The sequence below is a fragment of the Spirochaetota bacterium genome (genome assembly GCA_040756435.1).
Taxonomy (GTDB): Bacteria; Spirochaetota; UBA4802; order UBA4802; family UB4802; genus UBA4802.
Map to the genome: position 1 here is coordinate 1 of JBFLZD010000031.1, position 44,030 is coordinate 44,030.

A 44,030-nucleotide genomic window follows, 5' to 3' on the forward strand; every position below is an offset into this window, starting at 1 on the left:
AAGTGGAGTCGGTTTTTGGGCATATCAAGTGGAACAGAAATTTTAAACGCTTTCTATTACGTGGGCTTGATAAAGTGAAAATTGAATGGGGATTATTGAGTTTAGCCCATAATATGATGAAAATTCCGGCATTTTCGGCATGAAAATGAGTAGTAAATGGGATTTTTTAATTTTTTTCAGTATCAAGTACTTAAAATAAAAAAAAAGGCCGTCCCATAGTTTGTTTTGAGACGGCCCCTATTTTATATTTTATTCAAATTGCCACATTTAGGAATAATTAATGAAATGAACCTGGAATAAATATAAATCATTGTTAATAGTGGCTATAATTGTGATTATTTAATTTATTTATATTAATACAATTATTATCTAATTGATTAATTCTATAGCTGGCGTATGTCGATTAATATAATACATTGGTACTGGGAGTTTAATATTTTGTAGGGTTAATGTTACAATGTATGACTTTAAACGATATTCCTTCCCGGAAGAAAGGAAAAAGAATTCTTTTATTTATGGTTTTTTTTCACTGTTATTTATACTTGTGATAGTGATATTTACATTAATTGCTGATAAACCACAGAATAATAATAAAAAAATTGTTTCATCAAATCTGTCATCAGTTGAAAACAAACTTATTATTGATGGCATAAAGATGGAAGATGATACTCCCCCAGCTGAAACTGAAGGTGAGGTTATATTTGATGATAATTTTGATGATGATATAGACCTTTCAAATACTGTTGTGGTAGATACCTCCAAAAGTAAAAAAAAAGAAAAAAATTATACTATTGAAGAATTGAAAAAAAAAGATAAGCGCTGGCACCATACTAAATATCAAATACAAAAAAATGACAATATATGGAAGATAGCTCAAAAATTTGATACAAATTATAAATTGATACTTTTAGCAAATAATATAGACAATCTAGATATTCTAAAACCTGGGAAGATAATTATAGTTCCTAACAGGAAAGGAGTATTCCACAGAGTAAAAAAAGGTCAATCATTAATGGCAATAGCTTGCCTTTATAAAATTCCTTTACACAATATCATCATTAATAATTCATTAAAAGATTCAAATTGCATTTTTCATGGACAAACCATTTTTATACCAGATACACGTGTAAATGTAAGTAATATTAATGATGGTACGTATATAGTAAAAAAAGAGAAATCAAAAGAAAATAATCAGATTAAATCAAACATATCGTTACTATGGCCGGTAAATGGCAAAATTACATCCAGTTTTGGGAATAGAAGAAATCCATTGGGCAAAGGCCGTCAATTTCACTGTGGATTAGATATCAGTTGTGATGTTGATACACCGGTAAGGGCTGCTATGGATGGGACTGTAATCTATTCAGGATGGAAGGATGGTTATGGAAATGTAGTTGTCATAAAACACAATAAAGGGTATATTTCTGTATATGGGCATAACAGCAATAATTTGGTTAAAGAAGGCGATAGTGTGCAGAAAGGGCAGGTTATTGCAAAAAGTGGCATGACGGGTTCAGTAACCGGAGCACATGTACATTTTGAATTCAGGAAATATATAACGCCACTTAATCCTTTACGATATTTAAAGGAAAAATAATGGGATTCATGTATAATCATATTCTTCGAATTCTTAATCGTTCTATATGTATTGTATTTTTATTGGTAAGTACTATATTTGCTACCGGCCAGATGAAATATGATAATCCTAACCAGATTATCCCTGTATTTTATACCCAAAATGATTATGTTGCATGGAAAGCGATAGTTAAGGGGAGAATTATAAGCATTGGGGAAAGGGAAGATACGGCAAAACAGGAATTAACCCGCACAGTACAACCTAAAACAAAAGTAACTGTCAGGCTTTATAATACTGACGGCATTCATAAAGGAACAACGTTATATGTCATAAATACTAATAATTTAATTGTTTCCCGTTTTACAGTTGAGACTATTTTCCGTTCACAATCATTTGGAGATATGCTGGTTGGGTATGGATATTTCAGGTTGTCAACAATAGGTGATAGGGTTGTTCAACGATTTGAAGGTGCATATCCTGAATTTGCAAAAATTCATAAAGCACGCGGTGATTATTATAAAAACACTGGCGAATTTGGCAATGCCATAAAAGAATATAATCAGGCTATTATTCTTGATGCTAACTATCCTGAAGCTCATATTGAACTGGGTAAAATATATTTCAATGATAATGTTTTACAATTTGCTTTTAATGAATTTGAACAAGCATACAAAAATAAAGATAGGATAGTTGATAAGCAAGATACATATGAGTTATTATATTACATGGCAAAAACACGATTTATAGAAGCATATGAAACAAATATACCTGGTTCACTAAAAGAAAAATATATTAAAGATGGTATTAACTATGCAAAAGAAGCATTAACCATTATGCCTGATTCAGTTGAAGATTTGTACATGCTTGGTATCATGTATTATAAAAACACAGATCCTGATGATGTTCAAGCCAAGAAGACCTTTGAAAAAGTTATTGAGTTAGATCCAACCCATACAGGTGCATATATAGCATTGTCTGAATTATATTTAAAACATAAGAATAATAAGAAGGCAAACTATTATTCTAAAAAAGCACTTGAAGTGGATCCAGCAAATGAACGTGCGCGATTTATATATAGAATAACACAAGAAAAGTGACGTGGATGAATATATTTGAATTATGATTATAATAAAACCATAATAAATACAGTAAATATACTTGACTATTATCAATAATGCTGCATAAGCTGTTTACCCCACATTAATATATTCTGTTATAGGATAGTTTCTATGAATGAATTCTTGCAAAATGAAATTGTGCGTTCCCTATTGCCATTAATTATTATAAATGCACTGGCTGTACTAAGCTTTATTGTTTTCTTATTTATCTATCCTAAAAGGCCCAGGGATCCTGAAATAATAGCAAGGATGCATGAAACATTTATTGGGCTTATTTTCAGGGAATTTTGGTATTGGGTTAATCAGCCATTTATTAATTTTTTTATTTATTTCAAAATAAAACCTAATACTATTACTGCTATTTCTCTTCTTCTGGCTTTTGTAAGTGCTTATTTTTATTATATTGGGAATTTTGGTCTGGCAGGGTGGATACTCATAGTGAGTGCAACACTGGATATAATAGATGGCCGTGTTGCAAGGACTACAAATACCGTAACAAAATCAGGTGCTTACTGGGATTCATGTGTTGACAGATATAGTGAAGGAGTTGTGTTTTTAGGTATAGCAATGTATTATCAGCATAATTTTATTGCATTACTTGCCACAATAGTAGCTTTAATAGGATCAGAGCTGGTAAGCTACACTAAAGCACGGGGTGAAGCAATAGGTGTTACTACAAAACGGGGAGTAATGCAAAGAGCTGAACGATTAGCAATAGTATGTGTCATTTCAGTTTTACACCCATTCTTCCAGGTAATATTTACAAATTCATCGGTTAATCCTGAAATAGTTATGATTGGTGCTATGATTGTTATGGCAGTTACAACAAATCTTACAGCAGCAACCAGGATGCGAATTATTTTCAGGGAGATTAAACAAACCGAGAGCAATGTATGAAAAAACGTTTTCAATAAAAACATTAGGGTGTAAATGCAATCAGTATGAATCTGCTCAGATAGCTTCACAGTTTTTATCATCAGGATATAAAGCAGTCCCATTTGGCTCACCTGCAGATATTGTTATTATCAACACCTGCACTGTTACCGATAAAAGCAATAAAAAATGTCGTAACTATATCCGCCAGGGTGCAAAATTTTCAAAAACTGGCAAGGTTATTGTTACCGGTTGCATGGTGGAAACACATAAAGATGAACTTGATGCTATGCCTGAAGTACAGGCGTCATTTACAAACGTGCAAAAGGATCAAATACCAGTATTATCAGGAGCCATTGATTCAAGTACTGCAAATTCAATAAATGAAATAAATAATAATTACGCATTGCCGTTTATGCGTACACGCGGCTATATCAAAATTCAGGATGGATGTGATGGAGGATGCTCATATTGCATTGTACCAAAAGTGCGCGGCAATCCAACATCACGGCCGGTGGATGATATTTTAAAGCATGCACAATTCTTGATTGAACATAATTGTCCTGAAATTGTATTAACTGGCATCACTATTGGTAAATATCAGTATCATGATGATACATTAGCATCCATAATAAAAAAAATAATTGCTCTGGATGGCAATTTTAGGGTACGGGTAACTTCGGTTGAACCTACACACGTTAGTAATGAACTCATAGATATTTTGAAACATGATAAAGTTTGTAAACACATTCATCTGCCATTACAATCAGGATCAGATTCTGTTCTTAAGCATATGAACAGACCTTATACAGTCGATTTCTATGCAAAGCTCATTGACACAATAAGGACATCAATACCTGAGATTGCTATTGGCACCGACATTATCATTGGGTATCCATCTGAAAAAGAAGAAGACTTTACGGCAACGATAGATTTGGTGCGTATGCTGCAATTTGCCTATGTTCACCAGTTCAGCTATTCACCCAGGGAAGGAACAATGTCCAGTAACTATCGCCCATTACCATATGATAGTATTCATACACGAGCACAACGTTTGCGAGATGTTGCACAAGAGTGTTCATACCAATATCGTTTGCAGTTTTTACACACTACACGTCCTGCAGTTGTAGAAAAAGATGGCAATTGTTTAACAGCACTTACCGATAACTATCTAAAAGTTTCCCTTGAAGATAATCATTTTAACAGAAGTAGGTTAGGTACAATAGTACCCGTGAAGATCACGTTAGTATCTAGAGAAAAAATTGAAGGCTCAATAGAAATTTAAACATGAATTGTTGCTTTAAAACTCACGGTGGGCACTTGGCGCAAATTGATTGGAACAATGCAGTGGAGAGGTATCGGTCACCTCTGTCGGGTAGAATTGTAACCACTGTCCCCTGTTTTAAAGTGTTTGCAACCTGAATGCTACCGGCAACTGCAGCACCGCTTGACATCCCACAAAAGAGCCCTTCCTGTAAGGCTAATTTGCGTGCATATTCAAATGCAGTTTCATCATCAATGGTAATGATGTCATCAAGCATACCGGGATTATATATGTCAGGAACTATCGCTTCCTGCATATTCTTTAAACCCTGAATGGAATGGCCAACTACAGGTTCAACACCAATAATTCTGATTTTGGGATTATATTCTTTTAACCTTTTAGCTACACCCATAATGGTTCCAGTGGTTCCCAGTCCTGCTACAAAAGCACTTATCTGTCCACCTGTTTGCTTCAGAATTTCAGCGCCGGTAGTTTCATAATGCGCAAGTACATTTGCAGGATTGGAAAACTGATTGGGCATGAAATAGATGTCCGGATTTTCTTCATACATTTTATGTGCCTGGATTATCGCACCATCAGTACCCATACACCCTTCGGTTAATACTAACTGTGCGCCAAACGCAATGAGTGTTTGTTGGCGTTCAACACTAACACATTTTGGCATGCAAAGAACAACTTTGTATCCTAATGCAGAACCAACCATTGCAAGCCCAATGCCAGTATTACCACTTGTTGGTTCAAGAATAGTTTTGTCAGGTGTTAAAGCGCCCGATTCAATGGCTTTTTTAATCATATACCAGGCGGTGCGATCTTTTATGGAACCGCCAGGATTTGCACCTTCAAATTTTGCTAATATTCTGCTTCCTTTAGGTGAAAGTTTAGCTAACTCAATGAGAGGAGTATTCCCTATAGCAGTAATAAGGGAGTATGAAGTAATATTGATAGAATGAGAATTAGTCTTTTGCATATCAATAACTGTGATAAAAATCTAATGGCACTTAATATTATATGAATGAATATGTCAATTGTTATTATATCGCCATAAAAAAGGAAATACATATTTTTTATTGTGGGCGATAGTTACCGATGAAGGGATGTATGAAAAAAAATGAGCGGGTGATGGGACTCGAACCCACGGCGTTCAGCTTGGGAAGCTGACATTCTACCACTGAATTACACCCGCGTTTTAAACACTGAATTACACCCGCGTTTTAAACACTGAATTACACCCGCGTTTTAAATGCCGATCATTTTACTACCTTTTCTAGAGCAATCATAACATTTTTCAAGAAATTTTTTAAAATTTTCAATAATATTTTTGTTAGTAGTAAAACAATAAAAAAATAAACAGCCCCACAGCATAAAGTGATAGGGCTGTTTATTTTTAATATGGTTTCTTCATTGTAAAATCCCTTTTTCTTTTAACGCCTTATATTTTGCTGATCTATCAATATACTGAGTATGGAGTAGCTTATGAGCTAAATGAGAATTGGGATGCTCTAAGTATTCCTTATATATTGCTTTTATTTGGGGATTATCTTGTGATTTTCTCAGTGGCATTGATTTATCATAGGTATATACGCCTTTTGTCCTTTTATTTTTTATGGTAGTGTAGGTGGAAGCAAAGATGTTTGAAATATATTTAAAACTTGATATCAAAACTATACTCGTCGTTGATAAAAATAAAAATGATCTTCTGGTACGCTTCATATTTATCACCTCTCAATTAAAATAAAAATTTTTATAGAATAAACACATTGTCAGGATCCAATGGTTGACCACCGCCGTTGACACATCCGCCAGGGCAGGTCATCACTTCGATGAAATGATATTTTGATGTACCATTTTTAACCATTTCAATAACAGGTTTTGCATTTTTTAACCCAGATATGACACATACATTGATTGTTAACCCGCCCACAGGTATTGATGCTTCTCGTATTCCTTGTTCACCTCGTACAGATTCAAATTCAATGTTTGTAAGTTGCTTCCCCGTTACCGCTTCATAGGCAAACCTCAATGCAGCTTCCATAACGCCACCCGTAACGCCAAATATGGTAGCAGCACCGGTAGAAATACCCAACACTGGATCAGGATTTTCATGGGATATGTTTTTTAAATCAATGTTATTCTTTTTAAACATATAAGCAAGCTCACGAGTATTAATTGTAGCGTCTATATCTCTATAACCGCTTGCATTGAGTTCAGGACGCAACCCTTCAAATTTTTTTGCAATACAGGGCATGATAGAAACTGTATAAATATCTTTTGAATCCTTTTTGATCTTTTTCGCTCCATATGTTTTTGCTAATGCACTTAACATACCAATTGGTGATTTGCAGGTAGATAAATGCGGAATTAATTCTGGATAAAATGTTTCTACATATTTAATCCATCCAGGACAGCATGAAGTAAACTGTGGTAATGGTTTATCCACTTTTTTGGTAATGCGCTGAATAAGCTCAGTACCTTCTTCAATTATAGTAAGATCTGCTGCAAATTCATTATCCCATACAATATCAAAACCTAATTGCTTTAAAGCTGCCGTCATTTGTGGCATTGCATTGTATCCCGGTTCAAAACCAAAAGGCTCGCCAATTGCATATCGTACCGCTGGAGCAACCATTGCCACAACGGTTTTTCTTTTGTCATTAATTGCATCTTCTATATCAGTAATAAATGATACCTGTTCTTGTATAGCACCATATGGGCAATTGACAAGACATTGACCGCAATTAACGCACCCATCATAGTGATGAACAGTATGTTTGCTTGTGCTCTTCTTATCTTTGCCATCAATAATACCCGTGGGGCATACTTCTGTACACGTATGGCAGGCATGACACCTGCTTTGATCAACCTGTACGTAAAACGTTTTATCATATTCTTCAACCGATGGCACATAGTTCTTTATGGTAATTCCTTCGGTTTTAGAATATCTGTTACAGGATGCTAACAGCGGTAAAAGAAATGTACTTTTTAGAAGATCTTTTCTGGTGACATTCATTTGATTTCCTCCTTAACAAGTTGTAAAAAAATATACTATTAAAATATCTATAAATTGTTTATGAACATCAGTATAAAATGGTATTACAATTGTCAAATAAATAATACTATAAATATAAAATTATTATAAATATAGCATTAATTATATTGACAAAATGTATATGAAATATAAAAGGTGTATAAATATTTAAAGGAGGTGAGATTGTAGTATGGTTGATTCTATATTACAGGAATTAAATCCTCAAAATAAGGATTTATTGCTTGTTGCATTACAGAAGTTATCTGTACACGGCAGGCTTGATGAACATTTGTTAAGCAAGGTAGCACAACATTTCAATGTTTCACCTGCAAAGGTATATGGTGTGGCATCGTTTTATTCATTTATACCATTAGTATCAACTGGTAGATATGTTATTCGTATATGTAAAAGTATATCATGTGATATGGCAAATAAAGATGAGATAGTAACTGCAATAAAAGAATATTTAGGTATTGATAGTGGGCAAACTACCAGCGATAAGATGTTTACATTGCTTGAAACAAATTGTCTTGGATGGTGTGATGAAGCACCTGCAATGATTATCAATGATGTTCCTTATACCCATCTTACAAATGAAAAAGTAATAGCAATTCTCACGAAACTTAAAGAGGAACAATAAACTATAAAACTTCAATCAGGAGAATATATATGAAAAAAGTTTTAATTGTAGATGACGATCAGGATGTTGTTGTTTCGTTAAAAGCAATACTTGCATCAAAAGGATATACCGTATACGAAGCATATAGCGGAAAAGAGGGCATTGAAGTATTTAAAAATGTTAAGCCAGATGTTGTACTTTTAGACTTAATGATGGAACAGGTGGATACAGGGATTACTGTGTGTAAACAGATGCGTGCTGAAAATGCCAATGTAAAAATCTATATGTTGAGTGCAGTTGGTGATGAGGCTGCATCCACTATTGATGTGGCAAAAGCTGGCTTTAATGGAGCTATCTCCAAGCCTATTTCACCTGATGAATTATTGCGCCTGGTGGAGTAAAGGAGGATAACAATGGAGAATACTCTTGAAAAATTGCAGGAAAAATTTTCGTTAATTTTTTCGGTTTGCGATCATAGCAAAATAGTCAACGCAATTGTAAAAAAAAGTCCTGAAGAAATTATAGATGAAATTACAAAATCGGGATTGCGAGGAAGAGGTGGGGCAGGATTCCCAACCGGTATAAAATGGAAAGCAGCAAAAGAGGCTGAATCACATCAAAAATATGTGATATGTAATGCTGATGAGGGAGAACCCGGAACTTTTAAAGATAGAAAAATATTACGGGATCACAGCGAACTTGTGCTTTTGGGTATGTGTGCAGCTGCAAAGGCTATTGGTGCTACAACAGGATATATATATCTACGTGGCGAGTATGCATTTCTAAAACCACAAATAGAAGAAAAAATCAAAGAATATAATGAATTATTTAAAAAGCATTCTATTGATTTTACAGTCCGTCTGAGGATGGGCAGTGGCGCATATGTATGTGGTGAGGAAAGTGCACTTATTGAATCAATAGAAGGTAATCGTGGGGAACCTCGTAATAAACCACCATTTCCGGTTACCAGAGGTTTATTTAATTTTCCAACAGTTGTGAACAATGTAGAAACATTAGCCTATGCAGCAATCATTGTAGATGAAGGCGCTTCAAAATTTGCATCAATAGGAACTAAAGATTCAAAAGGATCAAAGATGTTCTCCATTTCGGGTGATGCAAAAATAAAAGGTGTCTTTGAACTCCCATTGGGTATGAAGGTACAAGAACTTGTGGATTTATTTTCTGATGGCGATACAAAGGCTGTTCAGATAGGAGGAGCATCGGGATTTTGTGTTCCGCGCAAACTATTCAAAGAAAGGATTATTGGCTTTGAAGGCATACCAACCGGGGGTTCTATAATTTTGTTTAATAGCTCACGATCAATGTATAGGGTTTTGATGAATTATCTTGATTTCTTTAAAGAGGAGTCATGCGGACAGTGTACACCGTGCAGGGTAGGTTGTCAGCAACTGTATTTAGGGATAAAGGCAATTCACAGTGGCCAGAAACCATTACAGTATTTACATGAATTACAACGGCTGGCCAGTACTATGGCAATAACGGCAAAATGTGGTTTGGGGCAATCGGTTGCCAATCCTTTTATTTCGATTAGTGAACATTTCAAAGAAGAAATTTGTTACTGATAGGGAGGTACTGTAATGAAAACAGTTATGCTGACAATAAACGATAAAAAATTTGAAGTACCAGACAATTATACTGTGCTACAGGCTGCAAAAGAAATGGGTATACAAATACCTACTCTTTGCTATCATGACGATCTTTGTGTGGCAGGTAATTGCAGAGTATGCCTGGTGGAACAAAAAGGTATGCGAGCACTACAGACTTCATGCACGCTTCAGGTAGCGCCGGGTATGACTATTTATACCAATACCAGACGTGTACGGGAGGTCCGCAAAACAATTATTGAGCTACTTTTGTCAGAACATGCTGATAACTGTACTTCGTGCTATAAAAATGGAAATTGTGAGCTACAGCAGCTTGCAAAAGAATATATGGTAGATGGCAATAAATTTATTAAAACAATACGGTATTGGAATATTGATGATTCTTCGCCATCAATAATTAAAGACGATAGTAAATGTATAAAATGTACTCGCTGTGTGCGTACCTGTGAGCAGTTACAGAGTGTATCAGCGTTATATAGTGCTCATAAAGGTGATCACACAAAAATAGCAACTTTTTTTGATAAGCCGCTGGATGAAGTAATATGCACTAATTGTGGCCAGTGTATAAACAGATGTCCTACGGGGGCTTTGATTGAAAAAAATTATATTCAAGAAGTATGGGATGCTCTGGATAATGAGGAAAAATTTGTAGTGGTACAAACAGCTCCTGCTGTGCGAGTAAGTATTGCAGAGGCTCTGGGCATAGGGGTTGGTAAAATCAGCACAGGAAAACTGGTAGCAGCACTGCGAAGACTTGGATTTGATGCAGTGCTCGATACTGATTTTACCGCTGATCTAACTATAATTGAAGAAGGAAATGAATTTTTGCACCGTGTTACCAAGGCTATTCGTGATAAGCAGAATGTTGCGTTGCCAATGACAACATCGTGCTCACCTGGCTGGATAAAATTTATAGAGCACAAATATCCTGATTTGTTAGCAAATGTATCAACGTGTAAGTCCCCACAGCAGATGTTTGGTGCTCTTGCCAAAACATTTTATGCACAAAAACGAAATATCGACCCTGCAAGGATGGTTACAGTTTCAATAATGCCCTGTACTGCAAAAAAATATGAGGCAAACAGACCCGAGATGTATTCAAGTGGCTATAAGGATGTTGATTATGTATTAACTACCCGTGAATTGGCTCTAATGATACAGCAAGCAGGTATTGACTTTGAGAAACTTCCTGAAGAAGATTATGATTCTATAATGGGTAAGTCCACTGGTGCGGCAGTAATTTTTGGAGCTACCGGTGGTGTTATGGAAGCGGCGTTGCGTACGGTTTATGAGATAGTTACTGGTAAAGAGGTTCCGTTTCAAAAATTAAATATCACACCGGTAAGAGGGATGGAAGGTGTTCGTGCTGCGTCAATTACTATTAATGGAACAAAACCTGAATATAGCTTTCTTGATGGGGTAACTGTAAAAGTGGCAGTTGCTCATGGTCTTGCTAATGCTGCACGCCTTATGGATGAGGTACGAGCAGGGAAAAGTTCATACCACTTTATTGAAATAATGGCCTGTCCCGGTGGCTGCATAGGCGGAGGAGGACAGCCAATACCAACTAACCTTGATATACGTAAAAAGCGCGCTGAGGCAATTTATGAAGCTGATATGCAATTGCCAATACGGAAATCACATGAAAATCCTGAAATTAAGCAAATTTATCAAGAGTTCCTTAAAGAGCCTTTGGGTCATTTATCACATACGCTATTACATACTCACTATAGCAAGCGGCTGTAACAACCGCATCTAAGTTTATCAGGTTAATGGGGTGTGAACAATCATGCCCCTTCTTTTTTTATAGTCTATTAGTGATATAATGAAATATGAGGAGATTTTATCAGGATGGAAACCTATATCGATGAACAATGTATAGTGAATACTTTACAAAATGTTACAGTAGATAGTTATGCCATAAAAGAAATACTGGCAAAAGCGAAGGAATTAAAGGGCCTGGATAGTAAAGATGTTGCTATATTAAGTGCAATCTCCACTGAAATGGCAAATGAGTTGTATGAAACAGCCGATTATATCAAAAAGCAGATATATGGGAATAGAATAGTTCTTTTTGCACCACTATATATTTCAAATTACTGTGCAAATGATTGTGTGTACTGCGCTTTTAGAGCAAGCAACAGAACAATAAAGCGAAATTATTTAACAATGGAACAAATAAAATGCGAAGTGGAAACTCTTGTAGAGCAGGGTCATAAACGGCTTCTTCTGGTAGCAGGTGAAGCATATCCGCCGTATAGCAGTAATAAAAGGGGTTTACAGTATATACTTGATGCAATAGAAAATGTATATAGCGTTAAAAAACGTAATGGAGAGATTCGCCGTTTAAATGTGAATATTGCTCCGTTAACAGTTGAAGAGTTTAAAGAACTTAAAGCAGCAAAAATTGGTACCTACCAGTTATTTCAAGAAACCTACCATAAAGACACATATAGTAAAGTACATCCAAAAGGGAAAAAAGCTGATTACCTATGGCGTCTTTTTGCTATGGACAGAGCAATGGAAGCAGGTATTGATGATGTGGGTATTGGTGTGCTTTTTGGTTTATTTGACTGGAAGTTTGAGCTTTTAGCAATGATGCAGCACATACAGCATTTAGAAAAAAATTTTGGGGTTGGTCCCCATACCATAAGTGTGCCCCGTATTGAGCCAGCCATCGATACCCCATTTTCACAGAATCCACCATATAGAGTAAGTGATGATGATTTCTTAAAAATAATAGCAATTCTACGGTGTGCGGTACCATATACCGGTATTATATTATCAACTCGTGAAGATCCACTTATGCGAAAAAAAGCATTGATGTTAGGTGTATCGCAAATTTCAGCAGGAAGTAAAACTAATCCTGGTGGATATTCGCTCAATGATGATGTTGATGCACAGTTTAGCATTGGTGATCATAGGAGCCTGGATGAAGTGATCTATGATTTAATTTCAATGGGTTTTATACCTTCATTTTGTACTGCCTGTTACAGATTAGGCAGGACAGGGGAAGACTTTATGGATAAAGCAAAACCGGGACTTATCAAGCAGTTTTGTACTCCCAATGGAATGGCAACGTTTATGGAATATCTATTGGATTATGCCAGTGAAAAGACACAATCAAAAGGAATGGCGTTAATACAATCAATGATGCAGCAAATGGAACCACCTATTGCTGCACGAACACAAAAGCTATTACAGCAAATAAAGAAAGGCAAACGGGATGTCTATTGTTAGTAGTGTGAATGCAATTTGTACAAAAGACAATGTTGATATAAATGATTGTGAATTTATATTGTCTATTACTGACAGCGATGCGGTTAATGAAATCTTTACGATTGCACGCAGTATAACAGATACAATTTCAGGAAGGAAAATATATTTACGTGGATTGATTGAAGTTTCTAATATATGCAGAAAAAACTGCTATTACTGTGGCATACGAAGAGATAATGCAAAGATACAACGGTATACCTTATCGTTTGATGAAATAGCATTGGCTATTCAGTATTGTTATGAAGCGGGTTTTGGTTCAATTGTGTTACAGGCAGGAGAACAATCGGGAGAAAATTTTATATCACTTATTACTAGATCTATTCAATATGCAAAAAGAATTAGCAATGGAAAGTTAGGCATTACTTTGTCATTGGGTGAACAAACGGAAGACACCTACAGAAAGTGGTTTGAAGCCGGTGCTGATAGGTATTTACTGAGAATTGAAACATCAGATCCTTTTTTATATGCAATGCTGCATCCCAAAGACCATTCGTTTAATAAACGTCTTGATTGTCTTTATACATTACAAAAGATTGGATATCAGGTGGGGACGGGAGTGATGATAGGTGTTCCCGGGCAAACAATCACTCATCTGGCACAAGATGTTCTTTTTTTCAAAAGGATGGATGTGGATATGATTGGTATGGGACCTTATGTAGTGCATCCAGATACTCCAACAGGAACTATCGCACAAAATCATTATAATAAAACAAAAATAGTGCAACGTACGTTACTTATGATTGCATTGACCCGCATAGTATGCAGGGATGTGAATATTGCTTCCACGACTGCACTTGAAGTGCTTGATGGTACTGCAGTGCTTAATAGTTTTTATGCAGGAGCCAATGTCAAGATGATAAATGTTACTCCTGAGCATTATAAACGCTACTACGATTTGTACCAGGGTAAAACTGAAGCAGGGGTAGCTGCTCATCAACAATTTGAACAACTTATAACAAAACACGGATTTGCAATTGCATATTACTCAAAAGGTGATCCCGTACATTTTTATACCAGGAGAGAACAATGTCGGTAGTTGTGGAGCGAGATATTATTGGCATTTTTGGATGTATGAACGCCGGTAAAAGCTCGGTGTTAAATTGTATTGTGCAATATGAAGCATCTATAGTTGATTCTACACCTGGGACAACAGCTGACACAAAAGAAGTATTATGTGAGATTCACGAGATTGGGCCAGTAAAACTTCTTGATACAGCAGGTATTGATGAGGGTGGTTTACTTGGTGAAAAAAAGCGAAAAAAGGTTTATGACAATTTAAAGGAGTGTGACTGTGTAATACTGGTTATTGATCCTTCGCGTAATCATTATGAGTACGAAAAAAAATTGATTGATGATGCACGCAACCTGCATAAGCAGATTCTTATTGTGTTCAATATTTTTACTGGTGAGAGTAGAGAAAAAATAAATGATATACGTAACACAATTCCAGCGCTAAAATTTTATGATTGGATTGCAATAAAAGCAAATGATACATCATACAGAAATGCCCTGATCCAGTTTATTGTTACTCACTATAGACCTAAATCAAAAGAAGCTCCTTTAATTCCTTTTTTAAAAAAGGATAATTTTTATGTACTCATAATACCTATGGATGAAGAAACACCAAAGGGCAGGTATTTACGACCACAGGCGATGGTGGAAGAATATATTACGCGGAATTGGTCATATCCTGTTTCATTTCGTTTGAATTTAAAAAAAGCCCGTGGAACACAAAAAGAAAAAGATGAAGAATATTCACGATTTGTAAAATTTTTATCATCAATAAAACACAAACCTCATTGTATATTTACTGATTCTCAGGCTATAGATGTTATGGGCAAATGGTGTCCTGATGATATATTGCTCACTACGTTCTCTATAATAATGATTAATTATCAAAGTGATGGTCGTCTTAAAAAATTTATTGAAGGTGTACTGGTTTTAGAATCGTTGCCTGAGAATGCATCAGTTTTGATTGCTGAAGCCTGTAATCATAATAGAATTGCTGAGGATATTGGTACAGTACAGATACCTAAAATGTTGTATAACAAATATCCCAATATAAAAGTTGACCATGCATTGGGTAAGGTATATGTGGACGTGGAAGATATTAAAAAATATTCACTTATTATTCACTGTGGTGGCTGTATGATATCAAGGCAGGCAATGATTGCCCGATTACATGATTATGAAATTGCAGGAGTACCGTATACTAATTATGGAATTTTTTTATCGTACATGCAAGGTAAAAAAATATTTGAGAAAGTTTTAACTCCCTGGTTATTGAATAGTTAAACAAAAATTTTAAAATTTTGAATCTTCCATAAAAATAGAAAAGATTTTCCTTTAAGGTATAATTTTTTTGATTATACTAATTAAAATAATATAACTATTTTTTAGTATTATTTTCAATATAATATTTTTATTTAGTTATTATAAAATGAATAATAATGATATATTAGTAACACATATTGGTAAAAATGTTTATATTTAAGATTTTTTTATTGAAAATAATATTCTGTATAAAAGGATTGTACTAATTACACTTCATCATTGTTTTCTTAGTAACTATTATTAAAATTTTTATAATCACATTATCAATTAAATATTAAAAAGAGGTAATATGGCAAGCTTAGATGCGGTTGTTAAACAGGTTGTTTCAAAGTACAAAAACGACAAGACCCGTTTAATGGACATCATCACAGATGTGCAGTCCGAATTAGGGTGTGTGTCGGATGAGGCTGTTAGTCAGATTGCTAAGCTACTTGATTGTTCAAAGGTTGATGTTGAAGGAGTGATAACATTTTACCACTTCTTTACAAAAACCCCAAGAGGCAAGTACACAGTATATCTGAATAACAGTGCGGTTGCTAATATGAAAGGCCGAGCTGCAATTGCAAAAGCATTTGAAGATGCTGTTGGCTGCAGCTTTGGAAGAACAACTTCTGATGGCATTATTGGATTGTACGATACTTCTTGTATCGGAATGAACGATCAGGAGCCTGCTGCTATCATTAATGGTATTGTTTTTACAAACCTTACTCAGGATAAGGTAAAAGAGATAGTAGCCGGGATGAAAGCCGGAAAAGATGTGAAGGATCTTGTAAAAGAGTACGGTGATGGTGCAAATCAGTCCGATTTGATCCGTGCAATGGTAAAGAATAATATTATGCGTAAAGGCCCGGTACTCTTTGCACCGTATGATCAAGGTTCTGCAATTAAGGCTGCACTTTCTAAGAAACCGGAAGATGTCATTGAAGAAGTAAAAATTGCTAATCTGCGAGGAAGAGGCGGTGCGGGTTTCCCAACTGGTATGAAATGGGAATTTTGTAGAAAGGCTGAAGGTGCAAAGCATTATGTTATTTGCAACGCAGACGAAGGTGAACCGGGAACTTTCAAGGACCGCGTAATTTTAACCGAGTTGCCTCATATGTTATTTGAAGGCATGGCTATTGCAGGTTATGCCGTAGGGGCCAATGAAGGTATTATATACCTTAGAGCTGAATACCTGTATTTGAAGAAATACCTTGAAAAGGTACTGGAAGATTTACGTGCCAAAAATATTCTTGGCAAAAACATTGCAGGCAAAGGATTTGATTTTGATATCAGAATACAGATGGGTGCGGGAGCGTATGTATGCGGTGAGGAATCAGCACTCATTGAATCAGCAGAAGGCAAGCGTGGTGAACCACGTAATCGTCCACCATTTCCGGTACAAAAAGGTTACCTGGGTTATCCTACAACGGTAAATAATGTTGAAACATTGTGTTGTGCAGTTCGCATCATGTTAGAAGGCGGTGAATGGTTTGCCAAGATGGGTACTGCACAGTCTAAAGGAACAAAATTATTGAGTGTTTCTGGGGATTGTCAGAATCCAGGCATATACGAGGTTGAATTTGGCACAACTGTCAATACATTATTAGAAATGGTTGGTGGAAGAAATGCAAAGGCTGTTCAGGTTGGTGGTCCATCAGGTACATGCATTGGCAAGAAAGATTTTGGACGAAGAATCTGCTTTGATGATCTTGCTACTGGTGGTTCAATTATTATCATTGGCCCGGATCGCGATCTTTTTGAAATAGTCCATAATTTCATGGATTTCTTTGTGGAAGAATCCTGCGGCTGGTGTGTGCCCTGTAGAGCAGGTAATGTTATATTAAAGCAAAAATTAGAAAAGATAATGTCAGGGAAGGCATCCACAAAAGATATTCAGGAACTTGAAGATTGGTGTAAGATAGTGAAAGCTACCAGCCGTTGCGGTTTGGGACAAACATCACCAAATCCAATATATACAACTATCCAGAATTTCAGAGAAATGTATGAAGCAAAAGTAAAGAAGGATACTGATTATGTATCTACATTCGATCTTTTAGCTGCTGTTGAAGAATCATGTAAAGCAGCAGGAAGAATTCCAAAGGTAGAGGAACACTAATATGAGTACTATAAATTTTACAATAGACGGAAAATCATGTAAGGCTAAACCCGGCCAAACAATTGTTGAAGCAGCAAAGGATAATGGCATCTATATCCCAACATTATGCCATTTTGAAGGGTTGAAACCAGCTGGTACCTGCCGCATCTGTACGGTTAAAGTTGGTGGCAGGAATATGGCTGCATGTACAACACCGGTAACTGAAGGAATGGTAGTAGAAAACAAAACTGCTGATCTGGAAGATTATCGCAAAGCTATAATTGAAATGCTTTTTGTAGAAGGCAACCATATGTGCCCAACATGCGAAAAAAGCGGTAATTGCGAGTTACAGGCGTTAGGATACCGGTATTTGATGATGGCACCACGGTTTCCATTCCTTTTCCCCAAGCGAACACTTGATGCATCATTACCTAAGATTGTGATAGAACGAAATAGGTGTGTTCAGTGTTTACGTTGTGTGCGGGGTGTAACAACAGCTGATGGCAAGCGCATCTTTGGTGTTGTTAACAGGGGCGGCCATGTTGAAATTACGGTAGATAAGGATTTAACAGCAACCATGACCGATGAAATGGCCCAGAAAGCAATGGATTTGTGCCCGGTTGGTGCTATATTGAAGAAAGAAGTTGGTTTTGCTATCCCAATTGGAAAGCGTAAATTTGATAGCAAGCCAATTGGCAGTGAAATTGAAAAAGCCTGATTTTAATGAAGATCTATGGAGGAATACAATGAGTAAACCAGTTGTCGCAACTGCTTCACTGGCAGGATGTTTTGGATGCCATATGTCCATTCTGGACATTGATGATAGAATTTTAAAGTTAATTGAATTGGTTGAATTTAACAAGTCACCAATTGATGATATTAAAACGTTCACCAAACAGTGTGATATTGGATTAATAGAAGGCGGATGCTGTAATAGTGAAAATGTTGAAAACTTGAAGTTGTTCCGCAAAAACTGTAAAATACTTATATCTGTTGGTGAATGCGCAATTATGGGTGGATTACCAGCAATGCGTAATGGTATCCCCGTAAAAGAATGCTTAGAAGAAGCATACTTGAAATGCCCAACAGTAGATGATAATATTATTCCCAATGATGATGAATTACCAATGATTTTGGACAGGGTATATCCATGTCATGAGATAGTTAAAATAGATTATTTTCTTCCCGGATGTCCACCACGAGCAGATTTAATCTGGGAGGCATTGGTAGCACTTCTTACCGGTAAAGAGTTAGAATTACCGTACGAAGTTGTTAAGTTTGACTAATTTTGTTTTAGGAGATTGAAGCATATGGCTAGAAAAATAACGATAGAACCTGTAACAAGGGTTGAAGGTCATGGTAAAGTGACCATTCAGCTTGATCCTCAGAACAATGTACTTGATTCACGTTTTCACATTGTTGAGTTTAGAGGATTTGAACGATTTGTTCAGGGCAGACCATACTGGGAAGCACCGGTTCTGGTGCAGCGCCTTTGTGGAATTTGCCCTGTTAGCCATCATTTAGCAGCAGCTAAAGCGATGGATGTTATTGTAGGTGTTGGCCCTGATGGATTAACACCCACTGCAGAAAAAATGCGTAGGCTCATGCATTATGGACAGATGTTCCAGTCCCATGCATTGCATTTCTTCCATTTAGTATCACCTGATTTATTGTTTGGAGTTGATGCAGATCCGGCAATACGCAATGTCATTGGTGTTGCTATGAAGTTCCCTGATTTAGCAGTACAGGGTGTTATGATGCGTAAATTTGGCCAGGAGATAATCAGAGCAACAGCAGGTAAAAAGATACATGGTACCGGAGCAATACCTGGTGGCATTAACAAGAACTTAAGTGTTCAGGAAAGGGATGAGTTCCTCAAAGGTGCTGATCCAATGAACATTAAAAAGATGATAGAATGGGCACAGGCAGCGCTAAATCTTTTTAAAGAATATCATAAGAAGAATAAAGATTTTATCGATGGCTTTGCAGCATTCCCATCAAATCATTTGAGCCTTGTTCGCAAAGACGGTGCACTGGATCTTTACCATGGAGTCCTGAGAGCAGTTGACGCTAATGGCAAGAAGATATTAAATGATGTTGATTATCAGGATTATCTCAGGTATGTAGGTGAGGAAGTCAGATCCTGGAGTTATATGAAGTTCCCATATCTCAAGTCATTGGGCAAAAAGGATGGATGGTACCGGGTAGGGCCGTTGGCACGACTCAATACTGCTGATTTTATCCCAACACCGCTGGCACAGAAAGAATTTGAAGAATTCAAAGCATATACAAATGGCAAACCCAATAATATGTCAATGCATATGCACTGGGCACGTTTAATTGAATTATTGCACTCAGCAGAAATGATTGAGCAGCTTTTAAATGACCCTGATCTGCAGGGTGACAAGCTTGTTGCTAAGGGTACAAAGGTTAAAGAAGGTGTTGGATTAATTGAAGCACCACGAGGTACATTGTTCCATCACTATCGCATAAATGATAATGACCAGATTGAAATGGCTAATCTTATTGTTTCCACTACCAATAATAATGAGCCAATGAACAGAGCAGTTAACTGGGTAGCGGTTAATCAGATCAGTGGCAAAAAGGAAATTACTGAAGGCATGCTCAATGCAGTTGAAGTTGCAATACGTGCCTATGACCCATGTTTAAGCTGTGCAACACATGCTATTGGGAAGATGCCTCTGGAAGTTACATTGGTTGATGCTGAAGGCAATGTTGTAGATCAGAAAAGGAAGTAAGCATGCTGAATAATGTTAAGTGCCTGGTATATGGATATGGTAATCCTGGAAGACAGGATGATGGCCTGGGTGTGGAGCTGGCATTAAGGATTGAAAATGATGAACATTTGAGCAAGTATGTTGATGTGGATTATAATTATCAACTCAACATTGAAGATGCATTAACCATTTCAGAATATGATCTGGTTATCTTTGCAGATGCGGCACTTAACATTGATAAATCGTATGAATTAAATAAGATTCAGCCGGCACATACAATTACATTTACAACTCACGAATTGTCGGCTGAATCTATACTTGCACTTTGCCAGGATCTATATAATAAAAAACCTGAATGCTATATGCTGGCAATCAGGGGCTATGAGTGGGAAATGGGGTTGCCTATGACCAGTAGGGCAAAGTGTAATTTAGATGATGCATATACATTTTTAACAGAATTCATTGAAAACCAATTTTCTCGCTGTATAGCGGGCAAAGGGATTTAATTTTACTACTAACCAGGAGTGATAAGTATGGCAAATAAGAAAATTATCTTAGTAATTGATGATGACCCGGATATTTTAGATTCTATCAAAGCTATTCTTTCAGCAAATGGATTTGATGTAGTTACTGCAATGAGTGGAAAAGAAGGTATTGACGCTGTTGCAAGCAGCAAGCCAGATCTCATTTTATGTGATATGATGATGGAAAGAATAGATGCAGGTACAAAAGTTGCCCAGGAAATTAAGAAAAGCAACCCTTCAATACCAATTTATCTTTTAAGCAGCATTGGTACGGCAACTGCAACTAATATTGAAATCGATAAGTTAGGTTTTAATGGTGTTTTCCAGAAACCGGTTAATCCGGATAATCTGGTGTCAACAATAAAGAAAGCACTTAATATGTAGTAACTATCGCATAACATAGTGTTTAAAAATTATTTTTATTATGGTATTAAAAAAGCGGGTTATCATAAAACCCGCTTTTTTATTTTTATGTGCGATAGTTACTGGTAATAGGCACCTCTAAAAACTACTTTCTTCTTAAAATTATTCATGTAATAGAAAGTAGTTTTATCCTCTCTATTGTGCTTACAAGGGAACATCCTTAAAAAACAGTTTTTAAAAGTTCCCTTATTTATCCAGAGCTTTAACGGCCGGTAAAAATTTGCCTTCCATAAGTTCTAAAAATGCACCACCTGCAGTGGAGATATATGTCATCTTGTCAGCATAACCTGAAGAATTAATTGCTGCACCAGTATCACCGCCCCCAATGACACTGGTACAACCTGACTCAGCAACTACTTTAGCAATTTCGCCAGTGCCTTCAGCAAATTCTTTTGTTTCAAAAGCACCTAACGGGCCGTTCCATATAACTGTTTTTGATTGTTTTATAATTTCTGAAAACTTTTTACGGGTAGCAGGGCCAATGTCAACACCTTCTTTGTTATCTGGAATACTGGTAATTGGAACGACTTCCTTGCCTTCCGGGCTGTCAAACTTGTTAGCTACAACAATGTCTTCTGGCAATAGTAAGTTGACATTATGCTTTTTTGCCAGTTCAATAATTTCTTTTGCTGTAGTAAGCTGGTCATCTTCAACAACAGATTTACCAATATTATATCCCAATGCCTTTAAAAAAGTATATGACATCCCACCACCTATAAGAAGGTTGTCAACTTTAGGAATTATATTTTTTAGCACATCAATTTTTGTGGAAATTTTTACACCACCAATAATAGCTGTTACTGGTTTTTGTGGCTGTACTAACGCCTTTTTAAAATACTCAAGTTCATCTTTCATTAAAAAACCTGCAACACATTCTTTAACATAACGTGTAATAGCTTCGTTAGAAGCATGTCCACGGTGAGCTGTTGCAAATGCATCATTAACGTAAACATCTGCCAATGAACCTAATAATTTACCAAAATTTTCATCATTTTTTTCTTCTTCAGGGTAAAACCTTATATTTTCCAATAGTGCCACATCACCTGGTTTTAATTTGTTAATTTCATCCTGAATCCCCTGTGTAATAGGTTTATCTATAAATACCACATCTTTTTTTAATAACTCTGAAAGTCGTTTTGCAACAGGCTTTAGTGACATTTCAGGTACTGGTTTTCCTTTTGGCCTTCCTAAGTGAGATACTAAGATTACTGTTGCATTTTGCTTTAAACAGTATTCAATAGTTGGCAATGTTGAAGTAATTCTGGTATCGTCAGTAATATTCATATTTTTATCATACGGTACATTGAAATCTACACGTATTAAAACCTTTTTATTGCTGACGTTGCTCTGATCCAGATATTTTATTGCCATAATTCACCTCTCAATTATGTTTTATTAAAAACTATTACCATGAAACAAACATCAAGATATATATCAACGAAAACATAGCGTCATACATAAGCAAAATTGTCAAATAGTTATTGTGTAAGTTCTTTTCGCTTTTTTCGTATAACAATGAATTTTGAAATTATTATCGATAGTTCATATAAAAGCATCAAAGGTACCGCTACAAGAGTTAATGTCAATGGATCAGTTGTTGGTGTTATAACAGCAGCAAAAATCCATATCAGGACTATCGCATATTTTCTTTTGCTGATTAAAAATGATGGTGAAACTATACCAATGCGGGTTAGTATCATGATTATAATGGGCATTTCAAATGTGATGCCGATAGCCACTGCAAATAAAATTGCAAAATTAAAGTATTTTGAAGCATTTATCATATTTTCCATGTCAGGAGGAGTGAAGCTAAGGAGCACTTTAATTGATAACGGCAATAAATAAAAATATGTAGCTCCTAGACCAGTGTAAAACAATATAACAGCTGCAATAATAGAATATACTGCAAATTTTCGGTTATCAATATCTATGGCTGGTTTTATATATTGCCATAAATGATACACAAGTAAAGGCAAGCCTATAAGCAGTCCCATCACAAAAGAAGCCTTTATTCGCAACACAAACCCTTCTACCAGATTAAATATATTTAATTTAAAACCTGACTCTATGAATGGCTTGTTAATTGCATCCAGCAAAAAGTCAGAGAAATAAAATCCTAATACAGTTAATGCTATTACAGTAACCAACACAATGAGCAATCTTGAACGGAATTCATCCAGATGATCCACTATATTCATTGGTTTATCCCCACGACGCAATGCATCGGGGTCTACTTCCACTTCCTCTGGTGAATCGTTATTTACATTTTCATCTGCTTCCTTTATTAAAGCTTCTATCAAATTTTTTTCTGGTTTCTTCTGGTCTTTATTTGTATGAGCAGCCTGTGCTTGTGTTTCCTGTCCAGAAGGTTTCTTTGCTCGTGATTTACTTTTGCTGGCTTTCATTTCTTTTTTGGTTTTAGACTTTACTGTACTTTTTTTCTTCTTAGAATTTTTAGAATTTTGTTCTTTTGCCAATGTTAGAGCTCCATATAATAAGTATTATGTTAAAATTAAATTAGATTATTACAATTTCAAACGAAGTCAGAATCAATCAATTAAAAAAAATATTTCTGAAAGTATTATAAATTTGTCAAGTGTTAATCTAATACGTAATTGAATCATACAATGTGTTTATATGGTTATATCTTGACAATTAGGTACTAATATTGTATTATTAAGCCATAGTAGTAACTATAGAAATATTTGTTTATTATTCTATTATTGGTAGTATGTATAAAATCTTCATGGAATAAAATATAGTTTAATCCAAATTATACAAATTGTTACTAAAATGTTCAATCAGTATAAATATCTTGATATGATTGAGACTCCAATAATTGTCAGCGATAATTCTGGCAGAATAAAATATGCCAATCTATCTATTTTGCACAATAGTAAATTATTATTACACACTGAGAATTTAAAAAAAAATAGAAATATTTTTGATATTTTTCTATTAAACAAATTTCAACAAGAAGAAGTTTATAAGGTTTTAAACAATAAAGTACAGGAAAACAAAATAGTAACAGATACGTTTGAATTACATATCAGCCGTATAAATAAGAATCGAATATTATTACAAATAAAAAATAAACAAATACAACAGTTAAAATATTCAGATCTTACTCAAAAAAACGAAGACAATGTAAAGTTTTCATCAGCCCCCTTTTTTTCTGCTTTTGACCTTCTTGATGATCTAATCCACATTACTGATAAAAAAGGTTTAATAGTTTTTGCTAACAAAGCAATTAAAAAGTTATTTGGCGATATCAGAGGGCAATATTGCTATGAAGTGTTTGCTGGTGAAAATGATTATTGTCCTGATTGTAAATTAAGTTTAGTACTGGATGGTAATACCATTCGATATGAAGTTAAATTGAACAAAAATAATCAATATTACGATGTTATAAACTCCCCATTTGTAGATTTTGATGGCAATGTTTATAAAATTTCTATAATGAGAAATCTTGAAGAAATAGTTGAGAAGCAGAATACATTGGTATTGTTTCAAAATGCAATAAACAGGTCAAGAAATTTGGTATGCTTTGCAAATGAAAATGGAGAAATATTATATGCCAATGATACGTTTATAAAATATTTTGGTGAGAATTATAAAGAAGAAAATAATATATTACGATTAATGAACTATTCAAAAGATGATGTATATCAATCTTCAGACAATAAAGAAATAAAGATTACGATAGGTAATAATGAAATTTATTTTAAAGTATTTATTTATCCCATTCAATCATTAAGTAATGAAACGATATTTGTTTTTATTGCAAGTGATATTACTGATCTAAAAAAATTAGAAAACAAGATAGCTATTGAAAAAAATTATTTTCAAAGTATAATTGATAATACAATTGATGGTTTTTTTGTTATTGATAAAAATCAAAAAATAATAGATTGTAATCCTTCCTTCCAAAAAATGTTTCATATAACTCCGGATAGCTTTGCTACAGTAACATTAGCCGAGCTTTTTGACCCTACATATAAAAGAGAATTTGAAAAAAAGATAAATTATCTTAAAAAGTCGCACATATCACAAATAACGGAGGTGAGCAGTACAAACAACGGATTTAAAAATTATATAATAAGTTTGAATTACTTATCTACATCTGAAAGTGAGAATGAACACTATTATGGCTTTGTGAAAGATATCACCGATATTACCCGCCTCCATAAAATTATTGAGAATGAACGAAATTATAACAGAAGAATAATTGAAACGGTTACATTGGGTTTTGTGGTTATAAATGAATTTGGGGAGATTATTGATTATAATAATGCTTTTTTACATTTAATTGAGCGTACTGGTCAAAATGTCAAAGGCGAAATGTTTAGCTCATATATAAAGCCTGTGAACAAACAAAATATGGAAGATCTTACAAATTCTTCTCCGGATATGTTACGGGATTTTGAAGCTATTATAATAACTGCAGATAATCAGGAAAAGAATGTAATAGTATCAATGTCAAAACTATATGACATTTTAGGTAATTATTTAGGTAATTTTGCATTTATTCGTGATATTACTCATCAGAAAAAAATTGAAAATGAGATTGTACAGCAATCCCATCAGATTATTGAATTAGTAAATTCATTAACTAAGTTTACTGCAAGTGTTGTTCGTATTGAGGACATAGATAATTTATTATTACAAATTCATTCATTTATAAATAGCATATTAAATCCAGATTATTTAGAAATTCTAGTATTTTCCATCGATAGGTATATAAGTCATAAGTATATCAATAATGAACATATAATTACTAATACAGAAATAAGTTATAAAACTTCTTTTATCATTCAGAAATTAACAAAAAGCAAAACCATGATGTTTATAACCAACCCCACAATAGAATTAAACGATGAAGATCAATTATTGTTTAGTAATGTTATGAGATTTAAAAATATAATTTTTACACCAATTTTTATTGGGAAAGATCTTAAAATGATTATTCTTGTAGCTTTCAATAAAGAAGTTAAATTTATAAATAATATCATTATTACTATTTTAACCAGTGTATCAAATTTAATTGCAATTGCATTTGAAAAAATAACTTCCATAGCTGAACAGGTAAAAATGAAGGAGGCTCTTGATAGATATGAGAAATTGGTTGCTATAGGTAGAATAATAGCAGGGGTTGCTCATGAAATTAATAATCCTTTATCAATTATGCAATTGGATATCTCTGAATTGGACCAAAAACTTGATCAAGGGGATTATGATCAGGAAATTAAAGATATTATCAGGTCTTTACTTGAAGAAATACAGCGTATAAGTAATATTGTTAAACAACTTAAAGATTATGCTAAACCTGCAGCATTGAATGATGATATAATAAATCTCAATGAGATATTCCGGACATATCCATTAAAAATACTTACCAAAAATATTCAAAAAAAAGGTATACCTATTACTATCAATGTACCAAAACAAAAAATATATGTAAAAATGCCTTTAACACGGTTAATTCAGGTAATTATGAATATTCTTACAAATGCAGAGGATGCAGTTGTTGAAAAAGGTGAGGGTAGTATACATATTGATATATCCCCTGAGCAGAGAGGAGAAAACATATTTGCTCGATTATCGGTAAAGGATACTGGAATAGGGATTCATGAAGAAAATAAACATTTATTATTTGAACCTTTTTTTACTACAAAACCTAAAGAAGGTACAGGGTTGGGGCTATCAATTTCGTATTCAATTATAAAGAGTTACGATGGAGAAATAGAAATAGAAAGCACAAGAGGTGTGGGAACAGAAGTTATTATATTATTGCCATTTTATAAAAAAAACGTAATATAACAAACAAGAAAGATAGATAGAAATTTTCTATCATAATATATACTAAGTAAAAAAATTTCTTCAATGGTTACTATTATTCAGCAATTATAGTACTTGAAATTCCTCATAGTTAAAAAATAATTTAGATCCACTAATTATTCCTAAATGTGGAAATTTGAATAAAATAGTGTACACCCCCGGCGCCTTCGGCGGTGGGGGTGTACACTATATTCATTATGAAATTTATTAAGGAATTATTGCTGATTTAGATCCATAAAAAAATATTGAATATATGTTGACATAATAAATATTGTATTCACATATAATAAAATTGATAAAAATACATATTATTGTATATTAAATATTATCTATACGGAGGATCTTATGATTCAGTATTCAGAATCGTCTATGCCTGCAATATTTCAAAAGCAGGTCAAAAATTTAGGTGATCAAGGATGTGTTTCTTACAAGAAGGATGGAGTATATGTTGATCTATCCTGGAATCAAATGGATCAACTTATACGAAATTTTGCATATTATCTTCTTTCATTAGGTATAAAGAAGGGTGCTAAAATTGCACTTTTTTCTCCCAACCGGTATGAATGGTTTGTTGCAGATATGGCAATTTTGTCAATTGGTGCTGTTAATGTTCCCATTTATGCAACCAACTCATCCGAAGAAGCATATTATATCATTGATAATTCAGATAGTGTGCTGTGTATTGTTGGGACTGAGGATCATTTAGAGAGGATTTTAAAAGTAAAAAAAAGATTACCTAAAGTAAAACAGATTATTGTATTTGATGAGATAAAAGGTAAAAAACCAGGAGTAATAACACTTGCTCAGGCTATTGAAAAAGGAAAAACATATAAGAATAAACAGGAATTTGAAAAAAGGATAAAATCTATAAGGAAAGATGATCTGGCTACAATTATTTATACATCAGGAACTACCGGGAATCCTAAAGGAGTAATGCTAACCCATGGAAATTTTGTAGCTAATGTTAATCAAATACTGTATGATTTTAGTGATTATGTAACGTATAAAGATGTTTGTTTATCTTTCTTACCATTATCACATTCACTTGAGAGAACTGCTGGGTACTATCTGGCTATTGCCGGTGGTGCAAAAATAGCTTATGCTGAAGATTTTTCAACAGTACCTCAAAATTTGGCTGAAATTAGACCAAATTTCATAGTGAGTGTCCCCCGATTATATGAAAAAATCCATGCAGGAATTCTTGCCCGTGCTGCTGATGTTAAGGGAATAAAAAAAGCATTATTTAACTGGTCATTATATGTTGCAAAGAAGAACACACCTTATGTTTGCCAGGATAAAAAGCCAAAAGGGCTATTGGGTTTTCAGGTACGGTTGGCTGATAAACTTATCTGGTCTAAATTGAAAGCTGCATTAGGATTTGACAGGATACGAATAGCTGTATCAGGTGGTGGCCCGTTAGCAGTTTCGGATGCAGAATTTTTCCTTGGGATGGGAATAGTTATTCTTGAGGGATTTGGCCTTACTGAAACAACTCCAGTAACTAACGTAAACAGGCCAGGTATGATTCAGCCAGGATCAGTTGGACCAGCTTTAAAGGATACAATTATTAAAATTGCAGATGATGGGGAAATTTTAATAAAAGGCCCACAGGTAATGAAGGGGTATTATAAAAATCCAAAAGCTACAAAAGAAGTCTTCACTAAGGATGGTTTTTTTAAAACAGGTGATATTGGTGTCATTGATGAAAAAGGAAGATTATATATAACCGGCAGGATTAAAGATATCATTGTGACAGCAGGTGGTAAGAACATTTCCCCACAAAATATTGAAAATAGCCTGAAAGAATCAAAGTATATTGAGCAGGTAGCAGTAATTGGGGATAGACGAAAATATCTATCGGCTCTTGTTATCCCATCTTTTGAGGAGCTTGGCAAATGGGCTAAAAAACAAGGCATTGAATTTTCAAATAATAAAGAACTCATTGAAAATGATAGGGTGAATGAATTAATTGCTCAGGAAATCCAGAAATATACAAAGCAATTTTCACGTGTTGAGCAAATAAGAAAATTTAAACTGTTAGAAGCTGAATGGAGCCAGGCAAGCGGTGAACTTACTCCAACATTAAAAGTAAAACGCCGGGTTATTGAACAAAAGTATGCAAAAGAAATTGAGTCAATGTATCCAAAAGATATTGACTGAAAAATGAGCAATATACTGAAGAGGCCGTCTCAAAACAAACCGTGGGGCTCGCAATGACGCGGGTGCAATGTCATTGCGAGCTGTAGCGCTTGTTCTGAGCTTGTCGAAAGGAAACAATCTCAATGCCGCAGAAGATGAGATTGCCAGGCGCCTGCGGCGCTCGCAACTATGGGATTGCTTTGTCACTTCGTTCCTTGTAATGATGCGTGTGCAAAGCTATTGCAAAGAGGGGGTGTCCCAAAAGACACCTCTTTTTTTTAAAAAAATTAATTTTTAAACAAATAATATGACGTTTAATTGCCTCAAGATAAAACAACAAAAACCATCAAATTCGGTATTTAAGGAATTCAATCATAACCATGGATGACTGTTCACACCAAATATCAATGATATGGTCTCTTAGAATTATCTGATGCAAACAGTGTGCGTTATAGTGGACTGGATGTACGTAAGAATACTTTATGCAAAATATTGGGGCGGCGATTTTTAATTTTTTTCAATATCATGTACTTAAAAAATAAACAAGGCCGCCATGCGGTAAAATTATGACGGCCCTGTGGTAACTTCTCTTACATAATGAGATTGATTTGCTTAGCTTGATATGATGTATGAGCAAATCCTTCATTACGAAACATAAAGCAACAATGCAATCTATTAATACCTGTAATGGTCAGGTTTATATGGGCCATCAACTTCTATGCCCAGATAGGCAGCCTGTTTTGGTGTTAGCCGTGTTAATTTTACTCCCAATCTTCCTAAGTGCAATCGTGCAACTTCTTCATCTAATTTTTTTGGCAGTGTATATACTTTCTTTTCAAGCTTCTTTGTTGCCAGTTCAATTTGTGCAAGGGTTTGATTTGTAAAACTTGTGCTCATAACAAAGCTTGGATGTCCGTTAGCATTACCCAGGTTGACAAGCCTTCCTTCTGAAAGTACAATAATTGACCTTCCCGATTCCAGTATCCATTTATCAACCTGAGGCTTAATATTTATTCTTTTGCATTTTTTATTATTTTCCAGATAGCTCATTTCAATTTCACTGTCAAAATGACCAATGTTACACACTATCGCCTCATCTTTCATCCGTTCCATATGCTCACCGCGAATGACATCACAGCAGCCTGTCGCAGTTACAAAGATATCACCAATTTCAACAACATCTTCCAGTGTTTTTACTTCATACCCTTCCATTACAGCCTGCAGCGCACAGATTGGATCAATCTCAGTAACTATCACCCGTGCTCCAAACCCCCGCATAGATTGTGCACAGCCTTTGCCAACATCACCATAACCGCATACTACAACAACTTTACCTGCAACCATAACACCGGTTGCTCGTTTAATCCCGTCTGCTAAAGATTCCCTGCATCCATAGAGATTATCAAATTTAGATTTTGTAACCGAATCGTTAACATTAATAGCTGGAAACAAAAGTTCGCCAGTTTTCTCAAGCTGATACAACCTATGAACGCCGGTGGTTGTTTCTTCCGAAACACCTCTGATCTTTGATGCAATAGTAGTCCATCGTTTTGGATTGGTTGCCACCGACAATCGTAATCTATCTATAAGACATTGCATATCTTTACTGTCATATACTTGATCCAGTATTGATGGGTCCTTTTCAGCTTTAACGCCCATATGAACAAATAATGTTGCATCACCACCATCATCAACAATAAGGTCAGGTCCGCTTCCGTCAGGCCATATAAGGGCCTGTTCAGTGCACCACCAGTATTCTTCAAGTGTTTCGCCTTTCCATGCAAAGACAGCAGCAGTTCCCGCTTTAGCTATGGCAGCAGCCGCATGGTCCTGGGTAGAAAAAATATTACACGATGCCCAGCGAATATCTGCTCCAAGGTGATGAAGTGTTTCAATGAGCATTGCTGTCTGAATGGTCATGTGAAGGCTGCCACTGATTCGCATGCCTTGTAATGGTTTCTGGCTTCCATATTTCTTGCGTAATGCCATGAGTCCCGGCATTTCATTTTCAGCTAACTGTAACTCCTTCCTTCCTAAATCTGCCAGTGAAATATCCTTTACCTTATAGGGAATATTTGCATCATATTCAAGAATACTGGTACTATCTTTACGTAATGGCTGAATCATATTACACCTCGTTTGTATTAATTTTCTTATATATGTATTACACTATCCAAAGTAGTGGTGTGTATATTGTCAATATAAATATTATAGTAAGCTTTGTCGATGCTAATACTATGAGTAAAAAAAATTATTGTATTATACTGTCTATAGTGATCATGACATTAATATCATGTGTGCCTTCACAGTGGCAATACAGGAACATCCCTTTAAAAAGAAAACAAATCATCAATACAGCAACACAATATATTGGCACACCCTACAGGCATGGTGGCACAACACCGTTGGGTTTTGATTGTTCGGGTTACGTGTTTTATGTGTATAATAAAAATGGTATTCACATACCACGGAGTACAGCACAACAATATACAAAAGGGCAAAAAATACCGTATAAAATGGCCCAGCCTGGCGATCTTCTCTTTTTCAGGATTAACATGAATACAATATCACATGTTGGCATTTATGTTGGGAATGATACATTTGTCCATGCTCCCAGCAGCGGGAAATATGTACGCTATGATTCCATCAATAATCCATACTGGAAAAAGCGTTTTTTTGGAGCTGTCTCCTATTTTAAAGCTTTGCCAGTACAACCTATTATTAATGGGGGTGATAGTTACCGGGAGGAGTGTTTTGTTTGGTAGAAAAAAATATTGAAATGTGAATAAATGTTGACAAAATGTAAATATAAGATTATTTTTGTAGAACCGATCAGGATAGGTTAGCATTATATGCAAATTGGAATTTATCCGGGATCTTTTGATCCTTTAACGTGTGGACACCTGGATATAATTAAAAGAGCAACACAGTTGTTTGATAAACTTATAGTTGCCATTGCTCGCAATAGCGAAAAATTTCCTCTTTTTGCAGTTGAAGAACGACTTGCAATGCTGCAGGAATGTTGCAAGGATATATCTAAAGTTGAAATAACAAGCTTTGATGGCCTACTTGCTGAGTATTGCAAGAAGAACAATATTAATTTTATTGTTAGAGGATTGCGGGCGATAGTTGATTTTGAATATGAATATGCCATAGCATTAATGAATAAGGAATTGGCACCTTCAGTAGAGACTATCTTTTTAATGTCTAAGAGTGAATTTTCATTTGTTTCATCCAAGATGGTCAAAGAAGTTGCCAGCTATGGTGGTGATATTTCCAGACTGGTCCCACAGTTTGTTAGCTCAAAGCTTAAGGAAAAATTCCATTCTAAATAACCTGTCCTGAGGCTACATCCGTAGCATACGTAATTGCAGTTAAACATCAGGTAAGGAGGATTACTATGAACATAATTACTATCCTCCTGATTGTTGCTCTGCCTATAGCGGCACTGTTAGGCTATTTGTTCAGAGCATACATAGGGAAGATTAAGCTTAACACTGCTGAAGCGCAGTCAAGAAAAATTATTCAGGATGCTGTCAGAGAAGCAGAAGCTAAACGAAAGGAACTTCTGCTGGAAGCAAAAGACCAGCTTCTAAAAGAAAGAAATCAGTTTGAAAAAGAAATGCGTGAAAGGAGGATTGAGTTACAAAATATTGAAAGAAAAATTCTTCAAAAAGAAGAAATGATCGACAATAAAATCCAGCAACTGGAAAAACAGGAAAAATTAATTCAAATTAAGGAAAAAGAAAATTTAGAAAAAGAGCAGGAATTGAATAAACACCTGGAAAAACACAAGCAGGAGTTAGAGCGTATTTCTGGATTAAGCCGTGAAGAAGCAAAACAGCTGCTACTTAAAAATCTTGAAAATGAAGTTAGATTTGAGGCAATAAAATTAATCAACAAAGTTGAAGAAGAAGCGCGTAGAACAGCTGATAAAAAAGCAAAAGAAATAGTGTTAGCTGCACTACAACGAAGTGCATCAGATTATACCCAGGAAAGTACTATCACCACTGTGTCACTCCCATCTGATGATATGAAGGGAAGGATTATTGGGCGTGAAGGCAGAAATATCCGTACACTTGAGAATCTTACAGGTGTTGATATGATTATTGATGATACGCCTGAAGTTGTGGTGATTTCTGGTTTTGACCCAATTCGACGTGAGATTGCACGGCTTTCGCTTGAGCGATTAATTGAAAATGGGCGTATCCATCCAGCACGTATTGAAGAAGTGGTAGAAAAGGTCAAAAATGAATTGGAAGAAAACATGCTGGAAGAAGGTGAGCGTGCTGCCTTTGAATTAGGTATTCCAGGATTATCAAAAGATGCATTGTATCACGTAGGGAAACTGAAATACCGATCAAGTTATGGGCAGAATGTGCTTTCACACAGCAAAGAAGTTGCCAATTTAGCAGCAATTATGGCAGGCGAGTTAAAGCTTGATGTTGCAACGGCAAAACGGGCAGGGTTATTGCACGATATAGGTAAGGGAAGCATTGTAGAAGGTGAAGGTGCTCATGCCATTGTTGGTGCGGAGCTTGCTAAAAAATTTGGTGAAAATGATGTGGTTGTCAATATAATTGCTTCTCATCACAATGATAAGGAGCCTGAATCATTTGAAGCCATATTGGTACAGGTAGCTGATGCCATTTCTGCTTCTCGTCCTGGAGCACGCCGTGAATCACTGGATACATATCTCAAGAGGCTTGAAAACCTTGAGAACATTGCATATGGATTCAAGGGTGTTGAAAAATGCTATGCAATACAAGCAGGTAGGGAAATCAGGGTAATGGTTTCCAATGAACAGGTTACCGATGAAGAAGCTACTGTTCTGGCTCGGGATATTGCTTCAAAAATTGAATCTGAATTAAAATATCCCGGAATTGTACGAGTTACCGTTATACGGGAAACACGAATAGTAGATTATGCTCGATAAGTATAAAATCAATCGAGGGTGTCCCAAAAACAAACAGTGGGGCTCGCAATGACGTGAGTGCAATGTCATTGCGAGCGTAGCGCCTTTGCTGAGTGCTTCGACAAGCTCAGTAACCTCTTGTCGAAGCGCTTGCACTGAGCATGTCGAAGTTAAGCAATCTCAATGCCGCAGAAGATGAGATTGCCATGCATATGCGGCGCTTGCAACTATGGGATTGCTTCGTCACTTCGTTCCTCGCAATGACAGAAGGGCAAAAGTCATTGCAAAGAGATGCCTTTTGGGACACCATCGATTACCATAAAGAATAGTATGGATACAATAAATATACTACTTATAGGTGACATTGTTGGGAGGCCTGGACGCACAATAATTAGGGATCACCTCAGTGAAATTTGCAAAGAATACTCAGTACATTGTGTAATTGCAAATTGTGAGAATGCTGCCGGAGGCATGTCTATAACGCCTGAGATTGCACAGGAACTTTTTTTATATGGCATCAATGTGCTGACAACAGGAAATCATATTTTTAATAACCGAACCATAATAAAACTTCTTGAATCAAACAACTCTATTTTACGTCCTGCAAATTATCCACCTGGTGTACCGGGAAAAGGATTTACCATACTAAAAATAAATGATTTCAATATAGCTATAGTAAGTTTAATTGGCAGAATCAATATGGAACCTGTAGATTGTCCGTTTATTGCGTTTAATACTCTCTATGACGAAATCAGTTCCCAATCACATATAATCATTGTAGATTTCCATGCCGAAGCAACCTCTGAAAAAAAGGCTTTTGGATGGTTTGCTGATGGCAGGGCATCTGCTGTGTGTGGCACACACACGCATGTCCAGACTGCTGATGAAACAATACTTCCAAAAGGGACTGCATATATAACAGATGTTGGCATGACAGGTCCCTTTGATTCTGTTATTGGCATGGATAAAGAATCCTCAATACATAATTTCATATATCACACCAGGATAAAGTTCAAAGTTGCGCAGAATGATCCCAAATTAAATGCAGTGCTTGTAACCTGCAATAAACAGGGAAGAGCTGTATCAGTTACACGTATAGTTAAATCATATGAACTATCGCCAGGTAATTCTTGACATTTACAAATTAAATTTTACTTATATTATTCAGAATGGTGTGGTATATTTTATATAACTATCATTCATAAAAGATTATTATGCTAAGCGATATATACGGACCACAGGACATAAAAAATTTGTCAGTAAAAGAACTTTCAGCTCTGGCGGATGAAGTACGACAACGTATTCTTGAGGTTGTTTCAAAAAATGGCGGTCATTTAGCTTCATCGTTAGGTGTTGTTGAACTGACAATTGCATTGCACTATGTTTTTGATTCACCACAGGATAGAATAATATGGGATGTGGGTCATCAGTGTTATGCACATAAAATTTTAACAGGCAGAAATCAACAATTTCATACATTACGAACCTTCAATGGAATAAGCGGTTTTCCCAAAGTTTCGGAGTCGCCACACGATCACTACAATACAGGACATAGCAGTACAAGTCTTTCACTGGCATTGGGTGAAGCAATTGCACGTGATGTAAATAATTCAAAATATAATATAGTAGCAGTTATTGGTGACGGTTCAATGACGGGTGGGATGTCATTTGAGGCATTGAACCATATTGGCCATCTTAAAAAAGATATTATAATTATATTAAATGATAATGAACATTCAATTTCAAAAAATGTTGGTGCTCTTTCGGAATATCTGATGCGCCTCATTACTGGTGGCACATACAATAAATTACGAAGAAAATCATACGAATTTATAAGCAGAATTCCAAAGATTGGCCCAAAACTTTTTACCTTATTTGATCGTATTGAAGCACGTATAAAAGGGATTTTTATTCCCAGTAGTTTTTTTGAAGACTTAGGTATACGGTATTTTGGACCAATTGATGGTCATAACATACCCATGATGATAGAGATGTTTAACAGGATTTCTAAGCTCAACAAAGGCCCAAAAATTATTCATGTATATACAAAGAAGGGCAAAGGATATGTGCATGCAGAAAATAATCCCGCTAAATTTCATGGGATAGGCCCATTTGATATAAAAACTGGAAAACCAGTCAAGAAATCATCTATAAGTTATTCGGAGATAGCTGGCAGATCCCTGGTTGATATAGCTAAACATGATAAAAAAGTCTTTGCCATTACCGCTGCAATGAAGCTAGGAACTGGTTTAGCCGAATTTGAAGAAAAATTCCCCAACCGATTTATAGACGTTGGTATATGTGAACAGCATGCTGTAACACTGGCATCAGCACTGGCTAAAAATGGATTGAAACCTTTTGTATCAATATATTCAACGTTCATGCAGAGAGCTGTTGATCAGATTATTCATGATGTTGCGCTTATGAATTTGCCTGTTAAACTATTGATAGACAGGGCAGGTATAGTTGGGGATGATGGTGAGACACATCATGGGCTGTTTGATATTGGCATTATCAGGTCAATACCAAATTTTGTTTTGTTATCGCCTACCAATGGTAATGAGCTTAAGGATATGATATACTATGCTGCCAGTTATAACAAGGGACCCATTGCTATACGGTATCCAAGAGGTGGTGATGACAAATATGAACATTCGGTGCAAAAAGGGTTATTGAAAATTCCGCAATTAAAAGCATACTATAAAAGCCAGCGCCCCATGATTGCATTATTTGCTGCTGGAGATATGGTATCTACAGCGATTGAAATTCATAAAAAATTGCATGCCTATAATATTAAATCATCAGTTTACAGCATTTTATCAATAAAACCATTACCGTTAAAGCAAATTGAATTTATAATGAATAGTATACCTTACTATATTGTTCTGGAAAATAGCTATGCAAATGGTGGCATTGCTGAATACATAAATTCACAGATTGACCGGTCTATACGGCATAAAAATCTTTTTAATATTGCATTTCCTGATAGTTTTATAACACATGGCAAAGTTTCTGAACTATTACGATATTACCAGATGGATTCAGAAACAATAACACAAAAAATTATCAGCATGATCAATACAGAGAAAAATACTCATGCCAAAAAACCGCTTAGATCAATATCTTCTTCAAAATAATATTTGCACTTCACGAGAAAAAGCCAAAAACTTAATTGTTGCTGGTTATGTTACAGTGAATAACCAGGTAATTTATAAACCGTCATTTATAGTAAAAGAACATGATGTTATCACTGTTCGTGAATTGTCTCAGAAATTTGTAAGCCGCGGTGGTGAAAAATTAAAGAAAGCTTTAGATTGTTTTAACATCGATGTAACAGGAAAAATTGTACTGGATTTGGGCTCGTCTACCGGGGGATTTGTTGATTGCCTTTTACAATATGGAGCAGAAAAAGTTTATGCGGTGGACGTGGGATATGGGCAACTGGATTATAGCCTGCGAATCAATCCAAAGGTTATTGTTATGGAACGCAGAAATGCACGCTATTTAACAAAAGAAGATTTTGATGAGCATATAAATTTGATAACAGCTGATCTTTCATTTATTTCAATAATTAAAGTTATGCAAACAATGATAACTATATTTGATTATGAAATTGATGCTATTCTTCTGATAAAACCACAATTTGAAGCTGAAAGCTTTCAACATAAAAAAGGGGTGGTAAAAATGCTCCAATATCATAAGGATATACTTTTCAGGGTTCTTCAAGAACTTCAAACAATGAATATAAAAATACTTGGATTAACATATTCCCCCATCAAAGGACCTAAAGGCAATATTGAATTTTTATTATATAGTGCAATCCATTGTAATACTAAAAAATCAATTGATGATTATAAAACTCTCATTGATTTATGTGTAGATGAAGCACATAAAGTGCTGGAATAATTTAATTTTTTAATACTATATAAATATATTAATTGACGAATACTGCCCGGTAGTTCATGATAAATTATGGGCACCTTAAAAAAACTGCTTTCTTCCAAATTTATTTATATAATAGAAAGCAGTTTTATCCTATGTATTGTGCCCATAAGGGAACAACCTGAAAAACAGTTTTTAGAAGTTCCCTTATGTTTTTAATATAAAAAGGATATGTGTATGCGTATATCAAAATGTTTTTCAATATTGATAGTCCTGTTATCACTATGTGCGATAGCTTATAAAAGTTATGCTATTGACCTTAACCAGGTGTATGCATATCCCGTGCCTTTTATACCAAAAACACATGGGACTTTAACTATAAAAGTTTCAGATGCACAGAGTGTTAAGTGCACTATTTATGATATTAATGGTGATATGGTTAAAGTATTGTCAGGAACAACGGATTTAAAATGGAATGGGCGAAATGATGTGGGTAAAGTTGTTGCACCCGGTATGTACATAATAAAGATAGAATTAGAAAGATCTGATGGCGAATATAAGAAAAAAATAATACGAATATTGATCCAATAAGGTTTTTTCATGATGATACGATTGAAACTTTGTGTGTTACTATTCCTGTTATTTCCTGCATATATTTATGCAATCAATGATGCCGGCTCTCGTGCAAGCTTTACCAGAACGGGATGGGTAGGTACTCGTTATATAGCGATGGGTAAGGCTGCAGAAGTGGTTGTTAATGATGTTTTTGCAATATACTGGAATCCAGCCGGGCTTCTTGATATTAAAGGGAAGCAGCCTTTAACACCTGAAGAAATTAAACAGAAAGCAAAACAGGGTAAAATAGATAGTATATCAGAAAAAGACCTTTTGACCTTTTCACAGGATGAGTCAAGTTTTAATGTGTTGCAGATTGGTGCATCAGGAGGAATGGTTGCTGCGGATAGATACGCAGGTTTTGGTGGTTTTGCATACAAATTTAGCGGGAATGCTTTAGGTATGGGATTATATTCCATAAAATCACCGGATATTGATACCTATGATATGAGTGGGAATAAAACTGGAGTTACATCATATTCTGCTAATGTTGGCATGTTTTCATATGCAACATATATTGGTGATGCTGCTGTTGGATTTACAATCAAGGGGTTATATGAAACAATAGCAAATGTTTCCTACGCAGGGACAGGGTTGGATATTGGGGTTATTACTGAAGTCATACCATTTTTGAAGGTTGGTTTTGTTATTCAGGATATTGGTACAGGCCTTTATCCAACAAAAGAATATGAATATATTATGAATAAATATGATTTTGGTTCACCTTCAATTAAAATTAGTTCAGCCATTGTCAGTAGAGCCAATAATTTTACTATCGCTTTCTCAGGGATTAAAAAAATTGAACAGGATGAATACGAATATAATATAGGGTTTGAATTACTTGTTTATAAAAGCATGTCAGTTTATTTGGGCTTAAATGATTCATTATTTACAACTGGATGCACAATAGGATTAGGTGATTGTACTATAGGTTATGCTTTTTCGTACGATTCTGTTGATCTGGGTTATAACAATTTTATTTCAGTGATGCTCATACTATGAACAGGATAGATATTAATATTAAAAATGGACCGCTTGTTATGGGCATACTTAATGTTACTCCTGATTCATTTTACGATGGAGGTAAATATAATTCAATTGATGCAGCATTATATCATGTCAGGGAAATGATAAATGATGGTGTAGATATTGTTGATATTGGTGGGGAATCAACACGACCCGGTGCTGAAGAAGTTACACTGGAAGAGGAAATTGACAGGGTGTGTCCTGTAATTGAAAAAATTGTACATGAATTTAATATACCGGTTTCTATAGACACCCGAAAATCTAAGGTTGCTGATCAAGCATTGAGACTTGGTGCAATTATGGTAAATGATATAACTGGATTACAGGGTGATCCTGATATGCCAGTTACTATCGCCCGGTACAACGCCTATTGTGTTATTATGCATATAAAGGGTACTCCCCAGACTATGCAATTAAACACAGAATATGATGATTTATTATCCGAAATTACACGATATCTATATAACTCAATTGAGATTGCTAAAAAAGCACATATTGCCGATGATAAAATTATAATAGATCCCGGTATAGGGTTTGGTAAATCATTAGAACAAAATTATGTTATACTTAATAATATTAAAAATTTTAAAAGGTTAGGGTATCCTGTTTTAATTGGATTGTCACGAAAGTCATTGATTGGCAGGTTGTATGATACCAATGAAGACAGATTGCCTGCAACTATAGCATTAAATGCTATAGCCCTGTATAATGGTGCGGATATTATTCGTGTCCATGATGTTAAGGAGCATAAACTTATTATTAAACCTTTAAAAATGTTATATCAGGTTGCAAACTCATGAATCCCTTTTTAGCTACAGCCTGGGACTATATTAAAATAAGCTGGGAATATCTTAGAATCATTATAGATATATTGATCGTAGCTTATATCTTTTACTGGATTTATACATTTTTATCCAGATCACGGGCAATTCAGATTTTAAAAGGCCTGATTATCATTTTTATAGCCGCGGTATTATCAAAAGTATTGCGCCTGGAAACGTTAAACTGGCTGATTACAAATTTGACGTCATACATTGTGATTATGATAATCATACTTTTTCAGCCTGAATTGCGCAGAATTATCACACAGTTTGGCCAACGGACCTGGTTGCCAACATCAATGAACACCGATGCATTCCCTTTAGATGAACTTGTTAATGCAATTATTGCCATGTCAGAAGAGAAGGTTGGCTCGCTTATTGTTATAGAACGAGGGACGGATCTTCGTGGTTACATTGAGTCAGGAGTAGTGGTTAATGCAGGCATTACCGAGGAATTAATCCGTACAATATTTTTCCCAAACACCCCACTCCATGATGGAGCAATTATTATTAAAGAAGCAAAGATTGCAGCAGCAGCTTGTTATTTGCCATTGAGTGATTCACGCCAATTGAAAAAACAACATGGTGCACGGCATAGGGCAGCATTGGGAATGGCTGAAGAAACAGATGCGCTTGTTATAGTTACTTCTGAGGAAACAGGAAATATTTCTATTATGGTTAATGGTAAATTTCAATCAAAGATAAAATATACTGATTTAAAGAATATGATATTATTTTATATGAATCCCAAAAGCAAAGAGGAGATTTATAACGTAAAATGATATCCTTTTTGCAACACATGAAAATATTAATCCAACAGCACAATCTATTGCCAAAAATATTGTCAATTCTTCTTGCTGTAATATTATGGGCTAATTTGCAGAATAGTCAGATTGAAGAAATTACATATCATATTTATCCTGAAATTAAACATCTTCCGCAAAATCTAGTAATATTGGAAGATATTCAAAAAATACGAATCACCTTTCGAGGGAAAAAGGAATATATAAAATCAATTAATGTATCAAATATAAAATTGTATGTTGATTTATCCAGACCAATTGTAGGCAAAAAACATGAATATTTGATTATGATGCAATCGAATGAATTACTGAATAATATAGAGTATTTTTTAGAAAAAGAAAAATTAGAGCTTACAATTTGTAAAATTAAAAATAAAGTAGTACCAGTAGAACCTGTAATAATTGGTGAGCCTTCTCCACAATATAAAAAAGGCATAGTAATTATTGAACCCCCGTTAATTCAAATAACTGGTGCGGATGTTATTGTAGATACCATAAATAGTTTAAAGACATATCCGTTAAATATTGATAGAGAAATTCAAACATTACATGTTCCAGTACACCTTAATATAAAAGAATATTCAAAGATAATTGTTTCTCCTGATACGGTAAGGCTTACAATACCAATTATTCCAGTAACTAATCTTGTAAGTTTAACAATACCTGTTGAAATACGTAACCAGCGCAATGATATTAATTATGTTTTAAAAAATAAAAAAGTAATGGTGTATATAAAAAAATCTTTTACAAATATTGAATTAAATGAAAATGTACTTGTTGCTTATGTGAATGGTGCAATTGATGCTAATGACCAGGAAGTTATAAAATTGCCAATTATTGTTGAAAAAAAGGTGAAATCACCTTTTGAAATATTCACCTATGAACCTTTAGAAACAGAAGTATATTTATCTCATGAAGAATAGTAATATTGGAGGTTTTTTATAATGTCACACGTACAACTATGTGTTAATGTTGATCATATAGCAACATTACGTCAGGCAAGAGGTGGTAATGAACCTGATCCAGTACAGGGGGCAATTATCTGTGAAGAACATGGTGCAGCAGGCATAACAGTACATTTACGGGAAGATAGAAGACATATACAGGATCATGATGTTTTTGCATTGCGTAAAGTAGTTAAAGGTAAATTTAACCTTGAAATGGCATTATCTGATGAAATAATTGAAATTGCTCTCAAAGTAAAACCTGACCAGATAACACTGGTTCCTGAAAAAAGGCAGGAGATTACTACTGAAGGTGGCCTTGATGTAAAAACAAATTTTAAAAGAATTTGTGAGATAGTACCCTTATTTCACAGAGAAAATATTTTAGTTTCACTGTTTATAGAACCTGAAGAAGAATCTGTTAACCTTTCAAAAGAATCTGGTGCGGATTTCATTGAGTTGCACACAGGTACATATTGTAATGCAAAAGTGAAAGATGCTATTGATAAAGAAAAAAGCAGACTTTTTCATGCAGCTACCATTGCAACAAATATTGGTATTAGAGTAAATGCAGGACATGGATTAAATTATATCAATACTGCACCAATTCTTACAATGCCTGGACTTGAAGAATTGAATATAGGACATTCTATTATTTCACGTTCTATTTTCACAGGATTGGCTAATGCGGTTAGTGAAATGGTGCGAATTATCAACGAGAATAAGTAATCATTATTGAAATTTATAAGTTGACAAATAACATTATGAAATTGCAGTAGAATATATGATTTTTTTCTGAATAATAAACTTCTCAATAAGGTCAATATGATAGGTAATCTCATAAAAATTATATTTTTCTTTTTTATACTATATTTTGTCATACATGTTATCAAATATATTATAAAAGCAAGTATAAATCAATCAGATGATATAAATAAAAAGAAAGAGTATAATTATCATGATACAAAAAATAAAGTGATAGAACTTGACAAAGATGATTACAAAATTGAGTAAATATATACTAATATTATTTTGTTTTGCAATTGTAGTTTCATGTTCAAAAGAAACAGGTACATTTGCATTTAAGAATAACAATGATGACAGGTACATAATTAAAGATGGCTTATGTGAATTTAATCAGGATGAAAAAGTAAATTGGGCTTTTTGCTTTACAAAAGTATCAAAGCAAAAAAAAATTGGAGTGGTTATACTAAAGAAAGAGAATGTTTGGATTGATATCTATTCTTTTTATGATACCGTTTATAAAAATAAACCTTGTATATATGGTAACATTGAAGATTACCAAGTAGGTACATATAAAATAATAATTGTAGATAAAGGGAATACAATTGCAGAAAAGGAATTTGTAATATATAATGAAAATGAAATCAATGATTAGATCAGTGTACATCCAATATTTTTAAGATAGTAATGCATTATATATTTATCTGAAATGAATATGGTTAAAAAATAATAATAAGGGACAATAGAATAAAAATAATAAGGTTCATGTCTGTTAGCATTTCATATTTTAATGAAATAAAATATTTG

The 44,030-nt window shown here is 34.8% G+C and carries 39 protein-coding genes and 1 tRNA gene; 33 read left to right on the plus strand and 7 right to left on the minus strand.

The genetic code is table 11. The annotated features are described in order from the left end of the window. From AB1444_09845 to mtaB, 5 genes are all read left to right on the plus strand, one after another. Positions 1 to 143: transposase (locus AB1444_09845; protein ID MEW6526957.1), on the plus strand; the 143-nt coding region annotated here is incomplete at its 5' end. A gap of 314 nt (positions 144 to 457) precedes the next feature. Next, positions 458 to 1,597, plus strand: a complete 1,140-nt coding sequence (locus AB1444_09850) for a M23 family metallopeptidase (GenBank protein MEW6526958.1) — start codon at positions 458 to 460, stop codon at positions 1,595 to 1,597. Continuing rightward, positions 1,597 to 2,673, plus strand: a complete 1,077-nt coding sequence (locus AB1444_09855) for a tetratricopeptide repeat protein (protein ID MEW6526959.1) — start codon at positions 1,597 to 1,599, stop codon at positions 2,671 to 2,673. Before AB1444_09850 ends, AB1444_09855 begins: the two co-directional genes overlap by 1 nt. Positions 2,674 to 2,805: 132 nt before the next feature. Further along, entirely contained in the window at positions 2,806 to 3,591 is a 786-nt protein-coding gene (locus AB1444_09860; protein MEW6526960.1) for a CDP-alcohol phosphatidyltransferase family protein, read from the plus strand. Then, positions 3,584 to 4,852 (plus strand): tRNA (N(6)-L-threonylcarbamoyladenosine(37)-C(2))-methylthiotransferase MtaB, encoded by a 1,269-nt coding sequence (mtaB, locus tag AB1444_09865; GenBank protein ID MEW6526961.1) that lies wholly within the window; start codon positions 3,584 to 3,586, stop codon positions 4,850 to 4,852. The genes AB1444_09860 and mtaB overlap by 8 nt, the downstream gene beginning before the upstream one ends. Positions 4,853 to 4,874: 22 nt before the next feature. On the opposite strand, the gene AB1444_09870 is transcribed toward mtaB, so the two are convergent. The 4 genes from AB1444_09870 to AB1444_09885 all read right to left on the minus strand — a co-directional run bounded on the left by AB1444_09870 (position 4,875) and on the right by AB1444_09885 (position 7,859). Beyond that, positions 4,875 to 5,819, minus strand: coding sequence for a cysteine synthase family protein (locus AB1444_09870; protein ID MEW6526962.1), 945 nt, complete (start codon positions 5,817 to 5,819; stop codon positions 4,875 to 4,877). A 144-nt stretch (positions 5,820 to 5,963) separates the two neighbouring features. Next, a tRNA-Gly gene (locus AB1444_09875) sits at positions 5,964 to 6,035 on the minus strand. Between the two features lie 215 nt (positions 6,036 to 6,250). Continuing rightward, the gene (locus AB1444_09880) at positions 6,251 to 6,562 is read right to left on the minus strand and encodes an iron hydrogenase small subunit (GenBank protein MEW6526963.1); all 312 of its coding nucleotides are present in this window, start codon (positions 6,560 to 6,562) and stop codon (positions 6,251 to 6,253) included. Between the two features lie 31 nt (positions 6,563 to 6,593). Continuing rightward, a complete protein-coding gene (locus AB1444_09885; protein ID MEW6526964.1) occupies positions 6,594 to 7,859 on the minus strand; it encodes a [FeFe] hydrogenase, group A in 1,266 nt (421 codons plus the stop codon). A 208-nt stretch (positions 7,860 to 8,067) separates the two neighbouring features. Here AB1444_09885 and AB1444_09890 point away from each other — a divergent pair, with 208 nt between their 5' ends. From AB1444_09890 to AB1444_09950, 13 genes are all read left to right on the plus strand, one after another. Continuing rightward, positions 8,068 to 8,517 carry an NAD(P)H-dependent oxidoreductase subunit E gene (locus AB1444_09890; GenBank protein MEW6526965.1) on the plus strand — a complete coding sequence of 150 codons (450 nt, stop codon included), beginning with the start codon at positions 8,068 to 8,070 and terminating at the stop codon, positions 8,515 to 8,517. 29 nt (positions 8,518 to 8,546) lie between these two features. Further along, the gene (locus AB1444_09895; GenBank protein MEW6526966.1) at positions 8,547 to 8,897 is read left to right on the plus strand and encodes a response regulator; all 351 of its coding nucleotides are present in this window, start codon (positions 8,547 to 8,549) and stop codon (positions 8,895 to 8,897) included. Positions 8,898 to 8,909: 12 nt separating this feature from the next. Further along, the gene (locus AB1444_09900; GenBank protein MEW6526967.1) at positions 8,910 to 10,079 is read left to right on the plus strand and encodes an NADH-ubiquinone oxidoreductase-F iron-sulfur binding region domain-containing protein; all 1,170 of its coding nucleotides are present in this window, start codon (positions 8,910 to 8,912) and stop codon (positions 10,077 to 10,079) included. A 15-nt stretch (positions 10,080 to 10,094) separates the two neighbouring features. Beyond that, positions 10,095 to 11,867: an NADH-dependent [FeFe] hydrogenase, group A6 gene (locus AB1444_09905; GenBank protein MEW6526968.1), complete on the plus strand. Its 1,773-nt coding sequence runs from the start codon at positions 10,095 to 10,097 to the stop codon at positions 11,865 to 11,867. Between the two features lie 105 nt (positions 11,868 to 11,972). Continuing rightward, positions 11,973 to 13,361 carry a [FeFe] hydrogenase H-cluster radical SAM maturase HydG gene (gene hydG / locus AB1444_09910; protein MEW6526969.1) on the plus strand — a complete coding sequence of 463 codons (1,389 nt, stop codon included), beginning with the start codon at positions 11,973 to 11,975 and terminating at the stop codon, positions 13,359 to 13,361. Then, positions 13,348 to 14,436 (plus strand): [FeFe] hydrogenase H-cluster radical SAM maturase HydE, encoded by a 1,089-nt coding sequence (gene hydE / locus AB1444_09915; GenBank protein MEW6526970.1) that lies wholly within the window; start codon positions 13,348 to 13,350, stop codon positions 14,434 to 14,436. The genes hydG and hydE overlap by 14 nt, the downstream gene beginning before the upstream one ends. Next, on the plus strand, positions 14,427 to 15,695 hold the full coding sequence (locus AB1444_09920; GenBank protein MEW6526971.1) for a GTPase: 1,269 nt from the start codon (positions 14,427 to 14,429) through the stop codon (positions 15,693 to 15,695). Before hydE ends, AB1444_09920 begins: the two co-directional genes overlap by 10 nt. Before the next feature lie 328 nt (positions 15,696 to 16,023). Then, positions 16,024 to 17,832, plus strand: a complete 1,809-nt coding sequence (locus tag AB1444_09925) for an NAD(P)H-dependent oxidoreductase subunit E (GenBank protein ID MEW6526972.1) — start codon at positions 16,024 to 16,026, stop codon at positions 17,830 to 17,832. 1 nt (position 17,833) lies between these two features. Next, positions 17,834 to 18,529: a 2Fe-2S iron-sulfur cluster-binding protein gene (locus AB1444_09930; GenBank protein MEW6526973.1), complete on the plus strand. Its 696-nt coding sequence runs from the start codon at positions 17,834 to 17,836 to the stop codon at positions 18,527 to 18,529. A 28-nt stretch (positions 18,530 to 18,557) separates the two neighbouring features. Next, positions 18,558 to 19,097 carry an NADP oxidoreductase gene (locus AB1444_09935; GenBank protein ID MEW6526974.1) on the plus strand — a complete coding sequence of 180 codons (540 nt, stop codon included), beginning with the start codon at positions 18,558 to 18,560 and terminating at the stop codon, positions 19,095 to 19,097. A 24-nt stretch (positions 19,098 to 19,121) separates the two neighbouring features. After that, positions 19,122 to 20,570, plus strand: a complete 1,449-nt coding sequence (locus tag AB1444_09940; GenBank protein MEW6526975.1) for a Ni/Fe hydrogenase subunit alpha — start codon at positions 19,122 to 19,124, stop codon at positions 20,568 to 20,570. 2 nt (positions 20,571 to 20,572) lie between these two features. Next, positions 20,573 to 21,055 carry a hydrogenase maturation protease gene (locus AB1444_09945; protein ID MEW6526976.1) on the plus strand — a complete coding sequence of 161 codons (483 nt, stop codon included), beginning with the start codon at positions 20,573 to 20,575 and terminating at the stop codon, positions 21,053 to 21,055. Positions 21,056 to 21,082: 27 nt separating this feature from the next. Then, positions 21,083 to 21,457: a response regulator gene (locus AB1444_09950; protein ID MEW6526977.1), complete on the plus strand. Its 375-nt coding sequence runs from the start codon at positions 21,083 to 21,085 to the stop codon at positions 21,455 to 21,457. Positions 21,458 to 21,682: 225 nt separating this feature from the next. Here the strand turns inward: AB1444_09950 and AB1444_09955 are convergent, their stop codons facing one another. Both AB1444_09955 and tatC read right to left on the minus strand, forming a co-directional pair. Beyond that, complete coding sequence (locus AB1444_09955; protein ID MEW6526978.1) at positions 21,683 to 22,867, minus strand: phosphoglycerate kinase; 1,185 nt, start codon at positions 22,865 to 22,867, stop codon at positions 21,683 to 21,685. Positions 22,868 to 22,974: 107 nt separating this feature from the next. Continuing rightward, complete coding sequence (gene tatC, locus AB1444_09960) at positions 22,975 to 23,973, minus strand: twin-arginine translocase subunit TatC (protein MEW6526979.1); 999 nt, start codon at positions 23,971 to 23,973, stop codon at positions 22,975 to 22,977. Positions 23,974 to 24,316: 343 nt separating this feature from the next. On the opposite strand from tatC, the gene AB1444_09965 reads away from it, so the two are divergent. Both AB1444_09965 and AB1444_09970 read left to right on the plus strand, forming a co-directional pair. Further along, positions 24,317 to 27,316, plus strand: coding sequence for a PAS domain-containing protein (locus AB1444_09965; protein MEW6526980.1), 3,000 nt, complete (start codon positions 24,317 to 24,319; stop codon positions 27,314 to 27,316). A 363-nt stretch (positions 27,317 to 27,679) separates the two neighbouring features. Then, positions 27,680 to 29,494, plus strand: coding sequence for a long-chain fatty acid--CoA ligase (locus AB1444_09970; protein MEW6526981.1), 1,815 nt, complete (start codon positions 27,680 to 27,682; stop codon positions 29,492 to 29,494). 654 nt (positions 29,495 to 30,148) lie between these two features. Here AB1444_09970 and ahcY read toward each other — a convergent pair. After that, the gene (gene ahcY / locus AB1444_09975; GenBank protein MEW6526982.1) at positions 30,149 to 31,600 is read right to left on the minus strand and encodes an adenosylhomocysteinase; all 1,452 of its coding nucleotides are present in this window, start codon (positions 31,598 to 31,600) and stop codon (positions 30,149 to 30,151) included. Between the two features lie 110 nt (positions 31,601 to 31,710). Between ahcY and AB1444_09980 the strand changes: the two genes are divergently transcribed. The 13 genes from AB1444_09980 to AB1444_10040 all read left to right on the plus strand — a co-directional run bounded on the left by AB1444_09980 (position 31,711) and on the right by AB1444_10040 (position 43,878). Then, positions 31,711 to 32,238: a C40 family peptidase gene (locus AB1444_09980; protein MEW6526983.1), complete on the plus strand. Its 528-nt coding sequence runs from the start codon at positions 31,711 to 31,713 to the stop codon at positions 32,236 to 32,238. Positions 32,239 to 32,325: 87 nt separating this feature from the next. Continuing rightward, complete coding sequence (gene coaD, locus AB1444_09985; GenBank protein MEW6526984.1) at positions 32,326 to 32,808, plus strand: pantetheine-phosphate adenylyltransferase; 483 nt, start codon at positions 32,326 to 32,328, stop codon at positions 32,806 to 32,808. A gap of 65 nt (positions 32,809 to 32,873) precedes the next feature. Further along, positions 32,874 to 34,409 carry a ribonuclease Y gene (rny, locus tag AB1444_09990; protein ID MEW6526985.1) on the plus strand — a complete coding sequence of 512 codons (1,536 nt, stop codon included), beginning with the start codon at positions 32,874 to 32,876 and terminating at the stop codon, positions 34,407 to 34,409. A gap of 318 nt (positions 34,410 to 34,727) precedes the next feature. Next, positions 34,728 to 35,522 carry a TIGR00282 family metallophosphoesterase gene (locus AB1444_09995; GenBank protein MEW6526986.1) on the plus strand — a complete coding sequence of 265 codons (795 nt, stop codon included), beginning with the start codon at positions 34,728 to 34,730 and terminating at the stop codon, positions 35,520 to 35,522. Between the two features lie 80 nt (positions 35,523 to 35,602). Then, positions 35,603 to 37,525, plus strand: coding sequence for a 1-deoxy-D-xylulose-5-phosphate synthase (gene dxs, locus AB1444_10000; protein ID MEW6526987.1), 1,923 nt, complete (start codon positions 35,603 to 35,605; stop codon positions 37,523 to 37,525). Continuing rightward, positions 37,485 to 38,294: a TlyA family RNA methyltransferase gene (locus AB1444_10005; protein ID MEW6526988.1), complete on the plus strand. Its 810-nt coding sequence runs from the start codon at positions 37,485 to 37,487 to the stop codon at positions 38,292 to 38,294. The genes dxs and AB1444_10005 overlap by 41 nt, the downstream gene beginning before the upstream one ends. Positions 38,295 to 38,507: 213 nt before the next feature. Beyond that, positions 38,508 to 38,861, plus strand: a complete 354-nt coding sequence (locus tag AB1444_10010) for a T9SS type A sorting domain-containing protein (GenBank protein ID MEW6526989.1) — start codon at positions 38,508 to 38,510, stop codon at positions 38,859 to 38,861. A gap of 9 nt (positions 38,862 to 38,870) precedes the next feature. Then, positions 38,871 to 39,887 carry a hypothetical protein gene (locus tag AB1444_10015; GenBank protein ID MEW6526990.1) on the plus strand — a complete coding sequence of 339 codons (1,017 nt, stop codon included), beginning with the start codon at positions 38,871 to 38,873 and terminating at the stop codon, positions 39,885 to 39,887. Next, entirely contained in the window at positions 39,884 to 40,711 is an 828-nt protein-coding gene (gene folP, locus AB1444_10020) for a dihydropteroate synthase (GenBank protein MEW6526991.1), read from the plus strand. Before AB1444_10015 ends, folP begins: the two co-directional genes overlap by 4 nt. Then, positions 40,708 to 41,514, plus strand: coding sequence for a diadenylate cyclase CdaA (gene cdaA, locus AB1444_10025; protein ID MEW6526992.1), 807 nt, complete (start codon positions 40,708 to 40,710; stop codon positions 41,512 to 41,514). Before folP ends, cdaA begins: the two co-directional genes overlap by 4 nt. Beyond that, positions 41,511 to 42,458: a CdaR family protein gene (locus AB1444_10030; GenBank protein MEW6526993.1), complete on the plus strand. Its 948-nt coding sequence runs from the start codon at positions 41,511 to 41,513 to the stop codon at positions 42,456 to 42,458. The genes cdaA and AB1444_10030 overlap by 4 nt, the downstream gene beginning before the upstream one ends. Before the next feature lie 21 nt (positions 42,459 to 42,479). Next, on the plus strand, positions 42,480 to 43,208 hold the full coding sequence (locus AB1444_10035) for a pyridoxine 5'-phosphate synthase (GenBank protein MEW6526994.1): 729 nt from the start codon (positions 42,480 to 42,482) through the stop codon (positions 43,206 to 43,208). Positions 43,209 to 43,464: 256 nt separating this feature from the next. Beyond that, entirely contained in the window at positions 43,465 to 43,878 is a 414-nt protein-coding gene (locus AB1444_10040) for a hypothetical protein (protein MEW6526995.1), read from the plus strand. Positions 43,879 to 44,030 lie beyond the last annotated feature (152 nt).

Excerpts from the sequence above, each read along its gene's own strand:
- mtaB (MEW6526961.1), top strand. The coding sequence starts at position 3,584 with ATGTATGAAAAAACGTTTTCAATAAAAACATTAGGGTGTAAATGCAAT.
- AB1444_09855 (MEW6526959.1), top strand. The coding sequence starts at position 1,597 with ATGGGATTCATGTATAATCATATTCTTCGAATTCTTAATCGTTCTATA.
- AB1444_09970 (MEW6526981.1), top strand. The coding sequence starts at position 27,680 with ATGATTCAGTATTCAGAATCGTCTATGCCTGCAATATTTCAAAAGCAG.
- AB1444_09920 (MEW6526971.1), top strand. The coding sequence starts at position 14,427 with ATGTCGGTAGTTGTGGAGCGAGATATTATTGGCATTTTTGGATGTATG.
- AB1444_09965 (MEW6526980.1), top strand. The coding sequence starts at position 24,317 with ATGATTGAGACTCCAATAATTGTCAGCGATAATTCTGGCAGAATAAAA.
- AB1444_10010 (MEW6526989.1), top strand. The coding sequence starts at position 38,508 with ATGCGTATATCAAAATGTTTTTCAATATTGATAGTCCTGTTATCACTA.
- AB1444_09885 (MEW6526964.1), bottom strand. The coding sequence starts at position 7,859 with ATGAATGTCACCAGAAAAGATCTTCTAAAAAGTACATTTCTTTTACCG.
- AB1444_09935 (MEW6526974.1), top strand. The coding sequence starts at position 18,558 with ATGAGTAAACCAGTTGTCGCAACTGCTTCACTGGCAGGATGTTTTGGA.
- AB1444_09945 (MEW6526976.1), top strand. The coding sequence starts at position 20,573 with ATGCTGAATAATGTTAAGTGCCTGGTATATGGATATGGTAATCCTGGA.
- hydE (MEW6526970.1), top strand. The coding sequence starts at position 13,348 with ATGTCTATTGTTAGTAGTGTGAATGCAATTTGTACAAAAGACAATGTT.
- AB1444_09930 (MEW6526973.1), top strand. The coding sequence starts at position 17,834 with ATGAGTACTATAAATTTTACAATAGACGGAAAATCATGTAAGGCTAAA.
- AB1444_10005 (MEW6526988.1), top strand. The coding sequence starts at position 37,485 with ATGCCAAAAAACCGCTTAGATCAATATCTTCTTCAAAATAATATTTGC.
- AB1444_09895 (MEW6526966.1), top strand. The coding sequence starts at position 8,547 with ATGAAAAAAGTTTTAATTGTAGATGACGATCAGGATGTTGTTGTTTCG.
- cdaA (MEW6526992.1), top strand. The coding sequence starts at position 40,708 with ATGAATCCCTTTTTAGCTACAGCCTGGGACTATATTAAAATAAGCTGG.
- AB1444_09905 (MEW6526968.1), top strand. The coding sequence starts at position 10,095 with ATGAAAACAGTTATGCTGACAATAAACGATAAAAAATTTGAAGTACCA.
- AB1444_09860 (MEW6526960.1), top strand. The coding sequence starts at position 2,806 with ATGAATGAATTCTTGCAAAATGAAATTGTGCGTTCCCTATTGCCATTA.
- AB1444_09925 (MEW6526972.1), top strand. The coding sequence starts at position 16,024 with ATGGCAAGCTTAGATGCGGTTGTTAAACAGGTTGTTTCAAAGTACAAA.
- AB1444_10030 (MEW6526993.1), top strand. The coding sequence starts at position 41,511 with ATGATATCCTTTTTGCAACACATGAAAATATTAATCCAACAGCACAAT.
- dxs (MEW6526987.1), top strand. The coding sequence starts at position 35,603 with ATGCTAAGCGATATATACGGACCACAGGACATAAAAAATTTGTCAGTA.
- AB1444_09940 (MEW6526975.1), top strand. The coding sequence starts at position 19,122 with ATGGCTAGAAAAATAACGATAGAACCTGTAACAAGGGTTGAAGGTCAT.
- AB1444_09850 (MEW6526958.1), top strand. The coding sequence starts at position 458 with ATGTATGACTTTAAACGATATTCCTTCCCGGAAGAAAGGAAAAAGAAT.
- AB1444_09900 (MEW6526967.1), top strand. The coding sequence starts at position 8,910 with ATGGAGAATACTCTTGAAAAATTGCAGGAAAAATTTTCGTTAATTTTT.
- folP (MEW6526991.1), top strand. The coding sequence starts at position 39,884 with ATGAACAGGATAGATATTAATATTAAAAATGGACCGCTTGTTATGGGC.
- rny (MEW6526985.1), top strand. The coding sequence starts at position 32,874 with ATGAACATAATTACTATCCTCCTGATTGTTGCTCTGCCTATAGCGGCA.
- ahcY (MEW6526982.1), bottom strand. The coding sequence starts at position 31,600 with ATGATTCAGCCATTACGTAAAGATAGTACCAGTATTCTTGAATATGAT.
- AB1444_09950 (MEW6526977.1), top strand. The coding sequence starts at position 21,083 with ATGGCAAATAAGAAAATTATCTTAGTAATTGATGATGACCCGGATATT.
- AB1444_09880 (MEW6526963.1), bottom strand. The coding sequence starts at position 6,562 with ATGAAGCGTACCAGAAGATCATTTTTATTTTTATCAACGACGAGTATA.
- AB1444_09980 (MEW6526983.1), top strand. The coding sequence starts at position 31,711 with ATGAGTAAAAAAAATTATTGTATTATACTGTCTATAGTGATCATGACA.
- AB1444_10015 (MEW6526990.1), top strand. The coding sequence starts at position 38,871 with ATGATGATACGATTGAAACTTTGTGTGTTACTATTCCTGTTATTTCCT.
- AB1444_09890 (MEW6526965.1), top strand. The coding sequence starts at position 8,068 with ATGGTTGATTCTATATTACAGGAATTAAATCCTCAAAATAAGGATTTA.
- hydG (MEW6526969.1), top strand. The coding sequence starts at position 11,973 with ATGGAAACCTATATCGATGAACAATGTATAGTGAATACTTTACAAAAT.
- AB1444_10035 (MEW6526994.1), top strand. The coding sequence starts at position 42,480 with ATGTCACACGTACAACTATGTGTTAATGTTGATCATATAGCAACATTA.
- coaD (MEW6526984.1), top strand. The coding sequence starts at position 32,326 with ATGCAAATTGGAATTTATCCGGGATCTTTTGATCCTTTAACGTGTGGA.
- AB1444_09955 (MEW6526978.1), bottom strand. The coding sequence starts at position 22,867 with ATGGCAATAAAATATCTGGATCAGAGCAACGTCAGCAATAAAAAGGTT.
- AB1444_09870 (MEW6526962.1), bottom strand. The coding sequence starts at position 5,819 with ATGCAAAAGACTAATTCTCATTCTATCAATATTACTTCATACTCCCTT.